Here is a 57,357-nt window from a genome sequence, read left to right as displayed (position 1 = left end):
TCTTCGTGCTGCGGGCGCTGCGCTGCCCCGAGGGGGTGCGCGTCGAGGTAGAGGACCACGGCCCCGGCATCTCGGCGGAAGACCTGCCCTATATCTTTGACCGGTATTACCGCTCCCGCTCCGACGCGGGCAAACAGGGCACCGGCCTCGGCCTCTCCATCACGAAAGCCATCTTCCAGCAGCACGGCTTCCGCTTCGGCGTCCACTCTACGGTGGGCAGAGGCACCGTGTTCTGGTTCATCATGACCGACGCCGAAGAAGCTTCGGCATAACAAAAACGGACAGCGACCCAAAGTCGTTGTCCGTTTTTCTGTTTTGCTCTCGTCCGGGCCTCAGGTGCGGGTCGTTGCTTCCATGCAGTGCTCCGAGGGGGCGTAATACTCCATCAGGGCGGTGTAGTTCTCGAAGTGGTGGCAGAACGCCGCGCGGATCGCATTGTCGGGGGCGCTCCGCATAGACACGAACATCAGGATGTACTTTGCAATGAGGCTCACCGCCTCGCTCTCAAGGCCGTAGCAGAGGCCCACGGCCAGCACCGGCACCACGATCTGCTGGGCACGGATGGGGATGCTGCCCGTGTCGACCCGCTTGAGGACGGCACGACTCATGGTGGACGCCGCCCAGACGGCGTGGGAGATCTTCCAGTAGTCCATGTTCTTCAGGTGGGTGAGGGTGCGCAGACGCTGGATGACCTCGCCATCGTCGAGGATCTTGTTCTCCGTCACCTCTTCCTCCGAACGGATGAAGGTGCACTGGATCATGTCCATCAGGGCCGCCTCGTAGTTCTCGTGGTAGTTCTCCCGGGAGATGAAATATTCCTCCATCTTGAGCATAAGCTCGTGGGTCTCTTCGTTGGTGGCAAGCCAGCTGAAATCCAGCGGCACGGGGCCGAAATCGTTCCTGCCCATCTCGTTGAGGTCGTTCAGTTCTTCTTTGTTCCGGGTGGAGGGAAGGAAGCGGTCGTTGCCGTTCCGGTGGTAGCCCCATTCCTCGGGCATCAGGCAGGGCACGATGTCGCCGCTGGAGACGATGTTGAAGATATTGCTCTCGCCCCAGCTCTCCTTCAGGGTGCCGTCGGCGTTGTGGTTGTTGTCGTAGTCCTGCTGCAGGTTGGGGTAGTCCTGCGGGCCGAGGGCCACCGGCGTGGCAAAGGTGTAGACGAAGACGTCCTCCCGCGCCAATCCGGGCAGCTCTTTGTCGAGGCGGGCGGCGAGAAGGTTCGCCACCGCAGCGCCCCGGCTGTAGCCGCCCATCCAGAGCTTGACAAGGCCCAGTTCACCCGCCTTCTGGGCTGCGGCCAGATAATTTTTCAAATCGGTGAACACCTCGTTCACCGGGATGATGAAGCCGCTGTGGGCATGGCCTGCGCCGGTGTGCAGGTTGCTCACCCACTCGCCGCCATAGCCGCCGCCCCGCAGGATGAGCGCCACGATGGTGGTTCGCCTGCCATTCAGGGTGATGGTCTTGCGGGCGGTGGACCAGCCCACAAAGTCGCCAGCCTTGCCCACGTCAATGTCGTAGTAACGATACTTCGCATCGCCGTAGCCCAGCTTCGTATAGGCCGCGTCGAGGCTGTTCTCGCGGCCCACATCCCCGTTGGCCCAGTATTTCGCCTCGCTGGCCCATGTATTGAATGCCGCGCCCACCATGCCCAGCGTGGCCAGCGCCAGCTGGTGGTCATACTGGAGGGACGAGTGCGCAAAAAAGCTGTCGCTGTAGTAATATTCGTGCTCAATGTCCATCTGGCTCAGCTCGCTGCGGAACGACAGGCTGTATTTTCCCGACGGCACCGCGCGGCCCACCGTCTGGTTCTTCGCGGCGGCCTCGGCCCGGGGCAGAGTCAGCCCGGGCGCAAGAGCGGCACTGCAAGCCAGCGCTTTGCAGAAATCACGTCGTTTCATGTTCTTTGCCCCCCTGCTGTTATGATAAACTCCATTTTATTTGAGGTTTGCTATAGTATACCGTATTTTGCCTCCGGATACAATCGTCAATTCTACAGTTCTGCATGAAAAAAACGGACCGCAGTGCTGCGGCCCGTTCTCTCACGATTCTTAAAGAGGCTGTGCGTCCATCTGGTGGCAGAAGTCCACGATGTGATGGAACATCTGTTCGACCGCCGGGGCCATCGCCGTGGGGCGCTGGACCGCCAGACCCACCACGCGGTCTTCCTCCGGCTCGATGGGGTAAATCTTGACGGCCGCGGTGCAGCTGCGCAGCAGCATCCGGGGCATGATGGAGATGCCAAGGCCCGCTTCCACCATCGCAATGTTGGACTGGTCATCGATGACATGGCAGCGGCGCTCTGTAGAGATGGAATATTTCTTGAGGAACTGGCGCATCTCGGCGTCGGTGGCGTCGCACTGGACGACGAAGCTCTGGCCGTTCATCAGCTCGGGGGTCATGATGCCGTTTGGCGGCTCGGGCCAGTCCTGCGGCACGATGCAGAGCAGCGGCTCCCGGAACAGCTCCGTCAGGTTGAACTCCTCCCGGCAGGTGGCGGACAGGAAAGCCAGATCCACCTGACCGGTGCGCAGCCACTCCTTCACATCATCGTAGGTGCCCTGATAGACCTCCACCTCGATCTGAGGGAAGCTGGCCATAAAACTCTTGAGGATCTGGGGCAGCAGACCGGCGCAGACCGAGTTGAACGCACCCAGCTTCACCTTGCCCTTTTCCAGACCGTTGAGGCGGGCGATGCTCTGCTGCAGGGCTTCGTCGCTGTTGAGCACCGCCCGGATGGACGGGTAGAGCGAGGCGCCGTAGCTGGTCATGGTCACGCCGTTTTTGCCGCGGTTAAATAAGGTAAAGCCCAGTTCTGCCTCCATCACCGCGATGGCGTGGCTGATGGCAGAGGGGGTCAGGTGCAGCTGCTGGGCCGCCTTGTTAAAGCTGCCCTGCCGCGCAACTGCATCGAAAATCTCGTAGGAAAACAGCGTCATGCCCCAAGCCTCCTTCCGTTTTTCAGTTCGGAGACGCCCGTTCTTCTGTGAATCTTTTTCACTTTGTAGATGCTATGCATCAATTTTCTTTTTGAGTGTACTATCCTATCTCCGCTTTGTCAAGCGTCCGGACCCCAATTTTGGACGTTGGACTAAATTTCTGCTCTTAAAACGCCATTTATCGGGTATATTTGCGCCCTTTCGGGGCGGTTCTCGGTCATTTTCCACAAATTTTCCGGGCGGAAACTTCTCGGCTTCCGAAATTTCATCGTTCTCTTCTGGAAAGAGATTAGACATCCCCTGCCCAAGATGTTATCTTAGTGGTGCAAAGAAACTTCACAGCAGACTTCGGGAGGAGGAAAAACAGTGGAAGTTGCGAAGCTTGGTCTGATTTTCTGCATCATTGTGGTGATCATCTGGTTGAAGTATCCGCTCTACCTTGCCATGACGGCGGGCATCCTCAGCGCCATCCTTCTGTTCCAGATCCCGGTCGCAGAGGCTTTGCTGCTCTTGGGCCGGCAGACCATCGCATGGGAGACCATCGACCTTCTGCTGAGCTTTTACGTCATCATCTTCCTGCAGCTGATGATGGAGAAAAAGGGCCGTTTGAAAAACGCCCGGGACTCCTTCGACCACCTCCTGCGCAACCGGCGGCTGAACACCATCATCTCTCCTGCCATCATGGGCCTCCTGCCCTCTGCGGCGGTCATGACCATCTGCGCCGACATGGTGGATAAGACCTGTGAGGACTATCTGGATGCAAAGTCGAAGACCTTCGTTTCCTGCTTCTACCGGCACATCCCGGAGATGTTCCTGCCGACCTTCCCGGTCATCCTGCTGGCCATGTCGCTGAGCGGCCAGAACGTCGGCCTTTTCATCCTGTCCATGATCCCGCTGGTAGTTCTGGCCTGTCTGGTGGTCTATTTCACCTATCTGCGAAAGATCCCCCGCGAGATGCCCCCGGTGGAAGGAAAGGTGGACACCGGCAGGGAGCTTATGGCGCTGGTACGCAACCTCTGGACTCTGATTCTGGTCCTTGCCATCATCATCGTCGGCAACATCTCGGCGACCTTTGCGGGCGCTTTCGTCATCCTGCTGAACTATTTTGTCGATCACTTCAGGAAGAGCGACCTGAAAGACCTCATCGTCCGCTCCGCAGAGCCGGTGCTTCTGGGCAATATGTATCTCGTGATGCTGTTCAAGGGTGTGCTGGCTTACACGGGCGTGCTGGGTGCGCTGCCGGACTTCTTCCGTCAGTTCCCCATCTCCCTGCCGCTCTCCTTCTTCCTGCTGTTCTTCTTCGGCACCATCATCGGCGGCTCGCAGGCCGTGGTCGCCCTATGTATGCCCATCGCCATGACGGCCATCCCGGACGAGGGCCTGCCCTTCCTCGCCATGCTGATGGGTGCAGTGTGGGCGGCCATGGAGCTTTCGCCCACCCACGTCTGTGCTTTTGTGGCGGCAGACTACTACCACACGACCTTCGCCGACCTTGTGGCAAAGGCCCTGCCCTCGGTGATCCTCTTCTCGGCCCTGTGTTACGGCTATGGCCGCCTGCTGATGTTCCTTTTCTGAGCCAAGACATCCGAAACCTCTTTTTTCATACCCAGACAGAACTGCCCCGCGTCACCGGATCTTTTCCGGCAGACGCGGGGCAGTTCTGTTTTTTCATAAAACACATTATTGTGCGGTCGAAATGAGCATATCCCGGAATGCGGCGGCAGCGGGCGGAAGCTTCTCGTTTTTGCGCCAGATCAGTGTAAGGTCGCGCATGAGCGGCTCTTTGAGGTCCAGCGGGATGCGGACCACATCGGGTCGTTCCAGAAATCGGGTGGTGGGGATGATTGCAATGCCGTCGCCGGAGGCCACCGAGTTCAGGACGCCGTAGTCGTTGTATGCCTCCATTGCGATGTTCGGCTCAAAGCCATAGGGCGAGCACAGGTCATACAGCATCTGGTTCGTTCCGCGGAAGCTGCGGATGTAGACGATAAAGCGCTCGTCGCGCAGGTCTTCGACGGAAACAGAGCTTCGGTGCGCAAAGGGGTGATTTTTGCCAACGATAAGTCCGACCGGCTCTTTATGGATGACACGCCAATCCAGAGAGCAGAGTGCCGGGTCATCCGGACTCAGGTTGCTGCACAGGCCCAGCTCACTGTTCCCCTGCAGGACATCGTTCACGATGATAGAGGTATATTTGTACTCGATGCGGAAGCGGTAGGTGGGGTTCATCTTGCGGAACTGTGCGATCTTCTCCGGCAGGAACTCGGTATAGTTGGAAAAAAGCGCCGAGACAAAGATGATATTCCGCTCCACATCGGCACGATGCTGCACAGCTTTCATGCCATTGTTGATCTCATCCACCGCACGCTTGACGTACTCGTAAAAGACCGCGCCGCTGGGCGTCAGCGTGACATTTCTGCCCTCCTTCTGGAACAGCGTCACGCCCAGCTCGACCTCCAGGTTGTGGATCGCCTTGGACAGAGCCGGCTGGGTAATGAAAAGGGTGCTGGCGGCCTTTGTATAGTGTTGCAGCTCTGCAACGGTCTTGAAATAGACCAAGGATTGAAAATTCATCGAATATCCTCCCATCGTTCTTTCTGTTTTCGCTTGGCGCGCATTTGAGCATCTTCCACAAAATTTTTAACACTTTATGAAAATTACTACCGAAAGTTATGAATCGGGACGAAACAGATGTTGGACGAAACCGGAAAACCTCTCTATAATAAGAACAGAAACACAAACAAGTTCGGCTCTGTACACCGGCCCCTTCCCTGCACGAAGATCGTCGATTATGACTAGTATAGCAGTTGTACCAAAACAAAGCAAGTGGCCCGCACCGAGCGATCACGAAGAAATGCTTGTTTGCAAAAAAACGGATCTACGCACAGAAAAGAAAGGAGACTCATTATGAAAAAAATCTCTCGTCGTGAATTCCTGACCGTCGTAGCAGCAGCGAGTGCAGCAGGTCTTCTGTCGGCCTGCGGCGGCAGCAGCGGCGGCACCACCTCCACCTCCGCAGCTGGCGGCGGCGCAGCTTCCGGCCAGTCCATCAACCTCCGCATCGCCTCCTCTTCTCCCACGGTCGAGTTTGAAGGCGACGGCACCACGGCTCTGGGCATCTCGGCGCTCTATTTCGTCAACCAAATCTCTGCCCGCACCGATGGCCGTATCACCGCACAGATATTCCCCGACGGTCAGATCGCTTCCTCCACCCAGGAGTACATCGGCGGCCTGCAGAACGGCGCATTCGACATCGGCATCCTGAACTGCGGTTCTTGGGGCGACTACACCTCCGCATTCGCCGGCCTGAATATGCCCTACCTCTACCTGAACTACGACGAGGCGTATGCTGTTCTGGACTCCGAGGTCGGCCAGAGCTGGCTGCAGAAGGCGCAGGAGGACACCACCACCATTCCTCTGGCCTTCTTCGACATCGGTTTCCGGGAACTGACCTGCAACAACGAGGTCCACACGCCCGACGACCTGAAGGGCGTTAAGATCCGCGTCATGCCCGACCCCATCCAGACTGCCACTTGGGAAGCTCTGGGCTGCGCCGTGACCCCCGTTGCATACTCCGAGCTGTACACCGCTCTGCAGCAGGGCATGGTGGATGCACAGGAGAACCCCCCGTCCAACATCGTCTCCTCCAAGGTCTACGAGCTGCAGAACTACATGGTCATGACCAACCACAACTTCACCGCCACCATCCCGGCCATCAGCCCCGTCATCTGGAACCAGCTTTCCGCAGACGACCAGCAGCTCATCCGCGACGTCATGGTCGAGGCCCAGAACGAAGGCCGCAAGCACACCGCAGAGCTGGCCGACGGCTTTATCCAGACGGTCGAGGACGACGCCGGTACGAAGGTCATCTACCTGACCGACGATGAGCTGAAGGCGTTCCAGGACAAGGTCAAGGAACCCATCTGGCCCATGGTCGAGAAGCAGATGGGCACCGACGCCTACAATGCCCTGATCTCCTTCGTGGAGGACTACGAGGCAGGCAAGAAATAAGCCGCCCCGGAAAACGAATGTTCCACTGCAATGCTAAGGTTCGTAAGGAGATACATACATGAAAAACGGAAAGTTTGATTTAAAAACATTCCTGAATAACATCGAGCTGTATCTGGCGACGCTTTGCTTCATCGTACTGACAGTAATGCTCACGCTTCAGGTGTTCAGTCGGTTTATTCTGCATCATTCTTGGACATGGATGGAGGAGTTTGCCACCATCATGTTCGTCTGGATGATCTATCTGGCGATCTCTGCGGCTGTTACCTACCGCAAGCACCTGCGCATCGATTTCCTTCTGGACATGATGCCCTTCAAGGTGAAGAAGGTCATGCTCATCATCTCCAACGTGATCTTCGCCCTCTTCAACGTGTATATCAGCGTCATCATGTTCAACGTCATCAAGCTTCTGGGCGCCAGCAAGACCACGATGCTGAAGATCCCCCAGCAGCTGGTGTACATCGTCATTCCCATCAGCCTGCTGCTCACAGTGATCCGCCTGATCCAGGACACCATCAAGCTGGCCAAGGAGAGCGAGGAGAACCTCGGCGCCTCCAAGCCCTCCATGGATCTGGACGCCTGCGAGCGCGAGTGGAACGCAAAGAAAGCAGCGATGAATGAGAAGGGAGGCACCAAATAATAGCAACTGGCATTATGTTCCTTGTGATGTTTGGTCTGATGTTTCTGGGTGTTCCCATTGCCGTCTCCATCTACATCGCAATGCTCGTTCTGATCGGCATGAACCCGGTCACTACCACCAACTTCATCGCCCAGACCCTGTACGGCGGTGTTGCAAGCTTTACCAATCTGGCACTTCCCTTCTTTATGATCTGCGGCACCATCATGGAGACCGGCGGTCTGTCGAAGCGTCTGGTGCGCTTTGCAAACTCTCTGGTCGGCGGCATCACCGGCTCTCTGGGCATGGTCACTGTCATCGCCTGTATGTTCTTCGGTGCAGTTTCCGGCTCTGCCCCCGCAACGGTCGCCGCCATCGGCTCCATCATGATCCCCATGATGGTCTCCAACGGCTATAACAAATACTACGCCACCGGCCTCACCTGCTGTGCAGGCGGTCTGGGCGTCATCGTTCCTCCCAGCTACCCGATGGTCCTGTACGGCGTCACCTGCAACGTGTCGGTCGGCAAGCTGTTCATAGCCGGCCTTGGCCCCGCTTTTGTCGTCGGCGGCTTGCTCATGCTCATCAACTACGTCATGTGCAAGCGCTGGGGCATCAAGGGTGACACCAAGCTGGAGCTGAAGAACATTGCTTCCAGCTTCTGGGACGCCAAGTGGGCGCTCATCATGCCCGTCATCATTCTGGGCGGCATCTACTCCGGCATCTTCACCGCTACCGAAGCTGCCGTCGTGGCGTCTGTCTACGGCATCGTCATCGGCCTGTTCGTTCACAGAGAGCTGAAGCTGGAGAAGCTGTGGGCCATCTTCCGCGACAACGCTGCCTTTATCGCCGGCACCATGTTCGTCATGGCCCCCTCCAAGGCCACCGGTCAGGTCTTCGCCTACCTGAACATCACCAAGATCATTGCCAACTTCATGTTCAGCATCTCCACCAACCCCTACATCGTCCTGTGCATGATCTTCGTCATCATGTTCATCGTCGGTATGTTCGTCCAGACCACCCCCGCCATCGTCATTCTGGCCCCCACCCTGCTGGCTGTCGTCTCTCAGGTCGGCATCGACCCCATCCACTTCGGCATCATCATGACGCTGGCTCTGGCCATCGCATTCGTCACCCCGCCTGTCGCACTGAACCTGTTCGTCGGTTCCTCCATGACAGGACTCAGCATCGACAAGATCGTCAGGGCGTTTATGCCGTTCCTCATCGGCCTCATCGTAGCGTTCTTCATCGTGTCCTTTGTCCCAGCCATCTCTCTCGGTGTTCTGGGTGATTGGTCCCTCACATTCGGTTGATCCGGTCTATGAAAGGAGCTTCGCTCTATGAAAATCACAAAGGTTGACGTCCTGCATCTGAAAACCAATCTGAAAAACGGCCACTGGCGCCCCATCGTCTGCCGCATCTACACCGACGAAGGCATCTACGGCGACGGTGAAGCCGCTCTGGCCTACGGCGAGTCCCAGATCGCAGCGTTCGGCATCGTACAGAACTTTGCCAAGCTCATCATCGGCATGGACCCGCTGCAGCATGAGGTCATCTGGGACAAGCTGTACCGCACCACCTTCTGGGGCCAGAATGGCGGCCCTGTGATCTTCGCCGGAATCTCGGCCATCGACATTGCGCTCTGGGACATCAAGGGCAAGTACTACAACGCCCCCATCTACGAGCTGCTGGGCGGTAAGCGCCGCGAAAAGCTGCGCACCTACGCCAGCCAGCTGCAGTTCAGCTGGGGCCCCGACATCATCCCCCAGCGCACCCCGGACGACTACGCCCGCGAGGCCAAGAAGGCCGTGGCCGAGGGCTACGATGCCATCAAGATCGACTTCTTTACCTTCAAGCCGGACGAGGGCAACTTCAACGACAACGACCGCCTCGGCCTGCTCAGCCCGGAATATCTGCAGATGTACGAGGCCCGCGTAAAGGCGGTCCGCGAGGCCATCGGCCCCAATGTGGATCTCATCATCGAGAACCATTCCTTTACGGATTCCCAGTCCGCCGCCCAGCTGGGCAATCTGGTCAAGAAGTACAACATCTTCTACTTCGAAGAACCTTCCACCCCCACTCCCCAGCTGTCCAAGTTCGTCCACGACGAAACGGGCCTGCCTATCGCAAACGGTGAGCGCATCTATACCCGCTGGCAGTACATCGAGTACTTCAAACAGAACGCCATTCAGGTCATCCAGCCGGACGTCGGCACCTGCGGCGGCATCACCGAGATCAAGAAGATCTGCGATATGGCCCATGTCTTCGATGTCGGCGTTCAGGTCCATGCCTGCGGCAGCCCCCTGTCCACGGCGGCAGCCCTGCATCTGGAATGCGCCATCCCGAACTTCGTCATCCACGAGCATCACACCTACGCCCTCAGCCCGTACAACAAGGAGCTGTGCATCCACGATTACCAGCCGGTGAACGGCAAGTTCTCCGTCCCCGATCTGCCGGGTCTGGGCAACGAGCTGAGCGAGGTGGCCTTCAGGAACTGCGACCGCGTCACGATCCAGTGAGCGGAACAAGCTGCTGCACGCAGCAGCAGAGATCATAAAAAGGAGTAATGCACCATGAAGATTACGAAAGTAGACGTCTGGGTTCTGGATGCCGGCGAACAGCGCGGCGCCCGTTATCCTATTTGCTGCCGTGTCTATACCGATGAAGGTATCTACGGCGACGGCGAAGCGGGTGTCGCTTACGGCACCGGTTATACCGCAGCCTATGGCATGATCATCGACATGGCCCACCATATCATTGGCATGGACCCCATGAACACCGAGCTGATCTGGGAGACCATCCTGAAGGGCACCTTCTGGGGTCAGGGCGGCGGCGTGGTCGTCTTCTCCGGTATGTCCGCTCTGGACATCGCTCTGTGGGACATCAAGGGCAAGGCTCTGGGCGTGCCCATCTACCAGCTGCTGGGCGGCAAGTGCCGTGACGAGCTGCGCTGCTACGCAAGTCAGCTGCAGTTCGGCTGGACCACCAAGATCGGCCCCTGGGGCTCCGACAAGGAGTATGTGGACATCGTCCGCCACGCCGTCAGCGAGGGCTACGACGCGGTGAAGATTGACTTCACCACCTACGATGAGAACGCCAAGAAGATTCCTCACCTGTCCAAGGAAGGCTTCCCCGACCGTTCGCTCTACAAGCGGATCGAGAGCCGCATGGCTGCCATCCGCGAGGAGTTCCCCGATATTGACATCATCGTCGAGAACCACTGCCAGACCGACCTGACCTCTGCCATCCGCATCGGCGAGCTGTGCGACAAGTACGATATGATGGCTTACGAGGAACCTGTCACTATGCTGAACCCCGACATGATGAAGGAGCTGCGCCAGCGCATCCGCACGCCTCTGGCCGCCGGTGAGCGCATCTACTCCCGCTGGGGCTACTACAACTTCCTCAAAAACAACTCCATCCAGCTCATCCAGCCCGACGCCTGCAACTGCGGCGGCATCACCGAGCTGAAGAAGATCGCCGACATGGCACACGTCTTTGACGCCCGCGTGCAGGTCCATGTGGCCGGTGCGGTCATCACCAACGCAGCTTCCATCCAGCTGGAGGCCGCCATCCCCAACTTCGGCATCCACGAGCACCACTTCCGCACCACGCAGGAGTGCATCAACAAGCTGGGCAAGTACGATATGCAGCCCGTCAACGGCAAGTACATCATCCCGGACCGCCCGGGTCTGGGTCAGGAGCTGTCTGACTTTGCCATCGAGACTGCCCTGATGCACACCGAAATCACCGATTTCATCCCCGCTCTCCAATAAATACCTCCCCTACCTCCCCGTTTTTCCATCGTCTTGTGTTTCTCCTTGGGCAACTCATCTGGCAGAAGACCGGCCGTGAAAACGGTCGGTCTTCTGCCTGTCCGGGGAAACTCCGTCAAAGAGAGGAGAGAATATCTTGAGAGAAATCCATATCCCCTATTGCCGCGAGACACTCCCTTTGCATGTGGAAGAGAAGAATCTGTCCGCCGTCCTGACGGCCCGGATGCATGAGTATGACCCCGGCCAGCCGGAAGCCGCCATCGTGCAGGAGGCACTGGAGCATCCCATCGGGACGCCCCGCCTGCGCGAGCTGGCAAAAGGCAAAAAGAAGGTCGTTCTGGTCACATCGGATCACACCCGCGCCGTTCCCAGCAGGCTCACCCTGCCGCTGCTGCTGGCCGAGATACGGGCCGGACAGCCGGACGCCGACATTACCATTCTGATCGCCACCGGCCTGCACCGCCCGACGACCGAAGAGGAGCAGCGCCGGATGTTCGGCGACCAGATCGTCGATCAGGAGCACATCGCGGTGAACAATGCGTTCTGCGAAGCAGATTTTGTCGATCTGGGCACCCTGCCCTCGGGTGCCGGCTTCTATGTGAACCGTCTCGCTGCCGAGTGCGACCTGCTGGTGACGGAGGGCTTCATCGAGCCGCATTTCTTTGCGGGCTTTTCGGGTGGACGCAAGAGCATCCTGCCGGGCATCTGCGCGGAAAAGACGGTCAACGAGAACCACTCTTTTAAAGCCATCTCCAGCCCATGGGCCAAGACAGGCGTCCTCGAGCACAACCCCATCCACGAGGACATGATCGCCGCTGCCCGCCGGGTCAATGTGCAGTTCATCCTGAATGTGGCCTTGGGCGAAAAAAAGAATGTCGTAGCTGCCTTTGCCGGTGACTTGGAGGAGGCTCATGCTGCGGGCGTCGCCTTTATCCGTGAGCAGTCTCAGTGCCCCGTCGTAAAAGGCGACATCGTCGTCACCTCCAACGGCGGCTACCCGCTGGACCAGAACCTCTATCAGTCTCCCAAGGCCGTCGCCACAGCCGAAGCCTGCTGTGCGGAGAGCGGCGTCATCATCATGTGCTGCTCCTGCATCGACGGCATGGGCGGCACCAATTTCGAAAAGCTCATCACCTTGGGCACCCCGGAGGAGATCGAGGCTTATCTCTCGCAGATCCCCCCAGACAAGACCATCCCGGAACAGTGGTGTCCCCAGATCTATGCCCGCATCCTGAAAAAGCACAAGGTAATTTTAGTCACGACCTATCTGGACCACGAGCTGGTCCGCAAAGCCAATATGATACCCGCCTCGACCCCCGATGAAGCGCTGGCCATCGCCTACGAGATGAAGGGGCCGGATGCAAAGGTCGTCGTCATCCCGGACGGCGTCGCCGTGCTGGCGGTATCCTGAAAGGAGCAGATGACAATGGATGGACCCCGAATTGCTCTGAAAGTAAACGACAGAGACAACGTCGCAACGATCTTTGCCAACGGCATCCACAATGGGAGCGAGGTGGAGCTGCGTGATAAGAAAGGCTTTGTCGAGACGCTCACGGTCCACGGCGAGATCCCCTATGGGCACAAGATCGCCGTCCGCGACATCAAGCTGGGCGAGCTGATCTTCAAATACGGCGAAGAGATCGGCATCGCCACCCAGAACATCAGAAAAGGCGATCATGTCCATATCCAGAACCTCGACAGCCTGCGCGGCCGGGGCGACCTGCCAAAACGGGAGGGAAATTATCATGGCGTATGAATTTATGGGATATGTCCGCCCGGATGGACAGGTCGGATGTCGGAACCATGTGGCCGTCATGCCCAGCGTGACCTGTGCCGGAGACGTGGCCTCTGCCATCGTGCGGCAGGTAGCCGGGACAGTGGGCTATTTCCACCACCAAGGCTGCTGCCAGCTTCCGCCTGACCTCGACCGTGTCACCGAAACGCTCATCTCGCTGGGCAAAAGCCCCAATGTGGCAGCGGTCTTGGTGGTGAGCCTCGGCTGCGAGGGCACCGACCACGAGCGGCTGACCGCTGAGATCCGCAAGACGGGGAAACCCGTCCGCATCATCCGCATTCAGGAACTGGGCGGTGTCAGCGCCGCCATCAAGGCCGGTATCGATGCCGCGCAGGAGCTGGTAATGCTCGTCAGCGGCATCCAGCGCCAGCCTGTCAGCATCGACCGCATCACCATGGCCATCAAATGCGGCGCTTCGGACACCACCTCCGGCATGGCCTCCAACTGCGTCGTGGGCTATGTGGCCGACAAGCTGGTGGACCTCGGTGCGACGGTCGTTTTCGGCGAGACAACGGAGTTTCTGGGCGGCGAGCATCTGCTGGCCCGCCGTGCGGTCAATCCGGAAGTAAGCGACAAAATTTATGAGATCGTAAACCGGATGGAAGCGCGTGCCCGAAGTCTCGGCTGCGATATGCGCAAGGGCCAGCCCACCCCGGGCAACATCGAGGGTGGTCTGTCTTCCATCGAGGAAAAGAGCCTTGGTGCCATCGTAAAAAGCGGCACCCGTCCCATTCAGGGCGTCATGGAGTACCCCGAGACCATCGGCCAGCGCAAGGGACTCTGGATCAAGGACACACCGGGCCGCGAGCCAGAGATCTTGACCGGCATGGCCGCCACCGGTGCACAGTTTATGATGTTCTCCACCGGCCGCGGCGCACCGCAGGGCTTTCCTACCATGCCCGTCCTGAAGGTGTGCGGCAACCCCAACACCTACGAGCGGATGTCGCACGATATGGACATCAACGCCGGCCGTATCATCACCGGCGAAAAGAGCATCGAGGAGGTAGGCGAGGAGGCCTTTTCCGCCATTCTCGACCTGCTCTCCGGCAAGCAGACCAAAAATGAGACCCTCGGCTATCACAGTTCCATCGATATTTACACTCTTGGCCCGGTCATCTGATCCACAACCGCCCAAGAGATCTCCTCCTATTTCTCCTGTTCGGGCATAACACCCGAAAGCAGCGGGGCCGCTGCAAAATGATAAATACCCCCAATACTGGGTGTCCAGTATTGGGGGTATTTACTACAGAAATTTTCAGATTTGTCACATTTTCCAGCCCATTTTCAGCATATAAAAATAGAAAAGCCTACGATTTTCGCCGCATTTTCAACGGCTAATCGTAGGTTTTTCTTTGGTGCGCTCGAGGGAACTCGAATCCCTGGCCCTCTGATTAAAAGAACCCACCGGGCAGAACACTCTGATTTTAGAAGTTTCGAGTTTACGTCGTTTTTGCGCAAAGCATCGTGATTTTCCGCCCAGCAATTTCTGCACCCTTTGTCGTATTTTGCAAGTCAGAGTACCCATTGCATCCCTTGAAACCGTGCAAAAACAGTGCAGAAACCGTGCACTTACTCTGGGACAAATAAAAAATGATGATTTTTGATCCATGACTTGGTGGCGATTTGAGTGACCACAAAGGTATATTTGATATATAGGAAGAAGAATGCCCACTCGTCTGAGAAGTTCTCAGGGGAGTGGGCAGTTCTGTATAATGGCATTTTGTATATGTCACTTGCCACTTTTAGCATGGAGGTTGCCAGTTTTTGAGATGAAGTTGACTCTTTTAGCATAAAGGTTGCCATTTGGGGAAAGAAGTTTCTGCTTTTTTATATGGCAAGTTTCCGCACTTTCCGCATTACTTTCCACACTTTCCGTACCCCATGAGATATGAACACCTGCTAAACTTTTTCAGAGATTGCTATTTTTTAAGGCATAGTTGCTAAATCTTGCCCAAAGGATGCTACATCTTAGTCCAAGGTCGCTAAACATAGCGCACAGAAAATCCCGCAATAATATAATTAAACTTATGATAATTCGGATTATATTATTTCTTGTAAACTGCATCTTCCTGAATCAGAATCAGGTCGGAATTCTCCGCTGCCATTTCCACCAGTCGATCTGTAAAGCCGCTCTTGGAGAACAGCCCGTACACAATTTCGTAGCCCTTAAAGGCCACTGTAAGTTCTTTGGACTGCCCCTTTTCCTGCAAGGCAGCGTAGACCGCCACATCCACAGGTTTCGCATGGTACTTGCACTCACCGAGGAACAGCCGCTTATGCTGATGGTCCACCGCTGCAACATCGATCTCTGTGTCTCCCTCGTTGTCGTTGCGCCAGTAAGAACCAATGCGTGAGGGTGCAAAGCCGATCTGCCCCTTTCGGCACAGCTCCGCAAAGATGTTCCGGCAGATGCTCTCATAAGCGAAAGCCACAAATTTTTGCTTAAAGTCTTTGCCCATCTCGTCCAGCACGATCTGTTGGTTGTCTAGTTCCAACTCCCCCTTGAACGGGTACACATAGCGGAACCAGAAGCGGATGAAGTTGTCCGAAACATAGTACAGGCTCTTCCGGGAACGCTCTGGATTCTTTTCGGTGATGGGAATGTTCTTGATAACAAAACCAAGGTCGATCAGTGTTTTCAGGTACGGCGTAATAGCTGACGTGTCCTGCTCCATCGTCATACCGATCTTGCTCAGCTTGTGGTTGCCGTCCGAAATCGCTTTTAGCACGGAGAAATAGTTGATTGGCGTCTGCACTTCCTCGTTGAGCAAGAAATCCGGTTCTTCATACAAAAAGCCATTTTTCGACAGTACCACACGCCGAATCTGCTCCACCAGCGGCTCGTCTGTCTGGAAAAACTCCATATATTTCGGTACACCGCCTGTAATGGCATACTGCTCCACAGCTTGCTCAAACGACAGGTTCTGTGCCGCATACACATCCGTGAATTGCAAAGGCATCAGCCGAATCTGCGCCGTTCTGCGGCCATAGAGCGGACTGTCGTAGGCAAGTGCGTGTTTTTTCATCATGCTGATGAGGGAACCGCAGAGAATCAGCATCACGTTATGGTCTTTCAGCACTTCATCCCATGCGTTTTGCAAGATGGACGGGAAATCCGGGTTCGTCTTGACCAGATACGGAAATTCATCAATGACAAGCACCTTTTTCTCATCCGGGTGGTCGTCTGCTACCACTTGGAATAAATCCAGCCAGTCGGTGAATGTGACTTTGCTGAGCATGGGATTCTTCGTGGTACGGGAAAGCACCCCGGCAAACCGCTTCATGCTCTGGGCTTCGCTTTCTGTTGTTGCCAGAAAATAAAAGGCTCGTTTATCCTTGATAAACTCTTTAATCAACGTCGTTTTTCCAACGCGCCGTCTGCCATAAATTACCACAAAACCGCTGCCACGCTCTAATTCTGCATTCAGCGTCGCCAGTTCGGATGTTCTGCCGATGAAGTCCATACCGTTCACCTCTTGCTTAATATAATTTGAATTATGATAATATCGATTATATTATAGCTGCTCTGCACAAAACCGTCAATAGGACGAAACATCGAATTTTCAACATCAAATTCATACAATGTAGAAAACTCCGGGCTTTTTCAGTTCAACTTATGCGGCTGAGAGAAGTCTGTGGACGTTTTTGATTGCAATAGGGCTACCAGTTGCTATTCCAACTACACTAAAAGATACTACGGCAAAATAGAGTACGTTTTGCCAACGCTCCTGATTTCTGCGGTCGTAACTTCTGTCCATAGCATCCAGCTGTTCTTGGGTGTTCATGTCATCGGCCGACACAATTAATTTTTGTTTTGTTATATATTTCTCTTCTGATGTGGCTTCGGCATCGATTACTGCATCAGAAATTTTTTGACAGACTTCATCGATGACTATGTTCTGGAGAGATTTCGTTTCGCCGAGTGGCTGCATAGTATTTTGTTTGTTCATAGATAACCTCCTAAATATATGTTTGTCTGGGATTGACAGTTCCTTGGTGTAGCTATATCATACTACTAGATGACGGATGAATCAATCTTTAAAATCGTCTGTTTCAATCGTTTGTAAACATAAAAAAGATAAATATGTCTTTAATGAGGTGATATAATGGCATTCAAATCTATAAAACATGATGATGAAAAGATTTTCTATAACAGACTGTGGAAATTGATGGAGGAGCGAAACCTTTCAACGGCAAGAGAATTAGCGCAGGCTTTATATGCCGAGGAGATAGTCCCTGTAGACAGTGCATCTGAAGACGAGATATCTATAATAGGAAGTATGACGCGCAGAATACAGGAACACTTAAATTTAGAAGGTACAGATAAATTGCAGGGTAGATATGTCAAAGCGTATTGTGATTTTTTTGGATGTTCAGCAGATTACCTGTTTGGCTTATCTTCAATTAAAAGTGAAAATCCAGATGTTATTAGATTCTGTGAAGCAACAGGGTTATCTGAAAAATCGGTCAGAAGGCTAATAGAAGATTTACCGGAAGATATAAAAAGAGATTTAGTTGGGTTTTGGTCTAATGTTTTAGAAAGCAATTTGTTTTATGAAGTACCTTTAGAATTCCATCAAATGTGCTATGAATTGGGACAGTACAGAATTGCACAGGACCAAATAAAGGCAATCAATATGGCGGCTAAAAAAATGGACAATTCAGATACATTTGTCGATACTTGGAGAGCGATGATGGAGAGTAATTATCTAAAGGAAGCTCAGCCGCATGAAGGGTCCTACCATATGCATCTGAATGAGCTTTTAGTGAATGTGACAGCGTGTTTGGAAAATTGGGTGGATGAATATGTTCCTACCCATAAAAAAGAGATTCAACAATATTTCTATGGCGACTTAAATAAGAGACTTCAGGAGAGTTATGATGAATTTTTGAAAACAACATAATCCGAATAATATCACAGAAAAACCGCCTCACTACCGGAGTAAATCCGATGGTGGGGCGGTTCTTTTATACCTTGATTTCTTGACCGTTCTTGAAGGTGAAGCGGATATCGTCAGTGCTGTAAGCAGGTCAACGCCAACGCAATCACAACGTAATAGAATATTTTTTGAGACGGTAAAGGGGATTTTATCTGCTTTGCCATTTTTTCACATCTGGACTCCAACATGCCTTTGTGCTATTCAGCGATTCCATCGCGCAGCCTGCGCCGGGACGGTGCAGATTTGAAAGGGTTTGGGATTTCCCAACAAGTATTTTGCAACGCAAAATGGTCTTTGTATATACGAAGACACTGCTTGCGGGTCTGCTGGTCATATACCCTTCAGCTCTCACCACCACAAAATGTTTCATATTTTTGACTCCATTCAAACTGTGCATTTTTGTCTAACAGTTTTTTGCGTTGCTGCCAATCGGGCATGAGTGTTGTCAGGATCGCATAAAAATCCTTCGAGTGGTTTGGGTACAGAAAATGACAAAACTCGTGCAATACTACATATTCAATGCAACTGACGGGCATTTCGAGCAAGTGCCGGTTCAATGTAATGATAGCTTTCTGTGGAAGACAAGATCCCCAGCGAGTATCCATCGATCGAATATGGATTCGTGGAAATGGCACATCATATTTTCGAAATATTGGATAAAGCTGATCCACCGTCTGCTGAAATATTTCGCGACACATCTTATTCAGATAACAGTCAACAAGACGCTTTTTTTGTTCCTGATCTTCTGTGTCTTTTACGGTAAGATAGAGATAAACGCCATCGGAACGTATATCGTCTTTTTTTCCTTGCTCTACCTGCAGACGCAGACTGCGCCCCAAAACGGAAAAGCTTTCCCCACTGATGTAATGTCGAGGCTGCGGTGCATACTGTTGGAATTCTCGAAAATGCTGCTGTGCCTCAGCAATGTAACGGCTACGTCGTTTCACGAATTGCGTAACAACACTTTCCGGAACATCTTTCGGAGCAGAAATATAAACAGAGGCATCTGTCCGAATCCGAAGGTTGATATTGCGTACATTTTTTCGTTCCAGCTGATAGCAGATACACCCATGCTCCGTCTCAACTTCACAAAACTGTATCATGCAAACCTCCGCAACGCAACTGTTTTAACATTCTCAATAATCATGTCGATCACATCAAAAGAAAGTACCAGGCCCCTTTCTTTTTGGTAGCGGTAAAACAGATCATCAATATCCTGTGAGATTCGATCATGAATCGTCAGGTTATGGGTCCAGTCCACCTGGCTATGCTTTTCGATGATTGTCGTAATATCCAGTGCCATCTCGGCGGCAAAATCAGGCTCCACTGACAATTTTTCATTGGAGAAAATCGCGGTCAGTACACCATAGAACGCCTGTGCATGGACATTGGCTCGGATACGATCCGGGTATGCGATAGCGCTTTTTCCCGTGCGGTAATCCTCCAGAATATCCCGCATCTTGGCCAGATATTCTGCCTCCGTTATCGTCCGGGCTTTATACAGCTCAAGCGCTTCCTTGATGCGCTTGGAAAAATTTTCATAGTATGCTGGGTTCTCCTGATACTTCGTATTGATACTCTTGGCGAGCCGTGTGCGAATCGCATCAGCTTTGGCACGCAGTGAGCCTAACTCGTTTAATTCCTTTTCAAACGCATCTCTGTCCAGAATGTCTACCGGCTCGGTGATTCGCTTCAGACCCTCTACTGAAAGGTGTACGTCCAGCAAGTTTTGCATCAGAGGTTCGTATTCCCGATTGTCGATTGAATCCCCATAACGAGGTTTCACGCTGCGCCGTACCGCAGAGAAAAAGCCAAATGCTTTGATATATTTTTCCCGCTCTTCCACTGCCAGCGCCTCATAGGCTTTTTCAGAATTCAGAACAAGATTCAAGGAGCGACCAAAGTTACACAGCCGTTTGTAAAACTCTCCCCGCTTCGAACTGTCCGCCAAGAAAACCTCTACCGCCTCTGCATCGGTTCCGGCAAGTGTCAGACCGGGAACAGCCGAAAACAACTCCATCAGTACGGAATAATCGCTGCGTACCGTTCCAATCGCAGAGAGCACATCTACCACAACGCCTTTCAGATCATGCCCGTCAAAGTTTTCCAGCCCGGCACCACTGTAAAGTTCCATTGCCTCATCCAATTTTTTGATCAGGCTCCGGTAATCCACGATCATTCCATAGCTTTTGCCCTCACACAGGCGATTTGTGCGGGCAATGGCCTGAAGCAAACCGTGCTCCTTAAGTTCTTTGTCCAAGTAAAGCACTTGGCAGAGCGGCTCATCAAAGCCGGTAAGCCATTTGCTGCACACGATCACAAGATCCAGTTCTCCGGCATGATACTGTGCCTTGATTGCTTCTTCATAATCATCGGCACTGCCATAGCGCTGCATCATCCGATTCCAGTAGGCAACTACCTTGTCGTCTGCTCCTTCATCTGCATCATCCACGCTCTCGCGCAGATCCGGGGCCGAGATCACGACAGCGCAGTTCAGATCGCCAAATTGCTCAAAGCATTCCAGATACCGAACGGCATCCCGCTTGTAATTGGTGGCGACCATTCCCTTGAAGCCTGTATTTTTATAGGTTTGGCAAAAGTCCTCGTTGATGTCCAAAGCGATCCGTTTGATGCGTGCATCCGTAGAGGTCAGTCGTCGGATGCTGCTCCATTTCCGGGCGAGATCATCCCTCTGTGATTCCGTCAGACGTTTTGTCGTTTGCTGAAACCATAGGTCGATGTTCTTTTCGTCAACTTTCTGTTCCACAAAGCGGCCTTCATAGATCAGTGGAACAATTGCACCATCGGCTACACCGTCCTGAATCGTATACTTGTGAATCAGTCCGCCAAACTTTTTCAAGGTGTTCTTCTCGCTCTTCATCAAGGGCGTTCCTGTAAAACCGATATAGCAGGCGTTTGGAAAAACCGTCCGCATTTTATGTGACATTTTGCCGTAATTGGAGCGGTGGCTTTCGTCCACAAGAACAAAGATGTCCCGAGATTTGTTGCAACCGTCCAGCCGTTCGGCAGTGCTGAATTTGTTGATGATGCTGGTGACGATGTCCACCCGCTCATCCGTAACCAATCCCAGCAGATGCCGCCCGTTGGTAGCACGCGCAGGGCGAAGCCGCGTGTGCGCGAATGTCGCCGTGATTTGCTTATCCAGCTCTTTTCGGTCGGTGACGATCACTACGCGTGGATGGTCTGCCTGCAGCTCCAGCAGCAAATATTTCGCCACCATCACCATGGTCAGACTTTTTCCGCTGCCCTGTGTATGCCAGATCACACCGCCGCGCCGATTTCCTTTTTCATCCCGCTGCTTGACTGTGTGCAGAATTTCCTTTACCGCAAAATATTGCTGATATCGGCAGATCTTTTTCACATTGTAGTCAAACAGCACGAAATACTTTGTCAGTTCCAACAAACGGACCGGTGTAAACAGGGAAACAATATCTTTATCCTGCACCGTTGGTGTCCGATTCGGGATCAGCTGAGCCATTTTCCGGTTCAGGAAATCTGCATCCTGCTCTTTCCAGATGCTCCAGAATTTTTTCGGCGTTCCCGTTGTCGCATAGCGTACCTCGTTTTTATTGGTCGCCATTACGATCTGCGCAAACGCATAAAGCTGGGGGATATAGTGAGACTGCTGGTTACGGCAGGTTTGCTCAATGGCCTGTTCCACCGGGATATCCGGAGCCTTGCACTCAATCACCGCAAACGGAATTCCATTGACAAACAGCACGATGTCCGGGCGGGCATCATGCTGTCCATCGGCGCTTTCCACCGCAAATTCTTCCGTGACATGGTAAAGGTTCTGCGTCGGGTCCTCCCAGTCAATGTACTTCAAGTTGAAGTTCAGCAGCCGCCCTTCGCCTACAGTTTCGGGATAGCTTTTGCCCAGCATAAGCGCATCATAGATTTTCTCGCTGGTGCGCACAAGGCCGTCCGTCAGCGGTATTTCCAGATCATCCATGGCGTGCTCAATGTTGACTGCAGAAAATTCATTTTCCACACCGCCGTAGGTATAGCGGTTCAGTTTCCGCAGCTGACCGCGCAGCACATCCCGCAACAGCACCCGGTAGCCACTTCCGCGCTGCTGACGGCATTCTTCCGGGGAGAGATATGTATACCCCATGGCCTGCAGCAGTTCCAGCGCAGGCTTTTTGCTGATGTTAGCTTCGGAGTAAATGGATTTATCGAGGTTCATGGTGACCTCCATCAGAATTTAATCTTTCTTGAAAATCGGCGGTTTGTACTCGGGATTCGGGTTAGGCGTTGTCGGCGGGGTTCCCTTGTCTTTTGGAGGGGTGGAAGGACGTCTGCTTTTAATGGTATAGTTTTCCGACATCGGTCTCTTTTCATACATTGTTTTTATTCTCCTTTATTATAATCTGCAATTTCTATTGTAAATTCATTGATATTACGTGCAAGATACACTTTTTTCATCGAATAACTCTCACTTCCATCTGAATTCCAAACGGTAACATTGCTCAACAATATTTCGTGAATATCTTGTTTATCAGAATATTCTTGCACACAGCCATAAAAAACGTGCTTTGTAATCAAATCTCTATAAATAATCCACGGTTGTGCTAGAAACAAATTATCCCAAACTTCTGTATTACCTGAGCGAGAGGTTATATTTAGTTTTTCTGCTATGAAGAAAATAATGTTTTCACTATCCACTTTTGCCAAAGCAAACGCAAAGGGAAAGCCAACAATGAGTGCAGCTATTAAATTTTCTTGTGGAATCGTAGTCCCGGGATGATTTATAATCTCGGTAATCGACATTGCCCCCCAGCCCGTCTTGATGCAAATCAATTCGAGTACGGCATTTATCACCATAATTAATAAGTTCCCGAACATATAATCTACAATCGAACACCCGAATGCACGAATAACGGTTGAAATACTTTCCGTTTCCTTTCGATTGACAAGAATGGAGTATACGGTCCATGAGATAAATCCTGGAACAAGAAAAAACGCCAATTTTATAAAATATTCCGTTAAATCCACTTCATTTCACCCTCACTTTTCCCGTCAATAACAACTGCATCAGTGCCTTTTTCTTCTGCTTTTCAGCCTCGATGGATTCTTGGAGCAGGTTGATTTCATGGTCAGCAGTGCTTAAAATTTCAACAATAAAATTTTGTTCAATTCTCGACTCTGGAATTAACATCTTGGCGCTCATAATCGCCTTCTTATCTCCACGAGGCATTTTGCTTCCTTTAGCGGTCGTCATTACATTAAAAAAGAAGTTATCGTTTGCAATTAAATAATATAAAAATTCGCTGGAAATACCGATGGGTTTAAAAACGAGGACATCTGTGCTACATAAACCATCTTTGTTTGCCCTCCAAACTTTTTTAAGATAGGGACGGATATTTCCAACTAAAATATCTCCTGCATTAAAGCCAACTCCAGAGATTTCGATGTTTGATTCATCAAATAAAACCTTTCCGCTTAAGTTTGGACTAATATTTTCGGTACTGACATAATTATATTTCTGACCATCGATATGCTTATTTATCAGGCAAGATATGTCACTGAGATGAATGGCTTTGAATGATTTCTCTTTGTTTTTTGGCATAAGCAGTTGCTGCATCAGATACTTTTTCTGCTGCTGTTTTAGAGCAAGGAGCTTTTCTTTCAGCTCAATCACTTTGTCCTGTGTGGAGAGGATGGCAGCAATTTTTTTGCGTTCCTGTAAAGAAGGTAGAGGAAAGGCGAATTTCAAGAATTTAGAGAAATGTACCCGTTGCTTTTCTATAAGTGAGCCGGTCGAGACCTTATTGTAGTAGCTGATTATCGGAGCAAAGGTCAAAAAATTTTCCATGAACACTGAATCACTTTCGTGAACTGAAGAAAAAACATCATAATATCCAGAAACAGCCACAGGGGAAGAGCCTTTATATCGTGCAATCGCACCAAAACGAACGTTCATTGGATTGTACACAAAATCATTTGGACGAACCACTTTGTAAAGATTTTTCTTCTTCACAAGATGACTACGTTCATAACGTTCCGTTTTCGCAGTAACACCATCTTCAATTGTTAAGCTATATAATGGAAAACGATCCAAATCGTTTGTATATTCGATAAAGCTCACAAACAGTTCAGAAAAAGGTGTTTTTTCCCAGTCAATAGGAACACTTCCTAGCGGTCCGTTTTTATATGCCTGCGAAACTTGTTCATCTTCAGATAGCAACATTATTCTGTACCCCGCTTTCTTTGGTCTTGCTTTTCATCTGAAATATCACAAATTTCCGCATACAGTAACTCTTCATCATGCCGTGCAATATACCATTTTTCAATTAGCAGTTCAATCAATCGGTTCAATTTCTGTGCTTCATTTGCATCAACTTCAACAATACGGTCAACGTCCTGTTCCATATGGGCACCAATATTACCGATCTTGCGTAATCCATCAATCGCATTCCACTGAGACGTTGGAACTTTATTCTTTAATGTCGTAATTTCAGCATTAAGATTTTTTTCATGAATATTCCAAAAATCATGAAGCATTCCTTGTAAGCAACGGCGCAAAAGTGTCGCCGCCGCTTTAGGACTTTTATCTAAAATCATATTGGCTTCTTCGTAATCATTACGAATTTGCTGAGGAATATAACTCGGGTAGTGCTTGTGTACATACTGAGGAACGATACTTATTACGGTGTCTGTGAATCTGCCTTTTCCTATCACTGTTACTTTTTCGCAAGCATTATTATTGCATTTAAAACAGTAAAATTTAAACTCCGCATCTCGTGCGACAGTCGGAACATTATCATTGCTCCAAGTACTGTAATATCCTACATCCTCCGAAGAGTGTGACGACCAATACACCTGCTCCCTTCCACAAAAAGGGCAGGTATAAGTATGTTTCAAAAAGTCAACTTCAACCATTGTTCGGATCTCCTAACTTGTTTACAGTCCCAGCTCGTCCAGATACTTTTTCATCTGCTCCTGTACCTGTGCCAGTTCAACTTCGATATCCGCAATATTTTTCTTCACCGCCTGAATATCTACAGGAACTTCCTCTTCAAAAGTATCCACATAGCGGGGAATGTTCAGATTGTAGTCGTTCTCCCGGATTTCATCCAGCGTTGCACGATAGCTGTATTTCGGTGTGGTTTCACGCTTTTTGTAGGTATCCACAATTTTCTGGATGTCCGTGTCCCGCAGAAGGTTCTGGTTTTTGCCCTTTTCGAAGTTGCCCTCTGCGGAAGCGTCGATGAACAGAACATTATCGACACCGCAGCTAATGCGATCCTTGCGGAACACCAGAATGCAGGCCGGAATACCCGTGCCATAAAACAGGTTGGCAGGCAGACCGATCACAGCATCCAGAAGGTTGTGTTCAACAATCTGGCGGCGAATTTTGCCTTCGCTCGCACCGCGGAACAGTACACCGTGGGGCAGCACGACAGCCATTCGGCCATGACTGTGGTCAAGGCTGTTGAGCATATGCAGAACAAAAGCATAATCACCCTTGGAAGATGGCGGAACGCCCCAATCAAAGCGCCCCCATGGGTCCAGAGAAGCGTTCATTTTTTCCGGCTTTTTTCCCTTGGCATCCAGAACCGCATTGGAAAGGAAGCCGCTGTCCCATTTGTCCAAACTGAATGGCGGGTTTGCCACAATACACTGGAACAGCATCAGATTATCGTTTTCGACGTTCTGCGGATTGCTCAGGGTATCGCCCTGCCAGATGCGGGCATCGTCTACCTCGTGTAGGAACATATTCATCTTGCACAGAGCCCATGTCTGTGCGTTTAATTCCTGACCGTAAACTGCCACTTTTCCGTCCGGCACGCGCTTGCATGCCTTGAGCAGGAGACCACCGCTGCCGCAGGTCGGGTCATAGATACGGTCATTTTCCTGCGGATCTACCAATGCCGCTGCCAGTTCGGAGACCTTGCTCGGCGTAAAGAACTCTCCGCCCTTCTTGCCGGCGTCCGAAGCAAAGTTGCCGATCATATATTCGTAGGCGTCACCGATAATGTCAGAACCGTCCAGCGCAGAAGAACGCAGGTCAAGTCCGTGGAAGTCTTCCAGCAGGTTGCAGAGGGTCGCATTTTTTGCCTTGATGTCTGTACCAAAGTCCACATTGGAGTTGAAATCGATGGAGCGAAACACGTTCCGAAGCTTGCTGTTGTTATGATCTTCAATAGAAGCCAGTGCCGTGTTGATCTTCAGCCCGATTTCGGAATCATGGCGATTTTTATAAAGGTACCCAAACGTAGATGTAGCGTCCAGCTTGAAACGCTCCCGGCTCATGGCACGCTCGACACGGCGTTCATCACCGTCGTATTGCTCCCGGTATTGCTCTCGCTTTTCCTCCGAAACGTCGCTCAGATATTTTACGAACAGCATGGAAAGAATGTAGTCCTTATAACGGGAACTGTCAATTTTACCGCGAAAGCTGTCGCAGGCGTTCCAAAGAACGCGTTCGATTTCCGATTTTGTCGTCATAGTCGTTATCCTTTCCTCTGTGCGTGATTCATTTGTTCCAGCATCGCTTCATAGCAGCTTCGCTTTTCAACTTCCAACTTACGCAGAAGGCGTAGTTCCTGCTGTGCCAGCAAGCGAAGCTCTTCCATCTGGCGTTGTATTTCCGGCGAGGGCAGTTGAAGCTCCAAGCGGCAAAAATATCTTGCGTTTACTGAGCTGATCATACTTTTTGTGGTATTTTGATAGATCTGCCTTTTTGCTTTCGGCGTGTTCAGATACCAATAAAGATATCCCGGCATAAGCTCTGTTCCCCGAATGCGAATTACCACAAAATTCGACGTGATTACCAAGTTGCGTGTGGTGTCGTCAATCAAAACTGCTGTGTAGGGGGCAGTCAAGCGCACTACAATGTCATTTGGCTGCGTCAGATAGTCCATGGACAATGGTTCTTTCGCAAAATACGGCTCCAATTCAGCAGGATCAATCTCACCTTCCGCTTTTACCGCCCGTAGACTAAGCTGGTGGTATCGTATCGCCTGCGGGGAGTCAGCTCTTGCCTGTTTTCGAGAAAGGACAAGTCCGCTACGGATATCTGCAATTTCTCCAAGATTCATTTCACACCTCAGTTGTCACGTGCAATAAAGAACAAAAGCTTTTGAAAAAGAAAGCCAGAGCGGATTTCACTCTGTCATTGGGCTAAGTATACTCTGCTTTGATTATCAATGTCAAGTGCTTTTTACAAATTCGTTTGTCATAATTTAAAATAACATCATTTTGGGCTTATCAAATTTCACCGTTTCCCTGATCTGACCCACATGACACTATAGCATCGTAGAATCAGGTCGGATTTTTATTTTGCATCATTGTGTGGAACAAAACCATTCTGGACGGGCATAACCGCTACAACATCCTGCGGAAGCATTCGTTTATCGAATATGAGATCAAGGAAATGGAGTTTTCCAGCCGTCAGGAAGCTTTAATCTGGATTTGCAATCATCAGCTTGGGCGGCGCAACCTGACACCGGAGCGCAGAAAGTATCTGATCGGAAAGCGGTATGAGACGGAAAAACAGGTCACTCAAACCAATCTCCGACTGACAGCCTGAAAGCCACAACACTGGTGTACACAGTGGAGGAAATTGCACAGATGCTGTCCATCAGCCTGCGCTCTGCCTACAATCTGTGCAACAGCACTACCGAATTTCGTGTTCTTCGGGTCGGCGGAAGCATCCGCATCCCGAAAGACAGCTTCGATGCGTGGCTCCGGGCAGCTTGAAAAAGGAGATAACGTATGGCATATATTACGAAACGCGGCAGCTCCTATGGTGTCCGCTATACTTACCAAGATGAGCAGGGTAAAAGCTGCAACAAATGGGAAAGTTTTTCCACGAAAGAGGAGGCAATAAACCGCAAAAAACAAATCGAACACGAACTTGCAAACGGAACATTTCTGATTCCGTCCACCGTCACCGTCAAAGAGTTTTTGATGGAGTGGCTTCCCAAGCAGTGCAACAAGCACAAGTGGGCACCCTGCACCTATCAATCCAATCTGGGAACGGTCCAGAACCTCATTATTCCGTACATCGGCGATATGCAGATGCAAAAGCTCAAACCCTACCATCTGGAAGACCTGTATGCCACTCTCAGCAAAACGCCCTGCGGCCAGTATTATGAGGGCAAAAAGCAGGTGCTTTCGGGCAAGCAGAAACAGCGTTTGCTTTCTGGCACAACCATCCATGAGGTGCATCGCCTGCTGCGGACAGCGTTCCAATATGCGGTGGAATGGGGCATCCTCATCAAAAGCCCTGTTCCGGTGGACAGCCCCAAAAAGTCGATTCAAGAGCGCGCCATCTGGGATGCAGATGAGATGTGGGCCGCACTTGCCAGCATGGAAGACCCGATTCTGCATCTGGCAGTCCATCTTACGCTGGTGGGTGCATTGCGAGAGGGCGAAGTCGCTGGCCTGACCCCGGAAGATCTTGATTTTGAGGGAGCAGACGGTACAGGCACGTTCCGCATCAACAAGTGTATGCAGCGCGTCCAGAAGGCATCGCTGGCAAAAACAGGCAAGGACTGCATCTTGCAGGAATTTGAGGATAAGCGTGAGGGCAGCACCACAATGCTGGTGCTCAAAAAGACCAAAACAGCATCTTCCAACCGAACCATCTTCATGACAGCCGTGTTGAAAGAAGAACTGAAACACTGGCTAAAGCGTTTGGAAATGGACGAAGCCGTTGACCCGGAACGCTACCGCAACAGCGGGATGCTCCTGCGTCTGCCCAACGGTCTGGCGGTAGAACCGATCCTCATCCGCAAGAAGTTCATCAAGTGGCAGGACGAGCACCCGGAATTCACCCGCATCGTGTTCCACGGCCTGCGGCATTCCAGTGCGACCTACCAACTGATGATCTCCGGCGGCGATGTGAAAGCGGTACAGGGCACAACAGGTCACGCCAGTGCCAATCTGCTGGTCAACACCTATGCACACATCCAGCAGGATTCCCGTAAAAAGCTGGGTAAAAAGTTCGAGGAAGGCTTCTACAAGCCGGGAGCAACACTTGTGCAGGCTGCTCCGGTTGAAGCAGAGCCGACTATCTCCGTGTCGGCACTTTTGGAGCTTCTGAAGGACGCAGACCCTGCCGTAAAAGCGCAGCTCCGCTTGGCTTTGCTGACCTGAATTGCAAAAAATAGCACGAATTGCAGAGCAATTCACAGACTTACTCCATCTGACACGAAAAATGCGGACCGTGCAAAAACCGTGCAGAGACCGTGCAAATGGCGTATAAAAAGAAAATCCCACGAGGAATCTTGCGATTCTTCGTGGGATTTTGGTGCGCTCGAGGGAACTCGAATCCCTGGCCCTCTGATTAAAAGTCAGATGCTCTACCGGCTGAGCTACGAGCGCATATTTTCAGTTTTGCATATATTGCCGAATAATAATACCACAACCGCGCCCAAAAAGCAAGAGGGAAGTGCAAAAAAGTGGCCTGTGCACCGCCCACAGCGGAACCGTCCGCTTTCTTTTATGAGAAAGACTCCGGGGCAGCCCTGTGCTCTGGCGGCAACTCCCTCTTTACAAATGGGGCGCAAACCAGTACAATCAAAACAGAACGCACTGCCCGGCCCGTATGCGGCGGGGCTTTTTGATAGGAGGCTGTTTTATTATGAAGATCTCTCGTCGGTCCGTCCTTCATGTTTCCGGTCTGGCAGCGGCAGCGCTGGCTCTGACCGGCTGCTCTGCGTCCGGCAGCGCCGCGCTGGGCGGCAGACTGCCCGGCCTGCTCAAAGGCCTGCTGGGGAAAGGCGAAGCGGCCGCCTCGTCGGCCCCGTCCGAGGCATCCAGCGAGATGGCCGCCTCCTCGCTGCCTGAGGTCGAACAGCCGGAACCCGGCCCCTCCGCCCTGCCCGACTACGACGCCGACCTTCTCACCGGCATCGAGCGCAGCACCAACAGCCGCCCGGTGGCCGTGATGGTGAATAACATCGCCAACTCCCAGCGTCAGAACGCCCGCCCCCAGCGGGGCATCGGCAGCGCCGACCTGCTCATCGAGGCGAAGGTCGAGGGCGGCATCACCCGCCTGTGTGCCGTGTTCAGCGACGCTGACAGCATCCCCGAGGTCGGCCCCATCCGCTCGGGCCGCGACCAGTTCCTCCAGCTGCTCATGCCGTGGAATATCCTCTATTACCACGACGGCGAGAGCATCTTCTGCACCCAGTTCGTCAATGTGTACGGCTACTCCGGGCTGAACATCGGCGGCAAGAGCTACTTCAACACCCCCACCCACCCCATCGTCTCTCATCGAAACAACCGCGGCCGGGACGTTGCCTACGAGCACACCGAGTTCACCTCCGGCAATGAGATCTGCAAAGCCGCCTCTGATGCCAAGATCAGCCTCTACGCTCCCAGCGAGGGCACCATCTTCCACTTCGCCGACTACCGCACCGACGAGGTGAACAAGCTCCCGGGCGAGCCTTCCGCCAAGAAGCTCACCATCCTGCATTCCGAGAGCTACCGCACCTCGTTCAGCTATTCCGCGTTCAGCCACACCTATGCGATGCAGATGTACAATTCCTCCAAGAAAACCACCGAGAACACCGTCGATGAGCTGACCGGCGCTCAGCTCACCTTCGAGAACGTCGTGGTCTGCTTCGCCGACATGGACGCCTACGCAGGTGACTCCCACGATGTGCAGGAGGTCCGGTACATTCAGGGCGGAAAGGCCTATCTCTTCACCCGCGGCGGCGTGCAGGTGGGCCGCTGGGAAAAGACCTATCCCACCAACCCCCTCAAGCTCTACACCAAGTCCGGCGAGGAAATGACCCTCAACCGCGGCAAGACCTATTTCGCGCTGGTGGACGAGGACGAGCGAAGCAATTTCAGCTACCAGTAACGCTCCATGAGGGACACGATGATGAAACGCATTCGAACCGCGCTCTGCCTCATTTTAGCTGCTGCGCTGCTGGCAGGCTGCGCCTTTCTGCCCAGCGAGAGCGAACCGGAGGCCTTGGCGCCTGCCGACCCCCTCACCGGCCATCCGCTGGAATGGCCGGGCCAGCGCCCGGTGGCCGTGACCATCGAGAACAGCACCGCCTCCGCCACCCAGTGGGGCATCTCCTCCGCGTCGGTGGTGCTGGAGGCCCTCACAGAAGCCGGGATGGCCACCGAGCTTTGCCTCGTCTATCCGGCGCTGGCCGCCACCCCCAAGGTCGGGCCGGTGGCTGCCGGGCAGGACATCTACTGGCGGCTGTTGGTGGGTCAGCAGCCGCTTCCCGTGCAGCGGGGCGGGGGACAGTTCGACCAGAATTATCTGGACTACTACTCCATCCGCGCCGTGGACGCGCTGGAAGCCGGACGCACCGCGTTCGACTGTGGCAGCGAGTGGAGCAATGCGCCGCTGTGGTACACCAGCGGCAGCGCCGTCTCCAAGGTGCTGGATGCGCTGAGCATCTCCGCCGTCCTGACCGAGTCCCGGGTGACGAGCGCTGCATCTGCGGCTGCCGCCAGCGCCTCTTCCGGGTCAGACGCCGTACTGACCGTTCCGGCGCTTCTGCCACAGGAAGAGGACGGCAAGCTGCCCGATGCCACCGCGCCGGACGCCGTGAACGTCCGGGTCTGCTTTGACGACAACAACGCCACCGGCTTCGCCTATGACCCGGACAGCGGCCTTTACCGGATGCTCCACGCCGACGGCACGCCCCAGCTCGACGCCAACAACGGCCAGCAGGCCGGATTCGACAATCTGCTGGTGCTGTTCAGCGCCTCCGCGCTGCGGGACGACGGCAGGACCTACGACTTCGACCTGAGCATGGGCGGCGGCGTCTGGCTCAACGGCGGGCATCTGTGGACCATCACATGGACACAGGGGCAGGACAACACCCTGCTGTTCTACGACGCCGACGGCCGCACCATGAACATCAAAGCGGGCACGAGCTATATCGCCCTCGTCACCAGCGTGACCGGGCAGGAGCTGACCGTCACGAATTCCAGCGGGGAAGAGATCCTCGGATGAACAAAAGGACTGCTGCGTCGCCGGCAAGAATGCCCTGAAGGGCATCTGAGCCTGAGACCATCTTTTCCGAAGCCCGGCGCAGGAAGCCTCCTGTGCCGGGCTTTTTGTGATTCGGTCACGGAAAAACGCCGTGCTTTGGGGTATACTGTCCCTGTCAGATGAAAAAATACTCTTTCAGGAGGCAGTAAATATGGCAGTCATCACCATCACGAAAGAAAACTTCGACACCGAGGTGCTCCGGAGCGCCCAGCCCGTCCTGCTGGACTTCTGGGCCAGCTGGTGCGGCCCCTGCCGGATGCTCAGCCCCATCGTGGACGAGGTGGCCGAGGAGCGCACCGACGTCAAGGTGGGCAAGGTGAACGTGGACGAGCAGCCCGAGCTGGCGGCTGAGTTCGGCGTCATGAGCATCCCCACCCTGCTGCTGTTCGAGAACGGCAAGCTGACCCGTCAGGCCGTCGGTGCCCGCCCCAAGAGCGGCGTGCTGGAGCTGCTGGGCTGAGAAAAAGGAACTGCGGGGAGCCGCTGCACAGGAAAACGCTGTGCAGCGGCTCCTTTTTTGCGCTCCCATCATCTCAAAGCGGGCTTTCGTGAAATGATTTCGCCTTTCTGTACAAACGCACAGAAAAATCGTATCATAAAATTGAAAACACGGTCACTTTCACACTTTACAGCTTTACCTTGATAAAGTAAAATAGTCTTACATCAAGGGGCGTCGAGCGTCCCCGGAACGCGGCGGGGCACAGAGGGCCGGCGCAGTCAGGTGTCCGGCAGAAATGAGGAAAAGGGTATGAAATTTGACATCTCCTGCTTGCAGCCGAAGGAGCAGGCCTCCTTTGCGCTGCGGGCGCTGTACGAAGCGGCGGGCTGCCGCAAATATCACATGGGCCGCTTCGAGGAGTACGGGCTGTATCAGGAGAACCGCAGCTTTCTTTCGTCGGAGCAGGTCATCACCTTCACCGATCTGGACGGGCGGCTGCTGGCCCTCAAGCCGGACGTGACCCTCTCCATCGCCAAGACGGCACAGCCCGCACCGGGCGAGACGCTGCGCTACTACTACCACGAAAACGTCTACCGCCCCTCGGCAGAAAGCCACACTTTTCAGGAGATCGGCCAGATGGGCCTTGAGCTGCTGGGCGAGGTGGGCGAAACGCAGGTGCGGCAGGCCGTGTCGCTGGCGGCCCAGTCGCTCGCCCAGCTGGGAAAGCCGTGGGTGCTGGAAGTGAGCCACATGGGCTATCTGTTCGGCCTGCTGGACGCGCTGGGCGTACCCGAGGCCTCCCGCGCAGCCCTGCTGGCCAAGCTGCGGGCCAAGAACCTCCACGAGCTGCGGGCGGCGGCCTCTGCCGCCGGGCTGGACGAGGCAGGCGCAGAGGCGCTGGCCGGGCTGATGCAGCTCTGCGGCCGCTGCGAAGAGGTGCTGCCCCGGGTGGAAGCGGCCTGCCGGAACCAGCGGATGCGGGCCGCCGCCGCTGAGCTGAACGCCATCGCCGCCGAGCTGAACGGTGCGGACGGAAGCATCCGTCTGGACATGACGCTGGCCGGTGAGATGGAGTACTACAACGGCCTCGTCTTTCAGGGCTATCTGGAGTCCCTCCCCCGTCCGGTGCTCAAAGGCGGGCGGTACGACCTGCTGATGCAGAAATTCACCCCGGGGGCGGGGGCCATCGGCTTCGCAGTCTACCTCGACGAGCTGGACCGCCTGAGCGCCCCGCTGCCGCCGGTGCAGAAGCAGCCCACGGAAAAGCCCATGCTGAACGTGGCCCTGCCAAAGGGCCGTCTGGGCGATAAGGTCTATGACCTTCTGGCAGGCATCGGCTACGGCTGTCCCGAGGACTACAACGCCACCCGAAAGCTGGTGGTGGAGAACCCGGCGGCAGGCATCCGCTATTTTCTCGTCAAGCCCAGCGATGTGGCCATCTACGTCGAGCACGGCGCAGCGGATGTGGGCATCGTGGGCAAGGACATCCTGACCGAGGCCTCCGCCGATGTCTACGAGCTGCTGGACACCGGCCTCGGCAGGTGCCGGATGTGCGTCGCCGCCCCGGCCGACTATCAGGACGACCCCAGCCGCCCGGTGCGGGTGGCCACCAAATTCGTCAACATCGCCAAGAGCTACTATGCATCCATCGGGCGGGACATCGACATCATCAAGCTCAACGGCTCCATCGAGCTGGCCCCCATTCTGGGCCTGTCGGACGTCATCGTGGACATCGTGGAGACGGGCACCACCCTGCGGGAGAACGGCCTGCGGGTGGTGACGGAGTTCATGCCCATCTCGGCCCGCTTCATCGCCAATAAGGCCAGCTACCAGTTCAAGCACCGGGAGATGGACGAGATGCTGGAAAAGCTGCGCGCCGCCCTTGCCGCAAAGGAGGAGAAAAAATGATAAAGCTGTACAACTTCGACGAGCTGAAGCCCGAAGAGATCCTGAACCGCGACATCCGCGCGGAGAAAAACGTAGAGGATGTGGTGGACGGCATCATCGCCGACGTCCGCGCCCGGGGCGACGAGGCCCTGAAGGAATACGCCCTCAAGTTCGACGGGGCAAAGCTCGAGAGCCTCCAAGTGACGCAGGAGGAGATCGAAGAGGCCTTTGCAGGGATGGACGGCTATTTCCTCGAGACGCTGCGGGAGGCCGCAGCCAACATCGAGGCCTTCCACCGCCAGCAGGTGCACAAGAACTTTGTGATGAACGATAAGCCCGGCATCGTGCTGGGCCAGAAATACACCCCCATCGAGAAGGCAGGCGTCTACGTCCCCGGCGGCACAGCGGCCTATCCTTCCACCGTCCTGATGGACGTCATCCCGGCCAAGGTGGCGGGCGTTTCGGAGATCGTGATGACGACTCCCGCAGGGAAGGACGGCAAGGTGAACCCCGTCATCCTCGCCGCCGCGGCCACCGCAGGCGTGACGAAAATTTTCAAGACCGGCGGCGCACAGGCCGTGGCTGCGCTGGCCTACGGCACCCAGACCATCCCGGCCGTCGATAAGATCGTCGGCCCGGGCAACATCTACGTCGCCACCGCCAAGCGGAAGGTCTTCGGCAAGGTGGGCATCGACATGATCGCCGGACCCAGCGAAATTCTGGTGCTGGCCGACGGCGGCTGTGACCCCGCATGGGTCGCCGCCGACCTTCTGAGTCAGGCCGAGCACGACAAGCTGGCAAGCCCCGTCCTCGTCACCGACAGCGCCGACCTTGCCAAGGCCGTGCAGGCCGAGCTGGAAGTACAGATCCCCCAGCTGCCCCGCGCCGCCATCGCCCGGGCCAGCGTGGACGACAACGGCAAGATCATCGTCTGCTCTGACCTGCGCAAGGCCATCGAGGCCTGCAACATCATCGCACCGGAGCACCTCGAGGTCTGCATCGACGACCCCTTCAGCGTGCTGAACGAGATCAAAAACGCGGGCAGCATCTTCCTCGGGCGGAACGTCCCCGAGGCGCTGGGGGACTACTTCGCCGGCCCGAACCACACCCTGCCCACCAGCGGCACGGCCCGCTTCTCCAGCCCCTTGGGCGTGGACGACTTCGTCAAGAAGTCCAGCTTCCTCTATTACACCCGGGAGGCACTGGAAAAGGCCGCACCCCGCATCGCTGACTTCGCCGAGCGGGAGGGCCTGCACGCCCACGCCCGCAGTGTGACCATACGATATGATAAATGACAGGCGGCTTGCCCTCTCAGGCGCTTCGCGCCAGCTCCCCCAAAGGGGGAGCCAAAAGCCTCTCCCTTTGGGAGAGGTGGCATTGCGTAAGCAATGACGGAGAGGGCAAGGCCGTTGACCATAAAACCGAACACTGAAAGGAACTTGCTATGAGCCGTTTTCTTTCTCCCACGCTGGAAGCTGTCACCCCCTACACCCCGGGGGAGCAGCCGCAGGACCAGCAGTACATCAAGCTGAACACCAACGAAAGCCCCTACCGCCCCTCTCCGGCGGTGGTGGCGGCGGTGAGCGAGGCCGAGGTGGAAAAGCTCCGCCTCTACTCCGACCCCGCCTGTGCCGAGCTGCTGCGGACGGCAGCGGCCCACTTCAATTTGCAGCCCGACCAGATCATGCCCGGCAACGGCAGCGACGAGAACCTCTTCTTCGCCCTGCGGGCCTTCTGCGACGAGGCGCATCCGCTGGCCTATGCAGACATCACCTACGGCTGCTACGGCGTCTGGTGCGGCCTGATGCACATTCCCAGCCACATCATCCCTCTGAAGGATGACTTCACCCTCGACCCAGCCGACTATTACGGCCTGAACGAGACCATCGTTATCGCCAACCCCAACGCCCCCACCGGTCTGGCCCTGCCCCGCAGCGCCATCGAGGGCATCCTGAAGGCGAACCCCGACAACGTGGTCATCGTGGACGAGGCCTATGTGGACTTCGGCGGCGAGAGCTGTATCCCCCTCATCGACCAGTACGAAAATCTGCTGGTCATCCAGACCTTCTCGAAGTCCCGTCAGCTGGCCGGTGCCCGTCTGGGCCTTGCGATGGGCAATGCAAAGCTCATCGCCGACCTCAACCGGGTCAAATTCAGCCTCAACCCCTACAACATCAACCGCCTGACCCTGAAGGCCGGCAAGGCCGCGCTGGAGGATACGGCCTATTTCGAAAAGACCTGTGCCGCCATCGTCGAAACCCGCAGCTGGACGAAGCAGCAGCTGGAAGCGCGGGGTTTCACCGTGCTGGACAGCCGGACCAACTTCCTCTTCGCCTCCACCGGGAAAAAGGGCGGCGGCGAGCTGTATCGGAAGCTGAAGGAAAAGGGGGTGCTGGTGCGCCATTTCGACGCGCCCCGCATCACCGACTGGCTGCGGATCACCATCGGCACGCCGGAGGATATGGAAGCCCTGCTGCGGGCGCTGGATGAAATTTTGGAGGGCTGAGCCATGCGGGAAGTGACCATAGAGCGGAACACGAACGAGACACAGATCGAGCTGACCCTGAACCTCGACGGCGCAGGCCGGTATCAGGTGGACACCGGGTGCGGCTTTCTGAATCATATGCTGGAGCTGTTCGCCCGGCATGGCCGGTTCGATCTGGTGCTCACCTGCCACGGCGATGTGGAAGTGGACTATCACCACACCACCGAGGATGTGGGCATCGCGCTGGGGCAGGCCTTTGCCGAGGCACTGGGCGATATGCGGGGCATCCACCGGTACGGCAGCTTCTACCTGCCGATGGACGAGGCCCTCATCCTCTGCGCTGTGGACATCTCGGGCCGCTGCACCCTGAACTGGGACATCCGCTGTCAGACCGAGAAGGTGGGCGACTTCGACGTGGAGTGCGCCAAGGAATTCTGGCTGGGCTTTGCCCGCAGCGTGCCCGCCACCGTCCACTTCGTCCAGTTCGCGGGCGAGAACACCCACCACATCTTAGAGGCGGCCTTCAAGGGCGCCGGCCGTGCGCTGGCCGACGCCGTCCGCATCGACGCCGCCCACCGGGATGAGATCCCTTCTACGAAAGGACTGCTGGTATGATCTGCATCATCGACTACGGCGTGGGCAACCTGTTCAGCCTGAAGTCCAGTCTGGCCCATCTGGGGCTGGACGCAGCGGTCAGCGCCGACCCCGCCGACATCCGTGCCGCCGACCGGCTCATCCTGCCGGGGGTGGGGGCCTTCGGGGACGCCATGGCAAAGCTCGAGGCCACCGGCCTTGTGCCGGTCATCAAGGAGGAAGCGGAGAAAAAGCACCTCCTTGGCATCTGCCTCGGGATGCAGCTGCTGTTTGAAAAGAGCTTCGAATACGGCGAGCACACGGGCCTCGGCTTTGTGACGGGGCAGGTCTGCCCGCTGGCCCCTGACCTCGGCGATAAGACCCTGAAAGTGCCTCAGATCGGCTGGAACGCCGTCCACATCCTGCACGACGACCCGATTTTCAAGTACGTCCGGGACGGCGAGTATTTCTACTACGTCCACAGCTACTACGGCAAGAACTGCGCCGCCAACACGCTGGCCGTCAGCGACTATTCCCTCCCCGTCACCGGTGTGGTGAAGGCGGGCCGGGTGTACGGCACTCAGTTCCACCCGGAAAAGAGCGGCGACGCGGGACTGCGGCTGCTGCGGGCGTTCAGTGAGTTGTAAAAACAACCTCTCAGTCTCGCTGTCGCTCGACAAGGTCGGGTTGCGGCTCCCAGCATCCGCTTCGTGCTTTGATAAGCACTCGCGTCTTGCTGGCCGCGGCCCCAACAATGATTCCCTGTTTCCGCCACTGGCGGCGGTTATCATTGTTGCTCCCAAAGGGAGAGGCTTTTGGCTCCCCCTTTGGGGGAGCTGTCACCGAAGGTGACTGAGAGGGCAAGCCCGCTAAAGGAGAAACGAAATGCAATTATTCCCAGCCATTGACCTGCGGGGCGGAAACGTCGTGCGCCTGACGCAGGGCGACTACGATAAAATGACCGTCTACGGCGAAGACCCCTGCGCACAGGCGCGGGCCTTTCTGGACGCCGGGGCCAAGAACCTCCATGTCGTCGATCTGGACGGCGCGAAGGACGGCACCCTTTCCAACTACGACACCATCGCCGCGCTGGCCAAGCAGGGTGGCATATACATCGAGGTGGGCGGCGGCATCCGCACCGAGGAGCGCATCGAACGATACCTCTCCCTCGGGGTGGGCCGGTGCATCCTCGGCAGCGTGGCCGTGACGGACTTCGATTTCACGGCCCGGATGCTGAAAAAATACGGCAACAAGATCGCCGTGGGCGTAGACGCCAAGGACGGCTATGTGGCCATCCACGGCTGGAAGGAGGTCAGCGCCGAGCCGGGCGTGGCCTTCTGCCAGCGTCTGGCCGAGGCGGGCTGCAAGGCCATCATCTACACCGACATCGCCTGCGATGGCGCGATGCAGGGCACCAACCTCGCCCTCTACCGTCAGCTTGCAAGGGAAGTGCCCGGCGTCGCCATCACGGCCAGCGGCGGCATCTCCTCGGAGCAGGAGCTGCTGGAGCTGGAAGAGATGGGCACCGCCGCCGCCATCCTCGGCAAGAGCCTGTATACCGGCGCACTGGACCTCAGACGCTGCGTTGCGCTGGTGCAGAAGTAAGGAGCTAGACCATGATCACAAAACGCATCATTCCCTGTCTGGACGTCCGCAGCGGGCGGGTCGTCAAGGGCACGAACTTCGAGGGCATCAAGGACGTGGCCGACCCGGTGGAGATGGCCCGGATGTACAACGCGGCCGGCGCGGACGAGCTGGTGTTCTACGACATCACGGCCAGCGCCGAGGGCCGCTCCCTCTTCACCGACATCCTTACCCGGGTGGCCAGCGAGATCTTCATCCCCCTCACCGTGGGCGGCGGCGTCAACACGCTGGACGACTTCGACCGGGTGCTCAAGTGCGGGGCCGATAAGGTCAGCGTCAACTCGGGCGCGCTGAAGGACCCCGCCCTCATCCCAGCGGCGGCGAAGCGCTACGGCGACCAGTGCGTCGTCCTCTCCGCCGACGTCAAACGGGTGGGCGGGCAGTTCCGCGTCTTTGCCAAGGGCGGGCGCGAAGATACCGGCCGGGATGCACTGGAATGGATCAAGTGGTGCGTGGACAACGGCGCGGGCGAGGTCTGCCTCAACAGCATCGACACCGACGGCGTGCGCAACGGCTTCGACCTTGAGATGCTGGACGCCGTGGCGGCCCGGGTGAACGTGCCCATCATCGCCAGCGGCGGCGCGGGCAAAAAGGAAGATTTCCTCGAGCTGTTCCGCCACAAGGGCATCGACGCGGGCCTCGCGGCGGGCATCTTCCACCAGAAACTGCTCACCATCCGGGCACTAAAGGAGTACTTAAACGAAAATGGTGTGGAAATGCGGCTGTAAATGCTTGCGTTTGCCCGCCGAATACGCTAAACTATAGCTGTCCCCCTGCGGGGAAGGAGAAACATTATGGATCTGAAGTTTGACGAAAAGGGTCTCATCCCTGCCATCGTGCAGGACCACTACACCAAAGAGGTGCTGACCCTCGCCTACATGAACGCCGAGACGCTGGCGCTGACCATCGCGGAGGGGCGGACGGTGTTCTGGAGCCGCAGCCGTCAGGAGATCTGGCGCAAGGGCGAGACCAGCGGCAACGTCCAGCGGGTGGTGTCCATCACCGCCGACTGTGACGCCGATGCGCTGGTGGTGGAGGTCGTCAAGAGCGGCCCTGCCTGCCACACCGGTGCCGAGAGCTGCTTCTTCAACGAAGTGTATGTTTCCCCCGAGCTGAAGCAGTTCAGCTGGCAGGGGCTGTATGACCTCATCAAGGGCCGCAAGACCAGCCCCAAGGAGGGCAGCTACACCACCTACCTCTTCGAGAAGGGCAAGGAAAAGATCCTCAAAAAGGTGGGCGAGGAGTGCACCGAGGTCATCATCGCGGGCGAAAAGGAAGACAAGGCCGAGACGGTCTACGAGATCAGCGATCTGGCATACCATGTGCTGGTGCTGATGGTGCAGGCCGGCATCACGGTGGAGGACGTCACCCGCGAGCTGGAAAAACGCCACGTTATCGACCACAAGGTCAAACAGGAAAGGATGCAGTGATTCACTATGGCAGATTACAAGAAGTCCAGTGTCCATTGTCACTCGACGATGTGTGATGGCAAAAACACCTTACAGGAGATGGCCTCCGCCGCGTGTGCGCAGGGGCTGACCACACTGGGCTTCACGGGCCATAGCTACACCCAGCGTGACCGTGAATACTGCATGAGTCCCAGCCGCACGGCCCAGTACAAGGCCACCATCGCCAAGCTCAAGACCGAGTACAAGGGCAAGGTGGACATCCTCTGCGGCATCGAGTGGGACCTGCTGAGCGAGGACAAGCGCACCGGCTACGATTACTGGATCGGCTCGGCGCACCACCTTTACGGCAAGAACACCGGCAAGTATTACGAGATCGATTTCCGCCCGCAGGACCTGCACGACTGCATCTACGACGACTTCGACGGCGACCCGCTGGCCGCTGTGGAGGCCTACTTTGCCGAGGTGGAGAAGGTGGCGGCCATGGGTCCCGACATCCTCGCCCACATCGACCTCATCAAGAAGCTGAACGCCGACGGCGAGTTCTTCGATGAGGAGGCTCCCCGCTACAAAGCCGCAGCTCTCAAGGCACTGGCTGTGGCCAAAGAGCACGGCTGTCGGCTGGAAGTGAACACCGGCGGCGTCTACCGCGGCTACCGCAAGGACTTCTACCCCGGCGCATGGATGCTGGGCGAGTGGCAGAAGATGGGCGGCCGGGTCATCATCACCTCCGACGCCCACGACATCGGCAGCCTGACCTTCGGCTTCGACGAGGCCGCAGCTGCCATCAAGGCCGCAGGCTTCTCCAGCGTGGACGTGCTGACGGCCAACGGCTTCGAGACGCAGGAGCTGTAACCCCTGAATTTTGCAGCAAGGCTGCCGTGCAGTTTATCTGTGCGGCGGCCTTGTTTTCTGGTAAACGGCCTGCGCCCTCTCAGGCGCTCACGCGCCAACTCCCCCAAAGGGGGAGCTGGCACCGAAGGTGACGGAGAGGGCAAGCCGCCTAAAGTTATGAAGGAGAACCGCCTATGACCCGATCCCCCGCAAAAAAATCGCTCTTCAGCCAGAGCGTGGACCTGATGAACGGCCCCATCTTCCAGAGCCTCGTCATCTTCATGCTCCCCATTCTGGTGTCGAGCCTCTTCCAGCAGCTCTACAACACCGTGGACACCATGATCGTGGGCAATGTGCTGGGTGACACCGCCCTTGCTGCCATCGGGGCCTGCGGGGCCATCTACGAGCTTCTGGTCGGCTTCGGCATCGGCATCGGTAACGGTCTTGCCATCGTCGCAGCGCGCTCCTACGGGGCCGGAGACGACGAGCAGCTCAAGCAGACCGTTGCAGGCTCCATCGTCATCGGACTCATCGCGTCGGCGGTCATCACGCTGGCGGGCGCGATGGGCCTGCACCCGCTGCTGGAGCTGCTGGACACCCCGGTCGAGATCCTTGAGGACGCCTACCGCTATATCATCATCATCGACTACGGCGTCTTCATCATGTTCGCTTACAACCTCTGTGCCGGTCTGCTGCGAGCCATCGGCAACAGCTTCATGCCGCTGGTCTTCCTCATCCTCTCGTCGGTGCTCAACGTCATCCTCGACCTCTGGTTCATCGCCGTGCTGGGCATGGGGGTGGCCGGTGCGGGCGTGGCCACGGTCATCTCGCAGGGCGTGTCGGTGGTGCTCTGCATCCTGTACGTCTTCCGCAGTGCCCGGCTGCTCCTGCCCGAGAAAAAGCACTTTCATGTGGGCAGCCGCCTCTACTGGGAGCTGTTCAGCCAGAGCATCTCGATGGGCCTTATGAGCAGCATCGTCTCGGCAGGCTCGGTGGTGCTGCAATACGGCATCAACGGGCTGGGCACGCTGGTCATCGCGGGCCACACCGCCGCCCGGAAGCTCTTTTCCTTCACGGATATGCCCCTGACGGCGATGGCCTCCGCCTGCTCGACATTCGTATCCCAGAACTACGGTGCGAACCACCCCGACCGCGTCCGGCGCGGGATGCGAGACCTCATCCTCTACAGCATCGTGGTGGCCGCCGCCATCACGGTGCTGATGAGCGTGGGCGCAGAATGGATGGTCCGGCTGGTGTCCGGCTCTTCTGAGCCGGTGGTGCTGGAAAACGGCGCACGGTATCTGATCTGGAACGCCCCCTTCTACGCCGTGCTGGGCGTCCTGCTGGCGAGCCGGTATGCACTGCAGAGCATGGGCGAAAAAGTACTGCCCCTCCTGTCCAGCGTCATCGAATTTCTGGGCAAGATCGTCTTTGTCATGGTGTTCATCCCCCGCTTCGCGTACAACGCAGTCATCCTCTGTGAGCCGGTCATCTGGTGCTTCATGACCGCCGAGCTGATGACGGTCTATCTGCACAATCCGTTCGTCTTTCCGAAGAAGAAGAAATAAAGCATCCTCGCATAAAAAATGAGACAGGCAGCCCCTTTCCGGGGAAACCTGTCTCTTTTTTCTTATGCAGGAAACGCCTGGCTTATCGGCCCAGCATCTCCTTTGCGGTCTTGCAGATGGTGGCAGCGTCCAGACCATACTCGCGCAGCAGATCCCATGCAGGGCCGGAGCAGCCGAACTTGTCCTGCACGCCCACGCGGCGGACGGGGGTGGGCAGCTTCTCGCTCAGAAGCGAGCAGACGGCCTCGCCCAGACCGCCGATGACGTTGTGCTCCTCGGCGGTGACGATCTTGCCGCACTCCTTGGCTGCCTTGAGGATGATGTCCTCATCCAGAGGCTTGATGGTGTGGATGTTGAGGACGCGGGCGTGGATGCCCTCGGCGGCCAGCGTCTCGGCGGCCTTGCGGGCCTCGTTGACCATCAGGCCGGTGGCCACGATGGCGATGTCATTGCCCTCGGTGAGCTGCTCGCCCTTGCCGATCTCGAAGTGGTAGTTGGCCTCGTCATGGAACACAGGGACGGCCAGACGACCGAAGCGGAGGTAGACCGGCCCCTGCATCTCGTAGGCAGCGCGGACAGCAGCCCGGGCCTCCACATCGTCAGCGGGGCAGATGATGGTCATGCCGGGCAGGCTGCGCATGAGGGCGAAGTCCTCGCAGCACTGGTGGGAAGCGCCGTCCTCACCGACGGAGATTCCGCCGTGGGTGGCGCCGATCTTGACGTTCAGGCGGGGATAGGCCACGGAGTTGCGGATCTGCTCAAAGGCACGGCCCGCAGCGAACATGGCGAAGCTGGACACGAAGGGGACATAGCCCATGGTGGACAGGCCGGCGGCGACGCCCATCATGTTGGCCTCGGCGATGCCGCAGTCGAAGTGGCGGCTCGGGTAAGCCTTGCGGAACATCCCGGTCTTGGTGGCGGCGGCGAGGTCGGCGTCCAGCACCACCAGATCATCATGGCCCTCAGCGGCCAGTGCTTTCAGAGTATTGCCGTAGCTCTCGCGGGTCGCGATCATTTTCACATCTGCCATCTTACTTGTCCTCCTGTTCCAGCGCGGCGTAGGCTGCGTTCAGCTCCTGCATGGCCACAGCGTACTCTTCGTCGTTGGGGCCTTTGCCGTGCCAATCCACAGAGTTGGTCATAAAGGAGACGCCGGTGCCCTTGACGGTGTCCAGAATGATGCAGGTGGGCTTGTCGTTCTCAGCGTGGAACGCCTTGACAGCCGCCTCGATCTGGTCGTAGTCGTGGCCGTTGATGGTCAGGACGTTGAAGTTGAAAGCCTTCAGCTTCTCTTCCAGCGGGGCGCTGTTCATGACCGTCTCGGTAGTGCCGTCGATCTGGAGATGGTTGCGGTCCAGCATGACGCAAAGGTTGGAGAGCTTATAGTGGGCGGCAAACATGAACGCCTCCCAGCACTCGCCCTCTTCCACCTCGCCATCGCCAAGGATGGTGTAGACATTGACCGGCTTTGCGCTGATCTTTGCGCCCAGAGCCATGCCGCAGGCGGCGGACACACCCTGACCCAGACTGCCGGTGGACATATCCACGCCCGGCGTCTCATTCATGTTGGGGTGGCCCTGCAGGTAGCTGCCGATCTTGCGCAGGGTCTTGAGGTCTTCCACCGGGAAGAACCCGCGCTCGGCCAGCGCAGCGTAGAGCGCCGGGGCGGCGTGGCCCTTGGACAGCACCAGACGGTCGCGGTCCGGCTTTTTCGGAGCCTTGGGGTCAACATTCATATCCACGAAATAGAGGTAAGACAGCACCTCGGCGATGTCCAGACTGCCGCCCGGATGGCCGCACTTGGCGCTGTGAGTTCCCTCGATCACGCCCATGCGGATGTGGCAGGCGTGCTTGGCAAGGGTGAGCTTTTCTGCATTTGTCATGATGGTCCTCCCGTATGAACCTCAGAATTTGCAAGGTAACAGCCGCGCAAGGTGCAGCTCCCGCCGCCTCATTGCGCTATAATTCAAGTTTATATTATCTATTCTGCGCAAAAAGGTCAAGCTTCTTCCAGCAAAATGTACACACGCGGTCAAAAACTGCTCCAAACGCTTTCTTTTTTGGTCAATTTGCAGCCTGTCCGGGGACGGTCTTGACAAATCCTGCGGCACTCTGCTATAATTTTCACGATCTCCGGCAGGAAGCCGGGCCTGCGGGCCGAAGCCCGCCGCACGCTTATTTTCCGCCGTACTTTTTGCAACAGACGCCATGAAGGGGTCTGCCTTTGGGATGCATTGCCAAGGGCAGGCCCCTTTTTCTGTCCCGGTGCGGCCTGCAAGGAGGAACTCCGATGAAAACGAAACACACCTCTCCGGCCCGCAGCATCGTGCTGGCTGCGCTCTTTCTGGCTCTGGCCTTCGTCCTGCCCATGGTGACGGGCCATGTGCCGCAGGTAGGCAATATGCTCTGCCCCATGCATTTCCCCATCCTGCTCTGCGGCTTCGTGCTGGGCGGGCCATGGGGTCTGGCCGTGGGCTTCGCGGCCCCGCTGCTCCGCTCGGTGCTCTTCGGGATGCCCCCGCTGTACCCCATCGCCCTCTCGATGGCCTTTGAGCTGGCTGCCTACGGCGTGGTGTCCGGCTGGCTCTACCGCCGGGTGAACCACACGCTGCCCATGACCTATGCTGCCCTCGCGGCGGCCATGGTGGCCGGACGCCTCGTTTGGGGCGCAGTCCGCTTCCTGCTGGCGGGCCTCAGCGGCTCCAGCTTCCCCTTCTCGGCCTTCCTGTCCGGCGCACTCTTCACCGCTGTGCCCGGCATCATCGCCCAGCTGGTGCTCATCCCCCTCATTATCACCGCTCTGCAGAAGGCAAAGGTCATCGACTGAGCCTTTTCCGGAAAACGAAACAATGGCTGGAGCCGCGCGGCTCCAGCCATTGTTTTTTTGCACTTTACTTGCGGAGGAAGTCCGGCAGGGGCTTGCCCTGCTTGCGCCACTGATGATACTCAGCGGTAGCGGCGAACTCCACGTCACCGGCGGAGTTCAGCGCAGTCTCCACAGAGTCCTGGATCACGCCGATGATGAAGCCGACGCCGACCATCTGCATGGCCACATCATTGGAGATGCCGAACAGCGAGCAGGCCATCGGGATGAGCAGCAGGGAGCCGCCGGCCACGCCGGAAGCGCCGCAGGCACCCAGAGCAGACATGGCGCTCAGAACGATGGCGGCAGGCAGAGTCACGGGGATGCCCAGCGTGTTGGCCGCAGCCAGCGTCATGATGGTGATGGTGATGGCCGCGCCGTCCATGTTGATGGTCGCGCCCAGAGGGATGGAGACGGAATACATATCCTTATCGAGGCCCAGCTTCTCGCACAGGGCCATGTTGACCGGAATGTTGGCCGCCGAGCTGCGGGTGAAGAATGCGGTCAGGCCCGACTCCTTCAGGCAGCGGAACACCAGCGGATAGGGATTGCAGCCCAGATAGATGAACATGATGAAGGGCGAAACGATGAGCGCCATGAAGAGCATGGTGCCCACCAGCAGGGCCAGCAGCTTGCCGTACTGGGTAAAGATGGCCAGACCGTTGCCTGACACGTTGGTATACACCAGACCCATGATGCCGAAGGGAGCCAGATTGATGATCCAGCGCACCACCTGCGACACCGCATCGGCGGTATCGGCAAGGAACTTCTTGGTGGTGTCAGAGCCGATGCTCTTCATGGCGAGGCCGAACATGCAGGCCCAGAACAGGATGCCGATGTAGTTGCCGCTCATCAGAGCGCTGATGGGGTTGGCGACAAAGTTGGTGAGCAGGGTGCTCAGCACCTCGCCCAGACCCTGCGGCACCACGTCCGACTGGGCGGCATCAGCCAGAACGACCGACACGGGGAACACAAAGCTCGTAACGGAAGCGATGGCCGCCGCAAGGAAGGTGGTCAGCATATACAGCCAGATGACCGTGCCAAAGCGGCGGTCCAGCTTGGAGCTGCCCTGCGCCAGCGCACTGGCCACGATAACGAACACCAGCACCGGGGCGATGCCCTTCAGCGCACCGACGAACAGGCTGCCCAGCTCGCCGACCCAGCCTGCACCCGGCACCGCAAGCGCCAGCACCGCGCCGATGACCAGACCGGCGACGATGCGAAGGATGAGGCTGACCTCATTGTACTTCTTTGCCACGGCTTTTACGCCATTCATCATATCAAAACACTCCTCCATATGTGTGCGTACACCGCGCACACTTTTCTGTCTCTTTCCCAAAGACAAGTGTTATTATAGCACACACGGCAGAAAAGTCAAAGGTTTTCCGCAGATATTTCGGGCGGTTCCATCCGATTTCTCCCTTTTCCTCCCGGCCCCGCCGGCAAAACTGTGTTTGTGTCGCATACAAAGTTGAGATATTTTACCCAGCAAGGCAGAAAAATCCCCCGGCAGAGAAACTCTGCCGGGGGAAAGTCATTCTTATTTATTTTCAGTCGTCCAGATAGGTCACTTTGCCGGGAACGAAGCCCTTGATGCCCATGCCGGGGGCATCCGATACGGTGATGTCCTTCTCGTTGAAGACCGCACCGCCAAGGATGTGGTCCTCGCTGCAGAGCACCGGGCCGTCCAGATCGACCTTCGTGATGATCTTTTTGGCGCAGGCCAGCTCTACCGCCGCATTGACGGAGATCTTCGCCTCCAGCATACAGCCGATCATGCACTCGACGCCGTAGACCTCCGCCGCCGAGGCGATGCGGAGGGCGTTGGTGATGCCGCCGCACTTCATCAGCTTGATGTTCACAAAGTCCGCCGCGCCGGTCTGCATGATGCGCAGGGCATCTGCGGGGCTGAACACGCTCTCGTCGGCCAGCACAGGCACGCTGGCGTTCCGGGTGACGTACTGCATCCCCTCGAGGTCAGCGGCAGGCACAGGCTGCTCGACGAACTCGATGTCAAGGCCCTTTTCCTGCATCTGGTCGAGGATGCGGACGGCCTGCTTCGCATTCCACGCCTGATTGGCGTCGATGCGGATCCTGACCTCTTTTCCCACAGCCTCGCGGACTGCGGCCAGACGGGCCACATCCAACTCCGGGTCGATGCCCACCTTGACCTTCAGGCAGTCATAGCCCCGCTCGAGGGCCGTGCGGGCGTCCCGCGCCATCTCCTCCGGCGGGTTGACGCTGATGGTGATGTCGGTGACGATATTGCTGCGCGCGCCGCCCAGCATCCGGTAGACCGGGGCACCGTACTTCTGGCCCAGCAGGTCCCACAGGGCCATGTCCACCGCCGCCTTTGCACTGGTGTTGTGCACGAGGGCCTTCTGCACCGCAGCGGTCAGATCCTCGAACTCGTCGAGGTCGCGGCCAAGGATGGCCGGGGCGATGTGGTCCCGGATGGCCCCGATGATGGCCCCAGTGGTGTCGCCGGTGATGACGCCGGTGGGAGGTGCCTCGCCGTAGCCCACCGCGCCGGTGTCGGTGTGCAGCTCAACGATGACGTCCTCCACGCTGCGCACGGTGCGCAGCGCCGTCTTGAAGGGGACGCGGAGCGGGGTCGAGATGCGGCCCAGCTTTACCTGTGTGATCTTCAATGTCCAGTCCCTCCTTATTCTGCCCGCAGAGGCAGAGTCGCAGACAGCTTCTGATAGGCGATGCGGGGCTTGCCGTCATCCGCTAAGATGATGCCGCAGCGGGCAAAGCCGTTCTTCTCGAGAAGATGCTGCATGATCTTGTTGTCCTCGTGGGTGTCGGCGCGCAGGCTCTCGCAGTGCTCGAGACACCATGTAATGACCTCGTCCGTCACGCCTTTGCGATGGCCCGCCGAGGCCAGCCGGTGGATGGTTCCGTAGGGCAGGGTGTCGTTGAGCCACTTGCCGCCCTCGATCTTTGCATAGGTGGGGTCCGGCCCCAGAATGAAGGCGAACACCGCCTCAATCCGGCCGTTGACCGTATAGATGAACAGCCGGTTGGCGTCGATGTCCTCTTCCAGCATCTCTCTCGGCGGATAGTCGTCACCCCACTGGGTCGGGTTGCCCGAAGCAGCCATCACCTTCCGGGCACGGGCATAGATGTCTAAGATCTGCTCCAAATCAGAGTGTCTTGCTCCACGAAACATTCCGTTTCCACCCTTTCTTTCTGTGCGCCGCAGCGCACGTCTGGCTTCTATTGTAGCACACTCCGCCTCATTTTTCCATGCACAGACACCAAAAGGCGTCCCGAAGGCACGGGACGCCTTTTGGTGCATCTTGATCTTGCGGTTCAGGCCGGGGTGCGGGTGCGGACGGCGCGGCTCTGGCGGTACTCGCGGGGGCTTTGGCCGTAGCGCTCGTGGAACAGGCGGTAGAAGTAGCTGGTGTTCTCGTAGCCGACATAGGTGATGATCTGCTGGATGTTCCAGTCGCTGCGGCGCAGCAGACGGGCGGCCGTCTCCATCCGGTGCTTCTGGAGCAGCTCCTTGTAAGTGCGGCCGGTCTGCGCCCGGACGCACTCGCTGACATAGGCCAGCGAGACGCCGTAGCTGCGGGCCACATTGGAAAGGCTGGCCTCGCGGTAATTTTGGGTGATCTCATCCAAAGCCGCCTGCACCAGCTCGGCGCGGCTGACGGCCACACCGTGGGCTTCCAGCGGGAATTTCTTGGTGTCCATAGGTATCCTCCGTTGCGGCGCGGCCCGCCGGGAGACAAGGGGATGTCGGAGCCGGGCCGCGCTCAGGTCTCACAAGCGCCCCCTTTGGGAGGCTTCTGCTTATAATACGACACAGCGTGGCCGGAAATTGCACCAGAGGGGAAAAATCTCCAAAATTTTTCAGACGGAGTTTCGGCGCACAAACAAAAGCTGCCGCCCACACCCGGGCAGCAGCTTTTCAGGAAAAGAAAAAGAGGAAAACAGAACTCAGAACATATTCTCGTGGTGATACCGGCCGGTGCGCAGGAACTCCACCCACTCGGCGACGTTCACAGCGTGGTCGCCGATGCGCTCAAGGTACTTGATGACCATTAGCACGTCGAGGGCGGCGTCGATCTTCCCGGGGTCGGCAGCGATCTCCGCTGCCAGCATCCGCTTGATGCTGTTGAAGTCGTAGTCCACGGCATCGTCGGCCTCGATGACGGCCTTTGCCGCTGCCTCATCCTCTGCCGCAAAGGCGGCCATGGCGTCGTTCAGCATCTTGTGGGCTTTCCGGCCCATCTCGATGCTCTTGCTCACAGCGGGGTCGCCCGCCTTGCGGACACCGGCCAGATGGGGCACGATCTCCGCGATGTCGGCGGCGTGGTCGCCGATGCGCTCCACGTCCGTCACTACTTTCATGGCTGCGGAGATAAAGCGCAGGTCGCTGGCCACCGGCTGCTGGCGGAGCAGCAGGGTCATACAGCGGTGCTCGATGTCCCGTTCCATCCGGTTGACCTCAGAGTCGCCCTTGATGATCTCCTTTGCCCCCTCGGCGTCAGCCGTGCAGAGGGACTCCAGCGCATCCTCCACCGCGTCGGCGGACAGCTGGCCCATCTTGGCCAACAAAGCCTTCAGGGCCGCGAGGTCGGCGTCGTACTGTGTGCGTGTGCTCATATCGCAAACCCTCCTTTTTAACCGAAGCGGCCCGAGATGTAGTCCTCGGTGCGCTTGTCCTTCGGGGTGCTGAAGATCTCACTCGTGGGGCCGCACTCCACCAGCTCGCCCAGCAGGAAGAAGGCCGTGCGGTCGCTGATACGGGCTGCCTGCTGCATATTGTGGGTGACGATGACCACGGTGTAGTTCTTCTTCAGCTCGCTCATCAGTTCTTCGACCTTCATGGTGGAGCCGGGGTCGAGGGCGCTGGTCGGCTCGTCCATCAGCAGCACTTCCGGCTTGACCGCCAGTGCCCGGGCGATGCACAGGCGCTGCTGCTGGCCGCCGGAAAGGCCCAGCGCGCTCTTCCTGAGGCGGTCTTTCACCTCGTCCCAGAGGGCAGCGCCCCGCAGAGAGCTTTCCACCAGCTCGTCCAGCTCCGCCTTATTGTGGACGCCATGGAGTTTGGGGCCATAGGTGATGTTGTCGTAGATGCTCATGGGAAAGGGGTTTGCCTTCTGGAAGACCATGCCAACGCGGCGGCGCAGGTCGGTCAGCTGCATCTCCTTCGAGAAAATATCCTCGCCCCGCAGCCGGACATCTCCCTCGATGCGGACATTCGGCACAAGGTCATTCATCCGGTTCAGGGTCTTCAGAAAGGTGGATTTGCCGCAGCCCGAGGGGCCGATGAGGGCCGTGATCTCTTTTTCGCCCACATCCAGCGAGATGCTCTTGAGGGCTTTGAAGTCACCGTACCAGAGGTTCAGGTTCTTGGCCGAGATGACCGGCGTATTGTTATCCATAAAATATGACCTCTTACTGTTTCTGTTTCAGCTTTGTTTTTGCCAGACGGGCTGCAAGGTCGATGAGGAGCACCAACACCAGCAGCACCGCACCGATGCCCCACGCGGAGGCGAAGTCGCCGTCCTCGAAGGCCCGCAGATAGAGCAGGACCGAGAGGGTCGCGCCGTTGGAGGTGTACGCCTTGGCGATGCTGCCCGCGATGACCTCCGCCGCACCTGCGGTGAAGAGGAGGGCGGCGCTTTCGCCCACGATGCGGCCCACAGCAAGGATGCAGCCGGTGACGATGCCGTCGATGCTGCACGGGAGCACGATGGTGCGGATGATGTGCCACTTGCCTGCACCCAGACCCAAGGCACCCTCACGGTAGCCCTGCGGCACCGTCTTGAGCGACTCCTGCGTCGTGCGGATGATGGTGGGCAGGTTCATGACCACCAGCGTCAGACTGCCGGAGAGCAGGCAGGTCTTGAAGCCCATGGTCTGGGCGAAGACCAGCATACCCACAAGGCCGTAGATGATACTGGGGATGCCTGCCAGCGTCTCATTGGTGAACTCGATGACCTCGATGAGCTTTCGGTTGGAGGCGTACTCGGTCAGGTAGACCGCCGCGCCCACGCCCAGCGGAAGCACGATGAGCAGGGTCAGGAAGATGACATACAGGGTGTTGAGGATGGCGGGCAGGATGCCGTCGGTGCCCTTGAGGACGCTGGCGGTGGTGGAAAGGAAGTTCCAGCTGATGTGGGGGATGCCCCGGATGAGCACCAGCCCGATGACGCCCGCCGTCAGGGCGATGACCAGCACCGCCGCAGCCCAGACCGCCGCCGTCAGCGCGATGTTCCACGCACGGCGGGAGGGGGAGAAATCACGTTTCATCCTTATTTCCTCCCTTCAGCACAGCGTTGAGCAGCACATTGATGGCCATGATGAAGACGAACAGAACCAGCGCGATGCTGAACAGCGCCTGTTTCTGCAGGCCGCTGGCATAGCTCATCTCCTTCGCAATGGCCGTAGTCAGGAAGGTGACGCTGCGGAAGAGGCTGTCCGGCATATTCGGGCTGTTGCCGGCCACCATCATGACGGCCATGGCCTCGCCGATGGCGCGGCCGATGCCCAGCACGATGCCCGCGGCGATGCCGCTCTTTGCCGCTGGGATGCTGATCTTGAACCATGTTTCGGTGTCCGTAGCGCCCAGCGCGAGGCTGCCCTGCTCATACTCCGGCGGGACAGCGTTGAGGGCCGTCACCGACACCGAGACGATGCTGGGCAGGATCATGATGGACAGCACCACGATGGCCGACAGCAGGCAGGCGCCCGAGGCCTTACCGAAGGCTTTTGCCACCGCAGGCACCAGCACCTGCATCCCCAGCAGACCGAACACCACGCTGGGGATGCCGCTCAGCAGCTCCACCGCCGTGACCACGACGTTCCGCACGCCGGGTGCTGCGGCCTTCGAGAGGAACACCGCTGTCAGCAGGCCCACCGGCACGCCGATGAGGGACGCGCCCAGCGTGCCGTAGATGCTGGAGAGCACAAAGGGCAGGATGCCGTACTTCGGCTCGGCGGCCGTGGAGGCCCACTCGGTGCCGAAGAGGAACTTCAGCGGGCCGATCTTCCCGATGGCGGGCAGGCCCGACAGGAACATATAAACCGTGATGACAGCCACACAGCCCACCGCGAGGATGCCGCAGAGAAAGAAGATGGCATTCATGATGGCCTCCAGCCACTGGGCCGGAGTGCGGGGCAGCTCAAACTTTTTCATAAAAACACCTGAGCATTCGCGCTCAAAATCACTCGTTCACCGGGACAGCGCCAGCAGTGCGGATGAGGTTGGCGGCGTCAGCGCTGGTAGCAAAGTCGAAGAAGGCCTGAGCCTGAGCAGAAAGGGTGACAGAGTCGTTGGTGACGAAGACAAAGGGACGCTGCACCTCGTAGCTGCCATCCTTGACGGTCTCTTCGCTGCACTCCACGCCGCCGACGGTCACAGCCTTGACGGTGTCACCGACAGCAGACAGGGAAGCATAGCCGATGGCCAGAGGGTTGGCCTCCACTGCGCTGATGACAGCGCCGGTAGCGGTCAGCTCCTGTGCATACTTGCAGGAGTCCTTGACGTCCACGATGCTCTCGAAGCCGTCGCGGGTGCCGGAGCCAGCCTCACGGCCCACCAGAACGATCTCGCCGTCGTCGCCGCCGACCTCAGACCAGTTGGTGAGCTCGCCGGTGAACATCTGCTTGAGCTGATCGACGGTCAGATCCTCGACCTTGCTGCTCTTGTTGACGATGATGGCGATGCCGTCCAGAGCCACGGTGGTACCGGTGACGCCGGTCTCATCTGCCTTCAGGGCGCGGGAGGACAGGCCGATGTCCAGCGTCTTATCGGTCGCGCCGGTGATGCCTGCGCCGGAACCGGTGGGGTCATAGCTGACGGTGACGTCCGGCTCGATCTCGGCGAAGCCCTCGGTCAGAGCAGCGATGACGTTCTTCATGGAGGTAGAGCCGCCGGTGGCCACATTGCCGGACAGGGCAGCGCCGGAAGCAGCAGACTCCGCAGTGCTGGAAACGGCTGCGGAAGAGGCAGCGGTAGAAGAAGCTGCACCGCCGCAGGCGGTCAGGGCAGCAGCAGCGGCAGCAGCGCCGCAGATGGACAGGAACGAACGACGAGTGATCTTTTTCATCATAAATATCTCCTTCGGATGGGCCGGCCCTACGTTCTGGCCGGGATGTGTTTTCCTTTTTCTTGTTCCCTGTTGTCTCTCTCGGAACGTCTTTATTGTAGCGCGCCGCCCGTCCTGCTGCGACCATACCGGCGCAAAATGCAGGTAAAGCTTTGTGCTGTTGTTTTGTCCCACTGTCATCCTCTGGTAAAGTCCGTGTGGAAAACATAGCAGTTGATTTTACATTTCCGGTCAAACTGTCAAAAACAGCCGCTGACCTTTGTGCATCCCGCCCACCGGAGGGTGCAAAAAAGGCTGCTTCACAGAACGTAAAGCAGCCTTTCAGACCCTATGATTGAATCAGAATTTCTCTTCCGTGCCGTCCGGGCGGTAGAGCTGGACGTATTTCCGCCATTTGTCCTCGCCCATGACCCGGCTGTAGCAGTCGGACAGCGCCTTGTTGGCCTCCCCGGCCTCCATCGCGCTGTCCTCGGCAGGCAGCACCAACACCCGGAACCATGCATCGAAGAGATGCTCGGTCCAGCCGGTGTCAGCTGCGCCGCAGCGGGCATAGAAGCCCAGACGGCGGACGGCCATCGCCCTGTCGTCCGCCTTTTCGGGGCACTCGGCCTCGATGAGGATGGCTTTTGCACCCTCCTCGTGGGCGGGCAGAGCGGCCAGCAGCTTTGCGCCCACCCCCGAGCTGCGGTAGGCGGGCAGGACGGAGAAATAGTCCAGCTGGCTCACTTCGCAGCCCGCGGGCCGCACCATCAGCAGGTAGGACACCAGCGTGTCCTCCGCGAACACGCCCCATGTGTGGGCCATGCCGGCGGCCTCGCTGTTCAATATCATGCTCAGCGGCTTCAGCTCGCTGGGCGGGAAGTCGCGGCGCATCTCGTCCAGATACACCCGCGTCAGCTCGTCGGCGGTGAGTTTTTTCCAAGTGAGGTTCTGGGGCTTCATATCGGGTTTCCTTTCCTATTGAATTAAAAAATGCCGCCGGGCCGGGCACTGAGGCCCGCTCCCGGCGGCGCTGCATCGGATGTTTTACAGCTGCTTGCGCAGGGCGTCATACACGGCCTGCACATCGCCCTTGATGACCACCTGACAGGCGTTCTTGGCCGGGCGGATCACGCCCTCTGCACCTGCGGCCTTGGCTGCGGCCTCATCCACGGAGGCATAGCTGTGCACCTCGAAGCGGAGGCGGGTAGCGCAGTAGTCCATCTTGATAATGTTCTCTTTGCCGCCGAGGGCTTTCAGGAGGCCGGAGGCCATTGCCTCGCTCTCGGCCGAGGTCATGCTGGGCGTCTCCGCCCCGCCGTTCTTGTGGTCGTGGCAGTACTTGCGGCCAAAATAAAAGCAGGCCATCGCCGCCATCGCCAGAACGATCTTCACCGGCAGAGAGACCGGAAGGAAGGTGACGATGAGTGCAATGACGATGGCAGCGATCCAGCTATAAATATCCATTCCCAAAAACATACGATAATTCCTCCTTTGGGGAACACAGCGGCGGGCACTTCCGGCAGGAAGCGCCCGGGTCTGATCCGGGTACGACTCCATATTAACATACCGCCGGAAAAAAAGAAAGCCTTTTCGCACATCTTTCGCCCCGGGAGCTTGCATCCCGGGCCGGAATCGGGTACTATAAAGGCAGTATATCCCGAATACACGGAAGGAGCATCCTTATGGAATGGACTGATATTCGCCTGACCGTATCCAAAGCCGACGCCGAGGCCGCCGAGGCCGTGGCCACCATGATCGCGGAGGGCGGCATCTATATCGAAGACTACAGTGACATCGAAGAGCAGGTGGAGCAGATCGCCCACGTGGACCTCATCGAGCAGGAGCTGCTGGACAAGCCCCGGGACACCGTCATCATCCATATGTATCTCAAGCCGGGGGACTCCCCGGTGGAGACGCTGGCCCTCATCGCGGCCCGGATGGAGGCCGCAGGCATCCCCTACACCTCCGAGACCGAGGGCGTAGAGCAGGAGGACTGGCAGAACGGCTGGCGCAAGTACTACCACCCGATGGACGTGGGCCAGCGCCTCGCCGTCGTGCCCTCGTGGCAGGACTACGAGACGAGCCGCGTCAAGCTCATCCTCGACCCGGGCCTCGCCTTCGGCACCGGCGGCCACGAGACGACCAACCTCTGCCTTGAGGTGCTGGACGAGCGGGTCAGGGGCGGCGAGCGGGTGCTGGACATCGGCACCGGCAGCGGCATCCTCGCCATCGCGGCCCTTAAACTGGGGGCAGCCGTGGCCGAGGGCGTGGACATCGACCCCGTGGCCGTCCGCACGGCCGGGGAGAACGCCGCCCTCAACGGCGTGGCCGACAAGCTGACCGTCCTCGTGGGCGACCTGTCCGACAAGGCCAGCGGCAAGTACGACATCATCACCGCCAACATCGTGGCCAACGCCATCATGGCGCTGGCCCCCGCCGTCCCCGGCCTGATGGCCGACGACGCCGTCTTCATCGCCAGCGGCATCATCGACAGCCGGAAGGATGAGGTCATCGCCGCGCTGGAAGCTGCCGGCCTCGCCGTGCTGGAAGTGAAGGAGAAGCGCGGCTGGGAGTGCATCGTCTGCAAGAAGGCGTAAATTTTTTAACAGGCTTGCCCTCTCCGTCATTGCTTACGCAATGCCACCTCTCCCAAAGGGAGAGGCTCAAAGCCTCACCGCCGCGTCTTTGGCTCTCCCTCTGGGAGAGCTGTCACCGAAGGTGACTGAGAGGGCAGGGACGCTCAGGAGGAACTATGCCGCACCGCTATTTTACCACCGAGATCTCCGACGGCACTGCCGTGCTGCGGGGGGCTGACGCCCACCATCTCTCCCGCGTCATGCGGGGGAAGCCGGGAGACACCGTCATCCTCTGCGACGGCAACGCCGTGGAATACACCGCCACCATCACCGGCTTCGGCGACGAGACGGTGGAGTTTTCCGTCGAGCCGGGCTATCCCAGCGCCGCCGAACCCACTGTGGACGTCACCCTGCTGGTGGGCTACCCCAAGCAGGACAAGCTGGAGCAGGTCATCCGCCACGGCGTCGAGCTGGGCTGTGACCACTTCATCCCCTTCTTCAGCCGGTACTGCGTGGCCGCCCCCAAGAAGGAGGAGCAGAAAAACGAGCGCTACAACCGCATCGCCTTCGAGGCCGCCAAACAGTGCGGACGGGGGGTGCTGCCGGATGTAGCTCTGCCGCTGCCCAACTTCGGCGCAGTCTGCCGCAGCCTCGGACAGTACGACCTCGTGCTCTTCTGCTACGAATGCGGCGGCGCACCCCTTCGCCAGCTGCTGGCCGAGGCAAAGCCCGCCGACGGCCAAAAGCTGAAGCTCGCCGTCATCACCGGCGCAGAGGGCGGCTTTGCCGCCGAGGAAGCCGAGATGGCCGCGCAGGCCGGGGCAAAGACCGTAGGCCTCGGCCCCCGCATCCTCCGCTGCGAGACGGCCCCTTTGGCCGTCGTCTCCGCCGTCATGACCCTGACGGGAAATCTCGAATGATATGCAGCAAAAAGGGCGTCCCGCCGCGGCGGGAC

55 protein-coding genes, 1 tRNA gene and 1 pseudogene (1 of these 57 only partly in view) are annotated in these 57,357 nt (G+C 57.1%); 30 read left to right on the top strand and 27 right to left on the bottom strand.

Going from position 1 to position 57,357, the window contains the following annotated elements; genetic code table 11:
• Positions 1-272 carry the end of a sensor histidine kinase gene (locus LKD23_RS04935; RefSeq protein ID WP_227620686.1) on the top strand. 1,255 nt of this gene lie to the left of the window's left edge, so 272 of the gene's 1,527 nt are visible here — the last part of the coding sequence; its start codon lies beyond the left edge, outside the window; the stop codon is at positions 270-272.
• Positions 273-332: 60 nt separating this feature from the next.
• On the opposite strand, the gene LKD23_RS04930 is transcribed toward LKD23_RS04935, so the two are convergent.
• Together LKD23_RS04930 and LKD23_RS04925 are read right to left on the bottom strand one after the other, a co-directional pair.
• Positions 333-1,901: a lipase family protein gene (locus tag LKD23_RS04930; protein ID WP_227620685.1), complete on the bottom strand. Its 1,569-nt coding sequence runs from the start codon at positions 1,899-1,901 to the stop codon at positions 333-335.
• 150 nt (positions 1,902-2,051) lie between these two features.
• Positions 2,052-2,939 (bottom strand): LysR family transcriptional regulator, encoded by an 888-nt coding sequence (locus LKD23_RS04925; protein WP_227620684.1) that lies wholly within the window; start codon positions 2,937-2,939, stop codon positions 2,052-2,054.
• Between the two features lie 366 nt (positions 2,940-3,305).
• Here LKD23_RS04925 and LKD23_RS04920 point away from each other — a divergent pair, with 366 nt between their 5' ends.
• Complete coding sequence (locus LKD23_RS04920; protein WP_227620683.1) at positions 3,306-4,514, top strand: DUF401 family protein; 1,209 nt, start codon at positions 3,306-3,308, stop codon at positions 4,512-4,514.
• A 105-nt stretch (positions 4,515-4,619) separates the two neighbouring features.
• On the opposite strand, the gene LKD23_RS04915 is transcribed toward LKD23_RS04920, so the two are convergent.
• On the bottom strand, positions 4,620-5,513 hold the full coding sequence (locus tag LKD23_RS04915) for a LysR family transcriptional regulator (RefSeq protein WP_227620682.1): 894 nt from the start codon (positions 5,511-5,513) through the stop codon (positions 4,620-4,622).
• Positions 5,514-5,846: 333 nt separating this feature from the next.
• Here LKD23_RS04915 and LKD23_RS04910 point away from each other — a divergent pair, with 333 nt between their 5' ends.
• From LKD23_RS04910 to LKD23_RS04875, 8 genes are all read left to right on the top strand, one after another.
• Positions 5,847-6,950 carry a TRAP transporter substrate-binding protein gene (locus LKD23_RS04910; protein ID WP_227620681.1) on the top strand — a complete coding sequence of 368 codons (1,104 nt, stop codon included), beginning with the start codon at positions 5,847-5,849 and terminating at the stop codon, positions 6,948-6,950.
• Between the two features lie 58 nt (positions 6,951-7,008).
• The gene (locus tag LKD23_RS04905) at positions 7,009-7,587 is read left to right on the top strand and encodes a TRAP transporter small permease (protein WP_227620680.1); all 579 of its coding nucleotides are present in this window, start codon (positions 7,009-7,011) and stop codon (positions 7,585-7,587) included.
• A gap of 14 nt (positions 7,588-7,601) precedes the next feature.
• A complete protein-coding gene (locus LKD23_RS04900) occupies positions 7,602-8,876 on the top strand; it encodes a TRAP transporter large permease (RefSeq protein WP_227620679.1) in 1,275 nt (424 codons plus the stop codon).
• A 27-nt stretch (positions 8,877-8,903) separates the two neighbouring features.
• Positions 8,904-10,082 carry a mandelate racemase/muconate lactonizing enzyme family protein gene (locus tag LKD23_RS04895; RefSeq protein ID WP_227620678.1) on the top strand — a complete coding sequence of 393 codons (1,179 nt, stop codon included), beginning with the start codon at positions 8,904-8,906 and terminating at the stop codon, positions 10,080-10,082.
• A gap of 54 nt (positions 10,083-10,136) precedes the next feature.
• Entirely contained in the window at positions 10,137-11,339 is a 1,203-nt protein-coding gene (locus LKD23_RS04890) for a mandelate racemase/muconate lactonizing enzyme family protein (protein ID WP_227620677.1), read from the top strand.
• A gap of 136 nt (positions 11,340-11,475) precedes the next feature.
• Positions 11,476-12,750: a nickel-dependent lactate racemase gene (gene larA, locus LKD23_RS04885; protein ID WP_227620676.1), complete on the top strand. Its 1,275-nt coding sequence runs from the start codon at positions 11,476-11,478 to the stop codon at positions 12,748-12,750.
• A gap of 15 nt (positions 12,751-12,765) precedes the next feature.
• Complete coding sequence (locus tag LKD23_RS04880) at positions 12,766-13,095, top strand: UxaA family hydrolase (RefSeq protein WP_227620675.1); 330 nt, start codon at positions 12,766-12,768, stop codon at positions 13,093-13,095.
• On the top strand, positions 13,085-14,254 hold the full coding sequence (locus LKD23_RS04875; RefSeq protein ID WP_227620674.1) for a UxaA family hydrolase: 1,170 nt from the start codon (positions 13,085-13,087) through the stop codon (positions 14,252-14,254). The genes LKD23_RS04880 and LKD23_RS04875 overlap by 11 nt, the downstream gene beginning before the upstream one ends.
• Before the next feature lie 449 nt (positions 14,255-14,703).
• Here the strand turns inward: LKD23_RS04875 and LKD23_RS04870 are convergent, their stop codons facing one another.
• The 3 genes from LKD23_RS04870 to LKD23_RS04860 all read right to left on the bottom strand — a co-directional run bounded on the left by LKD23_RS04870 (position 14,704) and on the right by LKD23_RS04860 (position 17,084).
• A complete protein-coding gene (locus LKD23_RS04870) occupies positions 14,704-14,937 on the bottom strand; it encodes a hypothetical protein (RefSeq protein ID WP_227620673.1) in 234 nt (77 codons plus the stop codon).
• A gap of 242 nt (positions 14,938-15,179) precedes the next feature.
• Positions 15,180-16,598 (bottom strand): ATP-binding protein, encoded by a 1,419-nt coding sequence (locus LKD23_RS04865; RefSeq protein ID WP_227620672.1) that lies wholly within the window; start codon positions 16,596-16,598, stop codon positions 15,180-15,182.
• 150 nt (positions 16,599-16,748) lie between these two features.
• Positions 16,749-17,084: a hypothetical protein gene (locus LKD23_RS04860; protein WP_227620671.1), complete on the bottom strand. Its 336-nt coding sequence runs from the start codon at positions 17,082-17,084 to the stop codon at positions 16,749-16,751.
• A 156-nt stretch (positions 17,085-17,240) separates the two neighbouring features.
• Between LKD23_RS04860 and LKD23_RS04855 the strand changes: the two genes are divergently transcribed.
• Positions 17,241-18,038: a hypothetical protein gene (locus tag LKD23_RS04855; RefSeq protein WP_227620670.1), complete on the top strand. Its 798-nt coding sequence runs from the start codon at positions 17,241-17,243 to the stop codon at positions 18,036-18,038.
• Between the two features lie 377 nt (positions 18,039-18,415).
• On the opposite strand, the gene LKD23_RS04850 is transcribed toward LKD23_RS04855, so the two are convergent.
• The 7 genes from LKD23_RS04850 to LKD23_RS04820 all read right to left on the bottom strand — a co-directional run bounded on the left by LKD23_RS04850 (position 18,416) and on the right by LKD23_RS04820 (position 27,139).
• The gene (locus LKD23_RS04850) at positions 18,416-19,177 is read right to left on the bottom strand and encodes a M48 family metallopeptidase (RefSeq protein ID WP_227620669.1); all 762 of its coding nucleotides are present in this window, start codon (positions 19,175-19,177) and stop codon (positions 18,416-18,418) included.
• Positions 19,174-22,281, bottom strand: coding sequence for a type I restriction endonuclease subunit R (locus LKD23_RS04845; RefSeq protein WP_227620668.1), 3,108 nt, complete (start codon positions 22,279-22,281; stop codon positions 19,174-19,176). The genes LKD23_RS04850 and LKD23_RS04845 overlap by 4 nt, the downstream gene beginning before the upstream one ends.
• Positions 22,282-22,445: 164 nt before the next feature.
• Entirely contained in the window at positions 22,446-23,090 is a 645-nt protein-coding gene (locus LKD23_RS04840; RefSeq protein WP_227620667.1) for a hypothetical protein, read from the bottom strand.
• 1 nt (position 23,091) lies between these two features.
• A complete protein-coding gene (locus LKD23_RS04835) occupies positions 23,092-24,285 on the bottom strand; it encodes a restriction endonuclease subunit S (protein ID WP_227620666.1) in 1,194 nt (397 codons plus the stop codon).
• The gene (locus tag LKD23_RS04830) at positions 24,285-24,977 is read right to left on the bottom strand and encodes a DUF4145 domain-containing protein (RefSeq protein ID WP_227620665.1); all 693 of its coding nucleotides are present in this window, start codon (positions 24,975-24,977) and stop codon (positions 24,285-24,287) included. Before LKD23_RS04830 ends, LKD23_RS04835 begins: the two co-directional genes overlap by 1 nt.
• A gap of 21 nt (positions 24,978-24,998) precedes the next feature.
• Positions 24,999-26,546: a type I restriction-modification system subunit M gene (locus LKD23_RS04825; RefSeq protein WP_227620664.1), complete on the bottom strand. Its 1,548-nt coding sequence runs from the start codon at positions 26,544-26,546 to the stop codon at positions 24,999-25,001.
• Between the two features lie 5 nt (positions 26,547-26,551).
• Positions 26,552-27,139: a restriction endonuclease subunit S gene (locus LKD23_RS04820; protein WP_227620663.1), complete on the bottom strand. Its 588-nt coding sequence runs from the start codon at positions 27,137-27,139 to the stop codon at positions 26,552-26,554.
• A gap of 251 nt (positions 27,140-27,390) precedes the next feature.
• On the opposite strand from LKD23_RS04820, the gene LKD23_RS04815 reads away from it, so the two are divergent.
• The 3 genes and pseudogenes from LKD23_RS04815 (at position 27,391) to LKD23_RS04805 (ending at position 29,201) form a co-directional block, all read left to right on the top strand.
• A complete protein-coding gene (locus LKD23_RS04815) occupies positions 27,391-27,630 on the top strand; it encodes a hypothetical protein (RefSeq protein WP_227620662.1) in 240 nt (79 codons plus the stop codon).
• A pseudogene (locus tag LKD23_RS04810) lies at positions 27,609-27,800 on the top strand (helix-turn-helix domain-containing protein); the annotation flags it as partial. The gene LKD23_RS04815 and the pseudogene LKD23_RS04810, both read left to right, overlap by 22 nt.
• Positions 27,801-27,815: 15 nt before the next feature.
• On the top strand, positions 27,816-29,201 hold the full coding sequence (locus LKD23_RS04805) for a site-specific integrase (protein ID WP_227620661.1): 1,386 nt from the start codon (positions 27,816-27,818) through the stop codon (positions 29,199-29,201).
• Positions 29,202-29,353: 152 nt separating this feature from the next.
• Here the strand turns inward: LKD23_RS04805 and LKD23_RS04800 are convergent.
• Positions 29,354-29,429: transfer RNA gene (locus LKD23_RS04800), tRNA-Lys, on the bottom strand.
• A 259-nt stretch (positions 29,430-29,688) separates the two neighbouring features.
• Between LKD23_RS04800 and LKD23_RS04795 the strand changes: the two genes are divergently transcribed.
• The 13 genes from LKD23_RS04795 to LKD23_RS04735 all read left to right on the top strand — a co-directional run bounded on the left by LKD23_RS04795 (position 29,689) and on the right by LKD23_RS04735 (position 42,909).
• The gene (locus LKD23_RS04795) at positions 29,689-30,915 is read left to right on the top strand and encodes a DUF3048 domain-containing protein (protein WP_227620660.1); all 1,227 of its coding nucleotides are present in this window, start codon (positions 29,689-29,691) and stop codon (positions 30,913-30,915) included.
• A gap of 21 nt (positions 30,916-30,936) precedes the next feature.
• Positions 30,937-32,034 carry a DUF3048 domain-containing protein gene (locus LKD23_RS04790; RefSeq protein WP_227620659.1) on the top strand — a complete coding sequence of 366 codons (1,098 nt, stop codon included), beginning with the start codon at positions 30,937-30,939 and terminating at the stop codon, positions 32,032-32,034.
• A 190-nt stretch (positions 32,035-32,224) separates the two neighbouring features.
• On the top strand, positions 32,225-32,533 hold the full coding sequence (gene trxA / locus LKD23_RS04785) for a thioredoxin (RefSeq protein WP_227620658.1): 309 nt from the start codon (positions 32,225-32,227) through the stop codon (positions 32,531-32,533).
• 288 nt (positions 32,534-32,821) lie between these two features.
• Complete coding sequence (hisG, locus tag LKD23_RS04780) at positions 32,822-34,420, top strand: ATP phosphoribosyltransferase (protein WP_227620657.1); 1,599 nt, start codon at positions 32,822-32,824, stop codon at positions 34,418-34,420.
• Positions 34,417-35,694 (top strand): histidinol dehydrogenase, encoded by a 1,278-nt coding sequence (hisD, locus tag LKD23_RS04775; RefSeq protein WP_227620656.1) that lies wholly within the window; start codon positions 34,417-34,419, stop codon positions 35,692-35,694. The genes hisG and hisD overlap by 4 nt, the downstream gene beginning before the upstream one ends.
• 149 nt (positions 35,695-35,843) lie before the next feature.
• Positions 35,844-36,905 carry a histidinol-phosphate transaminase gene (gene hisC, locus LKD23_RS04770; protein WP_227620655.1) on the top strand — a complete coding sequence of 354 codons (1,062 nt, stop codon included), beginning with the start codon at positions 35,844-35,846 and terminating at the stop codon, positions 36,903-36,905.
• 3 nt (positions 36,906-36,908) lie between these two features.
• Positions 36,909-37,499, top strand: a complete 591-nt coding sequence (gene hisB / locus LKD23_RS04765) for an imidazoleglycerol-phosphate dehydratase HisB (protein ID WP_227620654.1) — start codon at positions 36,909-36,911, stop codon at positions 37,497-37,499.
• A complete protein-coding gene (gene hisH / locus LKD23_RS04760) occupies positions 37,496-38,104 on the top strand; it encodes an imidazole glycerol phosphate synthase subunit HisH (protein WP_227620653.1) in 609 nt (202 codons plus the stop codon). The genes hisB and hisH overlap by 4 nt, the downstream gene beginning before the upstream one ends.
• Before the next feature lie 238 nt (positions 38,105-38,342).
• Positions 38,343-39,062 (top strand): 1-(5-phosphoribosyl)-5-[(5-phosphoribosylamino)methylideneamino]imidazole-4-carboxamide isomerase, encoded by a 720-nt coding sequence (gene hisA / locus LKD23_RS04755; protein ID WP_227620652.1) that lies wholly within the window; start codon positions 38,343-38,345, stop codon positions 39,060-39,062.
• An 11-nt stretch (positions 39,063-39,073) separates the two neighbouring features.
• A complete protein-coding gene (hisF, locus tag LKD23_RS04750) occupies positions 39,074-39,829 on the top strand; it encodes an imidazole glycerol phosphate synthase subunit HisF (protein WP_227620651.1) in 756 nt (251 codons plus the stop codon).
• A gap of 66 nt (positions 39,830-39,895) precedes the next feature.
• Positions 39,896-40,531, top strand: a complete 636-nt coding sequence (gene hisIE, locus LKD23_RS04745; RefSeq protein WP_227620650.1) for a bifunctional phosphoribosyl-AMP cyclohydrolase/phosphoribosyl-ATP diphosphatase HisIE — start codon at positions 39,896-39,898, stop codon at positions 40,529-40,531.
• A 6-nt stretch (positions 40,532-40,537) separates the two neighbouring features.
• The gene (locus LKD23_RS04740; protein ID WP_227620649.1) at positions 40,538-41,362 is read left to right on the top strand and encodes a histidinol-phosphatase HisJ family protein; all 825 of its coding nucleotides are present in this window, start codon (positions 40,538-40,540) and stop codon (positions 41,360-41,362) included.
• 173 nt (positions 41,363-41,535) lie between these two features.
• Positions 41,536-42,909 (top strand): MATE family efflux transporter, encoded by a 1,374-nt coding sequence (locus LKD23_RS04735; protein ID WP_227620648.1) that lies wholly within the window; start codon positions 41,536-41,538, stop codon positions 42,907-42,909.
• 82 nt (positions 42,910-42,991) lie between these two features.
• On the opposite strand, the gene LKD23_RS04730 is transcribed toward LKD23_RS04735, so the two are convergent.
• Positions 42,992-43,939, bottom strand: a complete 948-nt coding sequence (locus tag LKD23_RS04730; protein WP_227620647.1) for a transketolase family protein — start codon at positions 43,937-43,939, stop codon at positions 42,992-42,994.
• A 1-nt stretch (position 43,940) separates the two neighbouring features.
• Entirely contained in the window at positions 43,941-44,792 is an 852-nt protein-coding gene (locus LKD23_RS04725; RefSeq protein WP_227620646.1) for a transketolase, read from the bottom strand.
• Between the two features lie 407 nt (positions 44,793-45,199).
• Between LKD23_RS04725 and LKD23_RS04720 the strand changes: the two genes are divergently transcribed.
• The gene (locus LKD23_RS04720) at positions 45,200-45,736 is read left to right on the top strand and encodes an ECF transporter S component (protein WP_227620645.1); all 537 of its coding nucleotides are present in this window, start codon (positions 45,200-45,202) and stop codon (positions 45,734-45,736) included.
• A gap of 64 nt (positions 45,737-45,800) precedes the next feature.
• Here LKD23_RS04720 and sstT read toward each other — a convergent pair whose 3' ends face one another.
• From sstT to LKD23_RS04665, 11 genes are all read right to left on the bottom strand, one after another.
• Positions 45,801-47,048, bottom strand: coding sequence for a serine/threonine transporter SstT (gene sstT, locus LKD23_RS04715; protein ID WP_227620726.1), 1,248 nt, complete (start codon positions 47,046-47,048; stop codon positions 45,801-45,803).
• A gap of 274 nt (positions 47,049-47,322) precedes the next feature.
• Positions 47,323-48,423 carry a dipeptide epimerase gene (locus LKD23_RS04710; RefSeq protein ID WP_227620644.1) on the bottom strand — a complete coding sequence of 367 codons (1,101 nt, stop codon included), beginning with the start codon at positions 48,421-48,423 and terminating at the stop codon, positions 47,323-47,325.
• Between the two features lie 14 nt (positions 48,424-48,437).
• Positions 48,438-48,920, bottom strand: a complete 483-nt coding sequence (locus LKD23_RS04705; RefSeq protein WP_349138519.1) for an N-acetyltransferase — start codon at positions 48,918-48,920, stop codon at positions 48,438-48,440.
• A 170-nt stretch (positions 48,921-49,090) separates the two neighbouring features.
• Positions 49,091-49,477 (bottom strand): helix-turn-helix transcriptional regulator, encoded by a 387-nt coding sequence (locus LKD23_RS04700; RefSeq protein WP_227620642.1) that lies wholly within the window; start codon positions 49,475-49,477, stop codon positions 49,091-49,093.
• A 246-nt stretch (positions 49,478-49,723) separates the two neighbouring features.
• Positions 49,724-50,392, bottom strand: coding sequence for a phosphate signaling complex protein PhoU (phoU, locus tag LKD23_RS04695; RefSeq protein ID WP_227620641.1), 669 nt, complete (start codon positions 50,390-50,392; stop codon positions 49,724-49,726).
• Between the two features lie 17 nt (positions 50,393-50,409).
• On the bottom strand, positions 50,410-51,174 hold the full coding sequence (pstB, locus tag LKD23_RS04690; RefSeq protein ID WP_227620640.1) for a phosphate ABC transporter ATP-binding protein PstB: 765 nt from the start codon (positions 51,172-51,174) through the stop codon (positions 50,410-50,412).
• 13 nt (positions 51,175-51,187) lie between these two features.
• Positions 51,188-52,045: a phosphate ABC transporter permease PstA gene (pstA, locus tag LKD23_RS04685; RefSeq protein WP_227620639.1), complete on the bottom strand. Its 858-nt coding sequence runs from the start codon at positions 52,043-52,045 to the stop codon at positions 51,188-51,190.
• Complete coding sequence (gene pstC, locus LKD23_RS04680; protein ID WP_227620638.1) at positions 52,035-52,931, bottom strand: phosphate ABC transporter permease subunit PstC; 897 nt, start codon at positions 52,929-52,931, stop codon at positions 52,035-52,037. The genes pstA and pstC overlap by 11 nt, the downstream gene beginning before the upstream one ends.
• Before the next feature lie 28 nt (positions 52,932-52,959).
• Entirely contained in the window at positions 52,960-53,844 is an 885-nt protein-coding gene (locus tag LKD23_RS04675) for a phosphate ABC transporter substrate-binding protein (protein WP_227620725.1), read from the bottom strand.
• 339 nt (positions 53,845-54,183) lie between these two features.
• The gene (locus LKD23_RS04670) at positions 54,184-54,786 is read right to left on the bottom strand and encodes a GNAT family N-acetyltransferase (protein WP_227620637.1); all 603 of its coding nucleotides are present in this window, start codon (positions 54,784-54,786) and stop codon (positions 54,184-54,186) included.
• Positions 54,787-54,870: 84 nt separating this feature from the next.
• Entirely contained in the window at positions 54,871-55,302 is a 432-nt protein-coding gene (locus LKD23_RS04665) for a PTS sugar transporter subunit IIB (RefSeq protein WP_227620636.1), read from the bottom strand.
• 206 nt (positions 55,303-55,508) lie between these two features.
• Here LKD23_RS04665 and prmA point away from each other — a divergent pair, with 206 nt between their 5' ends.
• Both prmA and LKD23_RS04655 read left to right on the top strand, forming a co-directional pair.
• On the top strand, positions 55,509-56,423 hold the full coding sequence (gene prmA, locus LKD23_RS04660) for a 50S ribosomal protein L11 methyltransferase (RefSeq protein WP_227620635.1): 915 nt from the start codon (positions 55,509-55,511) through the stop codon (positions 56,421-56,423).
• A gap of 155 nt (positions 56,424-56,578) precedes the next feature.
• Positions 56,579-57,322, top strand: a complete 744-nt coding sequence (locus tag LKD23_RS04655; RefSeq protein ID WP_227620634.1) for an RsmE family RNA methyltransferase — start codon at positions 56,579-56,581, stop codon at positions 57,320-57,322.
• The last annotated feature ends 35 nt before the right edge of the window (positions 57,323-57,357 follow it).

Origin of the sequence: Faecalibacterium butyricigenerans, assembly GCF_020687345.1 — a bacterium.
GTDB classification, from domain to species: domain Bacteria; phylum Bacillota; class Clostridia; order Oscillospirales; family Ruminococcaceae; genus Faecalibacterium; species Faecalibacterium butyricigenerans.
This window is presented reverse-complemented; position numbering and strand designations above follow the sequence as displayed.

Coding starts and splice junctions, on each gene's coding strand:
- LKD23_RS04930 (WP_227620685.1), bottom strand. CDS start 1,901: ATGAAACGACGTGATTTCTGCAAAGCGCTGGCTTGCAGTGCCGCTCTT.
- LKD23_RS04925 (WP_227620684.1), bottom strand. CDS start 2,939: ATGACGCTGTTTTCCTACGAGATTTTCGATGCAGTTGCGCGGCAGGGC.
- LKD23_RS04915 (WP_227620682.1), bottom strand. CDS start 5,513: ATGAATTTTCAATCCTTGGTCTATTTCAAGACCGTTGCAGAGCTGCAA.
- LKD23_RS04910 (WP_227620681.1), top strand. CDS start 5,847: ATGAAAAAAATCTCTCGTCGTGAATTCCTGACCGTCGTAGCAGCAGCG.
- LKD23_RS04905 (WP_227620680.1), top strand. CDS start 7,009: ATGAAAAACGGAAAGTTTGATTTAAAAACATTCCTGAATAACATCGAG.
- LKD23_RS04900 (WP_227620679.1), top strand. CDS start 7,602: ATGTTCCTTGTGATGTTTGGTCTGATGTTTCTGGGTGTTCCCATTGCC.
- LKD23_RS04895 (WP_227620678.1), top strand. CDS start 8,904: ATGAAAATCACAAAGGTTGACGTCCTGCATCTGAAAACCAATCTGAAA.
- LKD23_RS04890 (WP_227620677.1), top strand. CDS start 10,137: ATGAAGATTACGAAAGTAGACGTCTGGGTTCTGGATGCCGGCGAACAG.
- LKD23_RS04880 (WP_227620675.1), top strand. CDS start 12,766: ATGGATGGACCCCGAATTGCTCTGAAAGTAAACGACAGAGACAACGTC.
- LKD23_RS04875 (WP_227620674.1), top strand. CDS start 13,085: ATGGCGTATGAATTTATGGGATATGTCCGCCCGGATGGACAGGTCGGA.
- LKD23_RS04870 (WP_227620673.1), bottom strand. CDS start 14,937: ATGGCAACCTTTATGCTAAAAGAGTCAACTTCATCTCAAAAACTGGCA.
- LKD23_RS04865 (WP_227620672.1), bottom strand. CDS start 16,598: ATGGACTTCATCGGCAGAACATCCGAACTGGCGACGCTGAATGCAGAA.
- LKD23_RS04860 (WP_227620671.1), bottom strand. CDS start 17,084: ATGAACAAACAAAATACTATGCAGCCACTCGGCGAAACGAAATCTCTC.
- LKD23_RS04855 (WP_227620670.1), top strand. CDS start 17,241: ATGGCATTCAAATCTATAAAACATGATGATGAAAAGATTTTCTATAAC.
- LKD23_RS04850 (WP_227620669.1), bottom strand. CDS start 19,177: ATGATACAGTTTTGTGAAGTTGAGACGGAGCATGGGTGTATCTGCTAT.
- LKD23_RS04845 (WP_227620668.1), bottom strand. CDS start 22,281: ATGAACCTCGATAAATCCATTTACTCCGAAGCTAACATCAGCAAAAAG.
- LKD23_RS04835 (WP_227620666.1), bottom strand. CDS start 24,285: ATGTTGCTATCTGAAGATGAACAAGTTTCGCAGGCATATAAAAACGGA.
- LKD23_RS04830 (WP_227620665.1), bottom strand. CDS start 24,977: ATGGTTGAAGTTGACTTTTTGAAACATACTTATACCTGCCCTTTTTGT.
- LKD23_RS04825 (WP_227620664.1), bottom strand. CDS start 26,546: ATGACGACAAAATCGGAAATCGAACGCGTTCTTTGGAACGCCTGCGAC.
- LKD23_RS04820 (WP_227620663.1), bottom strand. CDS start 27,139: ATGAATCTTGGAGAAATTGCAGATATCCGTAGCGGACTTGTCCTTTCT.
- LKD23_RS04805 (WP_227620661.1), top strand. CDS start 27,816: ATGGCATATATTACGAAACGCGGCAGCTCCTATGGTGTCCGCTATACT.
- LKD23_RS04795 (WP_227620660.1), top strand. CDS start 29,689: ATGAAGATCTCTCGTCGGTCCGTCCTTCATGTTTCCGGTCTGGCAGCG.
- LKD23_RS04790 (WP_227620659.1), top strand. CDS start 30,937: ATGAAACGCATTCGAACCGCGCTCTGCCTCATTTTAGCTGCTGCGCTG.
- trxA (WP_227620658.1), top strand. CDS start 32,225: ATGGCAGTCATCACCATCACGAAAGAAAACTTCGACACCGAGGTGCTC.
- hisG (WP_227620657.1), top strand. CDS start 32,822: ATGAAATTTGACATCTCCTGCTTGCAGCCGAAGGAGCAGGCCTCCTTT.
- hisD (WP_227620656.1), top strand. CDS start 34,417: ATGATAAAGCTGTACAACTTCGACGAGCTGAAGCCCGAAGAGATCCTG.
- hisC (WP_227620655.1), top strand. CDS start 35,844: ATGAGCCGTTTTCTTTCTCCCACGCTGGAAGCTGTCACCCCCTACACC.
- hisB (WP_227620654.1), top strand. CDS start 36,909: ATGCGGGAAGTGACCATAGAGCGGAACACGAACGAGACACAGATCGAG.
- hisH (WP_227620653.1), top strand. CDS start 37,496: ATGATCTGCATCATCGACTACGGCGTGGGCAACCTGTTCAGCCTGAAG.
- hisA (WP_227620652.1), top strand. CDS start 38,343: ATGCAATTATTCCCAGCCATTGACCTGCGGGGCGGAAACGTCGTGCGC.
- hisF (WP_227620651.1), top strand. CDS start 39,074: ATGATCACAAAACGCATCATTCCCTGTCTGGACGTCCGCAGCGGGCGG.
- hisIE (WP_227620650.1), top strand. CDS start 39,896: ATGGATCTGAAGTTTGACGAAAAGGGTCTCATCCCTGCCATCGTGCAG.
- LKD23_RS04740 (WP_227620649.1), top strand. CDS start 40,538: ATGGCAGATTACAAGAAGTCCAGTGTCCATTGTCACTCGACGATGTGT.
- LKD23_RS04735 (WP_227620648.1), top strand. CDS start 41,536: ATGACCCGATCCCCCGCAAAAAAATCGCTCTTCAGCCAGAGCGTGGAC.
- LKD23_RS04730 (WP_227620647.1), bottom strand. CDS start 43,939: ATGGCAGATGTGAAAATGATCGCGACCCGCGAGAGCTACGGCAATACT.
- LKD23_RS04725 (WP_227620646.1), bottom strand. CDS start 44,792: ATGACAAATGCAGAAAAGCTCACCCTTGCCAAGCACGCCTGCCACATC.
- LKD23_RS04720 (WP_227620645.1), top strand. CDS start 45,200: ATGAAAACGAAACACACCTCTCCGGCCCGCAGCATCGTGCTGGCTGCG.
- sstT (WP_227620726.1), bottom strand. CDS start 47,048: ATGAATGGCGTAAAAGCCGTGGCAAAGAAGTACAATGAGGTCAGCCTC.
- LKD23_RS04700 (WP_227620642.1), bottom strand. CDS start 49,477: ATGGACACCAAGAAATTCCCGCTGGAAGCCCACGGTGTGGCCGTCAGC.
- phoU (WP_227620641.1), bottom strand. CDS start 50,392: ATGAGCACACGCACACAGTACGACGCCGACCTCGCGGCCCTGAAGGCT.
- pstB (WP_227620640.1), bottom strand. CDS start 51,174: ATGGATAACAATACGCCGGTCATCTCGGCCAAGAACCTGAACCTCTGG.
- pstA (WP_227620639.1), bottom strand. CDS start 52,045: ATGAAACGTGATTTCTCCCCCTCCCGCCGTGCGTGGAACATCGCGCTG.
- pstC (WP_227620638.1), bottom strand. CDS start 52,931: ATGAAAAAGTTTGAGCTGCCCCGCACTCCGGCCCAGTGGCTGGAGGCC.
- LKD23_RS04675 (WP_227620725.1), bottom strand. CDS start 53,844: ATGAAAAAGATCACTCGTCGTTCGTTCCTGTCCATCTGCGGCGCTGCT.
- LKD23_RS04670 (WP_227620637.1), bottom strand. CDS start 54,786: ATGAAGCCCCAGAACCTCACTTGGAAAAAACTCACCGCCGACGAGCTG.
- LKD23_RS04665 (WP_227620636.1), bottom strand. CDS start 55,302: ATGTTTTTGGGAATGGATATTTATAGCTGGATCGCTGCCATCGTCATT.
- prmA (WP_227620635.1), top strand. CDS start 55,509: ATGGAATGGACTGATATTCGCCTGACCGTATCCAAAGCCGACGCCGAG.
- LKD23_RS04655 (WP_227620634.1), top strand. CDS start 56,579: ATGCCGCACCGCTATTTTACCACCGAGATCTCCGACGGCACTGCCGTG.